Annotated in this window: 39 protein-coding genes, 1 tRNA gene and 1 pseudogene (1 of these 41 only partly in view); 33 read left to right on the forward strand and 8 right to left on the reverse strand. The window is 44.5% G+C overall.

The window, feature by feature from the left end; translation table 11 throughout:
- From D2V93_RS02740 to D2V93_RS02750, 3 genes are all read left to right on the forward strand, one after another.
- On the forward strand, positions 1-565 hold the 3' end of the coding sequence (locus D2V93_RS02740; RefSeq protein ID WP_119618294.1) for a cation:proton antiporter. 1289 nt of this gene lie to the left of the window's left edge; the window shows 565 of its 1854 coding nt (coding positions 1290-1854); the start codon falls outside the window, past its left edge; the stop codon is at positions 563-565.
- 109 nt (positions 566-674) lie between these two features.
- The gene (locus tag D2V93_RS02745) at positions 675-2444 is read left to right on the forward strand and encodes an SLC13 family permease (RefSeq protein ID WP_072876428.1); all 1770 of its coding nucleotides are present in this window, start codon (positions 675-677) and stop codon (positions 2442-2444) included.
- Positions 2445-2609: 165 nt separating this feature from the next.
- Positions 2610-2861, forward strand: a complete 252-nt coding sequence (locus tag D2V93_RS02750; RefSeq protein WP_147377348.1) for a hypothetical protein — start codon at positions 2610-2612, stop codon at positions 2859-2861.
- 29 nt (positions 2862-2890) lie between these two features.
- Here the strand turns inward: D2V93_RS02750 and lepA are convergent, their stop codons facing one another.
- Positions 2891-4687 (reverse strand): translation elongation factor 4, encoded by a 1797-nt coding sequence (gene lepA, locus D2V93_RS02755; protein WP_119618295.1) that lies wholly within the window; start codon positions 4685-4687, stop codon positions 2891-2893.
- Positions 4688-4836: 149 nt separating this feature from the next.
- Here lepA and D2V93_RS02760 point away from each other — a divergent pair, with 149 nt between their 5' ends.
- Positions 4837-7257 carry an outer membrane beta-barrel family protein gene (locus tag D2V93_RS02760; RefSeq protein WP_119618296.1) on the forward strand — a complete coding sequence of 807 codons (2421 nt, stop codon included), beginning with the start codon at positions 4837-4839 and terminating at the stop codon, positions 7255-7257.
- Between the two features lie 49 nt (positions 7258-7306).
- Positions 7307-8299 carry a tRNA dihydrouridine synthase DusB gene (gene dusB, locus D2V93_RS02765; RefSeq protein ID WP_072876420.1) on the forward strand — a complete coding sequence of 331 codons (993 nt, stop codon included), beginning with the start codon at positions 7307-7309 and terminating at the stop codon, positions 8297-8299.
- On the opposite strand, the gene D2V93_RS02770 is transcribed toward dusB, so the two are convergent.
- The gene (locus D2V93_RS02770) at positions 8296-9504 is read right to left on the reverse strand and encodes an ABC transporter permease (protein WP_119618297.1); all 1209 of its coding nucleotides are present in this window, start codon (positions 9502-9504) and stop codon (positions 8296-8298) included. The genes dusB and D2V93_RS02770 overlap by 4 nt on opposite strands.
- A 2-nt stretch (positions 9505-9506) precedes the next feature.
- Entirely contained in the window at positions 9507-9902 is a 396-nt protein-coding gene (gene rbfA / locus D2V93_RS02775) for a 30S ribosome-binding factor RbfA (protein ID WP_072876416.1), read from the reverse strand.
- Between the two features lie 105 nt (positions 9903-10007).
- Between rbfA and mce the strand changes: the two genes are divergently transcribed.
- Together mce and D2V93_RS02785 are read left to right on the forward strand one after the other, a co-directional pair.
- The gene (mce, locus tag D2V93_RS02780) at positions 10008-10424 is read left to right on the forward strand and encodes a methylmalonyl-CoA epimerase (RefSeq protein ID WP_119618381.1); all 417 of its coding nucleotides are present in this window, start codon (positions 10008-10010) and stop codon (positions 10422-10424) included.
- 50 nt (positions 10425-10474) lie between these two features.
- Positions 10475-10548 (forward strand) — tRNA-Ile (locus D2V93_RS02785).
- Positions 10549-10660: 112 nt separating this feature from the next.
- Here D2V93_RS02785 and D2V93_RS02790 read toward each other — a convergent pair.
- A complete protein-coding gene (locus D2V93_RS02790) occupies positions 10661-14710 on the reverse strand; it encodes a hybrid sensor histidine kinase/response regulator transcription factor (protein ID WP_119618298.1) in 4050 nt (1349 codons plus the stop codon).
- Positions 14711-15180: 470 nt separating this feature from the next.
- Between D2V93_RS02790 and D2V93_RS02795 the strand changes: the two genes are divergently transcribed.
- The 22 genes and pseudogenes from D2V93_RS02795 to D2V93_RS02900 all read left to right on the forward strand — a co-directional run bounded on the left by D2V93_RS02795 (position 15181) and on the right by D2V93_RS02900 (position 44372).
- The gene (locus D2V93_RS02795) at positions 15181-18180 is read left to right on the forward strand and encodes a SusC/RagA family TonB-linked outer membrane protein (protein ID WP_119618299.1); all 3000 of its coding nucleotides are present in this window, start codon (positions 15181-15183) and stop codon (positions 18178-18180) included.
- A gap of 97 nt (positions 18181-18277) precedes the next feature.
- A complete protein-coding gene (locus tag D2V93_RS02800) occupies positions 18278-20017 on the forward strand; it encodes a RagB/SusD family nutrient uptake outer membrane protein (RefSeq protein ID WP_220473613.1) in 1740 nt (579 codons plus the stop codon).
- Positions 20018-20055: 38 nt separating this feature from the next.
- Positions 20056-21657 (forward strand): glycoside hydrolase family 28 protein, encoded by a 1602-nt coding sequence (locus tag D2V93_RS02805; protein WP_119618301.1) that lies wholly within the window; start codon positions 20056-20058, stop codon positions 21655-21657.
- Between the two features lie 111 nt (positions 21658-21768).
- Positions 21769-24054: a GH92 family glycosyl hydrolase gene (locus D2V93_RS02810; protein WP_245978073.1), complete on the forward strand. Its 2286-nt coding sequence runs from the start codon at positions 21769-21771 to the stop codon at positions 24052-24054.
- Positions 24055-24086: 32 nt separating this feature from the next.
- Complete coding sequence (locus D2V93_RS02815; protein WP_119618302.1) at positions 24087-25394, forward strand: sugar porter family MFS transporter; 1308 nt, start codon at positions 24087-24089, stop codon at positions 25392-25394.
- Between the two features lie 46 nt (positions 25395-25440).
- Positions 25441-26295: an SDR family oxidoreductase gene (locus tag D2V93_RS02820; RefSeq protein WP_119618303.1), complete on the forward strand. Its 855-nt coding sequence runs from the start codon at positions 25441-25443 to the stop codon at positions 26293-26295.
- 34 nt (positions 26296-26329) lie between these two features.
- The gene (gene uxuA / locus D2V93_RS02825) at positions 26330-27517 is read left to right on the forward strand and encodes a mannonate dehydratase (RefSeq protein ID WP_119618383.1); all 1188 of its coding nucleotides are present in this window, start codon (positions 26330-26332) and stop codon (positions 27515-27517) included.
- Positions 27514-28911, forward strand: coding sequence for a glucuronate isomerase (gene uxaC, locus D2V93_RS02830; protein ID WP_119618304.1), 1398 nt, complete (start codon positions 27514-27516; stop codon positions 28909-28911). Before uxuA ends, uxaC begins: the two co-directional genes overlap by 4 nt.
- 19 nt (positions 28912-28930) lie before the next feature.
- Complete coding sequence (locus D2V93_RS02835) at positions 28931-29977, forward strand: sugar kinase (RefSeq protein ID WP_119618384.1); 1047 nt, start codon at positions 28931-28933, stop codon at positions 29975-29977.
- Positions 29978-30059: 82 nt separating this feature from the next.
- The gene (locus D2V93_RS02840; protein WP_119618305.1) at positions 30060-30737 is read left to right on the forward strand and encodes a bifunctional 4-hydroxy-2-oxoglutarate aldolase/2-dehydro-3-deoxy-phosphogluconate aldolase; all 678 of its coding nucleotides are present in this window, start codon (positions 30060-30062) and stop codon (positions 30735-30737) included.
- Positions 30734-31714, forward strand: a complete 981-nt coding sequence (locus D2V93_RS02845; protein WP_119618306.1) for a TRAP transporter substrate-binding protein — start codon at positions 30734-30736, stop codon at positions 31712-31714. The genes D2V93_RS02840 and D2V93_RS02845 overlap by 4 nt, the downstream gene beginning before the upstream one ends.
- The gene (locus D2V93_RS02850) at positions 31714-32172 is read left to right on the forward strand and encodes a TRAP transporter small permease (protein WP_119618307.1); all 459 of its coding nucleotides are present in this window, start codon (positions 31714-31716) and stop codon (positions 32170-32172) included. The genes D2V93_RS02845 and D2V93_RS02850 overlap by 1 nt, the downstream gene beginning before the upstream one ends.
- Positions 32173-32177: 5 nt before the next feature.
- A complete protein-coding gene (locus D2V93_RS02855; protein ID WP_119618385.1) occupies positions 32178-33473 on the forward strand; it encodes a TRAP transporter large permease in 1296 nt (431 codons plus the stop codon).
- Between the two features lie 39 nt (positions 33474-33512).
- A pseudogene (locus tag D2V93_RS02860) lies at positions 33513-34873 on the forward strand (3-keto-disaccharide hydrolase).
- 10 nt (positions 34874-34883) lie between these two features.
- Entirely contained in the window at positions 34884-36224 is a 1341-nt protein-coding gene (locus tag D2V93_RS02865; protein ID WP_119618308.1) for a Gfo/Idh/MocA family protein, read from the forward strand.
- 223 nt (positions 36225-36447) lie between these two features.
- Positions 36448-37128, forward strand: a complete 681-nt coding sequence (locus tag D2V93_RS02870; RefSeq protein ID WP_119618309.1) for a hypothetical protein — start codon at positions 36448-36450, stop codon at positions 37126-37128.
- 156 nt (positions 37129-37284) lie between these two features.
- Positions 37285-37578 carry a helix-turn-helix transcriptional regulator gene (locus D2V93_RS02875; RefSeq protein ID WP_182849926.1) on the forward strand — a complete coding sequence of 98 codons (294 nt, stop codon included), beginning with the start codon at positions 37285-37287 and terminating at the stop codon, positions 37576-37578.
- A 285-nt stretch (positions 37579-37863) separates the two neighbouring features.
- Positions 37864-38448, forward strand: coding sequence for a BfmA/BtgA family mobilization protein (locus tag D2V93_RS02880; protein WP_119618311.1), 585 nt, complete (start codon positions 37864-37866; stop codon positions 38446-38448).
- A 5-nt stretch (positions 38449-38453) separates the two neighbouring features.
- Positions 38454-39476, forward strand: coding sequence for a MobB family relaxase (gene mobB, locus D2V93_RS02885; protein WP_119618312.1), 1023 nt, complete (start codon positions 38454-38456; stop codon positions 39474-39476).
- A 234-nt stretch (positions 39477-39710) separates the two neighbouring features.
- Positions 39711-40838, forward strand: a complete 1128-nt coding sequence (locus D2V93_RS02890; protein WP_119618313.1) for a DNA methyltransferase — start codon at positions 39711-39713, stop codon at positions 40836-40838.
- 14 nt (positions 40839-40852) lie between these two features.
- Positions 40853-43357, forward strand: a complete 2505-nt coding sequence (locus tag D2V93_RS02895) for an ORC-CDC6 family AAA ATPase (RefSeq protein WP_119618314.1) — start codon at positions 40853-40855, stop codon at positions 43355-43357.
- Entirely contained in the window at positions 43335-44372 is a 1038-nt protein-coding gene (locus D2V93_RS02900) for a hypothetical protein (RefSeq protein ID WP_147377349.1), read from the forward strand. Before D2V93_RS02895 ends, D2V93_RS02900 begins: the two co-directional genes overlap by 23 nt.
- An 83-nt stretch (positions 44373-44455) precedes the next feature.
- Here D2V93_RS02900 and D2V93_RS02905 read toward each other — a convergent pair whose 3' ends face one another.
- On the reverse strand, positions 44456-44725 hold the full coding sequence (locus D2V93_RS02905; RefSeq protein ID WP_147377350.1) for a helix-turn-helix domain-containing protein: 270 nt from the start codon (positions 44723-44725) through the stop codon (positions 44456-44458).
- Between the two features lie 1135 nt (positions 44726-45860).
- On the opposite strand from D2V93_RS02905, the gene D2V93_RS02915 reads away from it, so the two are divergent.
- The 3 genes from D2V93_RS02915 to D2V93_RS02925 all read left to right on the forward strand — a co-directional run bounded on the left by D2V93_RS02915 (position 45861) and on the right by D2V93_RS02925 (position 52907).
- Positions 45861-48818, forward strand: coding sequence for a SusC/RagA family TonB-linked outer membrane protein (locus D2V93_RS02915; RefSeq protein ID WP_245978074.1), 2958 nt, complete (start codon positions 45861-45863; stop codon positions 48816-48818).
- Positions 48819-48835: 17 nt separating this feature from the next.
- The gene (locus D2V93_RS02920) at positions 48836-50224 is read left to right on the forward strand and encodes a RagB/SusD family nutrient uptake outer membrane protein (RefSeq protein ID WP_119618319.1); all 1389 of its coding nucleotides are present in this window, start codon (positions 48836-48838) and stop codon (positions 50222-50224) included.
- A gap of 97 nt (positions 50225-50321) precedes the next feature.
- Positions 50322-52907, forward strand: coding sequence for an alpha/beta hydrolase family protein (locus D2V93_RS02925; RefSeq protein ID WP_182849928.1), 2586 nt, complete (start codon positions 50322-50324; stop codon positions 52905-52907).
- A gap of 74 nt (positions 52908-52981) precedes the next feature.
- Here the strand turns inward: D2V93_RS02925 and D2V93_RS02930 are convergent, their stop codons facing one another.
- Together D2V93_RS02930 and D2V93_RS02935 are read right to left on the reverse strand one after the other, a co-directional pair.
- Positions 52982-53254: a DUF6520 family protein gene (locus tag D2V93_RS02930; protein WP_119618321.1), complete on the reverse strand. Its 273-nt coding sequence runs from the start codon at positions 53252-53254 to the stop codon at positions 52982-52984.
- Between the two features lie 142 nt (positions 53255-53396).
- Entirely contained in the window at positions 53397-54947 is a 1551-nt protein-coding gene (locus D2V93_RS02935) for a MauE/DoxX family redox-associated membrane protein (RefSeq protein WP_147377352.1), read from the reverse strand.
- 1016 nt (positions 54948-55963) lie between these two features.
- Between D2V93_RS02935 and D2V93_RS02940 the strand changes: the two genes are divergently transcribed.
- Positions 55964-56872: a type IV toxin-antitoxin system AbiEi family antitoxin domain-containing protein gene (locus D2V93_RS02940; RefSeq protein WP_119618323.1), complete on the forward strand. Its 909-nt coding sequence runs from the start codon at positions 55964-55966 to the stop codon at positions 56870-56872.
- Here the strand turns inward: D2V93_RS02940 and D2V93_RS02945 are convergent.
- Positions 56850-57671 carry a nucleotidyl transferase AbiEii/AbiGii toxin family protein gene (locus tag D2V93_RS02945; protein WP_182849929.1) on the reverse strand — a complete coding sequence of 274 codons (822 nt, stop codon included), beginning with the start codon at positions 57669-57671 and terminating at the stop codon, positions 56850-56852. The genes D2V93_RS02940 and D2V93_RS02945 overlap by 23 nt on opposite strands.

Genomic DNA, 57671 nt, shown 5'->3' on the forward strand with positions numbered 1-57671 from the left:
GAACAAACGGCACGTGGTCCTCGTGGACAATAACAGGACCAATGTGGAAAAAGCACAAAAGCATGGGCTTGAGGCAATAGTTTCCAACATTTATTCGGACAATCTCACCGATTATATTGAATTGAGTGATGTGGGCTATTTGATGGCCCTCACGGGAAACTCGGACATCAACCAATATGCCATAGACTCCTTCAAGGACCAGTTCGGAGAAAACGGTTCGTTCAGACTGGTAAACTCCGAGGAGATGAGCAATCCGGAGAGCAATCCGAAGGAAGGCCTCTTTTCGCATACGGATGATTATATCACATTGACAGAGGCCGCCAGAAAAAATCCGGTTGTACATGAGATTGCTTTAAAGGACAACGAGCACTATGAAGGGTTGATAGAGATCACGAAGGCAGACAGGGACATTGTGCCCATTTTCCTCAAAACCCCTGAGGGAGACTTGCAGATCATCTCTTCCAACAGCTTGGATTTTACAGACATAAAAGAGGGGTACAAATTGGTCTATCTAGGAAAGGAACTGGAGGTGGCCAAAGAGAACAGGACCCCTGAAACTGCTTAACTTTTTTTCATGGAAAGTCCAAGCTCAAAGAACAGTTGCCTGGGGCTGCCTTTCCCCAAATTGAAAACAAAGGGGCGTTTAAAAACGGAACCGTAATGGAGTAGACTCTATGGGCAGCGATCTGATCATCACCATTGTTATTATTTGTATTGGCATTGTACTCTTCATCAAGGACTACTTTTCCATAGACACCACGTCAATTATCATCATGGCGCTGTTCATAGTGGCAGGTGTCCTGAGCCCCAAAGAAGGCTTTTCTGGTTTTAACCATCCGGCCACCTTGACGTTGGGGTGCATGTTCGTGGTAAGTGCCGGGGTGTTCAATTCGGGAATCTTGGACGGGCTCAGCCAAAAGATCATCAAACTTGCCAAGATACATTATAGCATAGCCCTGATCACTTTTTGTTTGATTGCAGGCATGTTCTCTGCCTTTGTGAACGATTCTGCCGTTGTGGCCCTGCTATTGCCCATTGCGCTTACGGTATGCAGAGAGACCAAGATTGCCCCGGGCATGCTGCTGATTCCCATTTCCTTTTCCGCACTTTTTGGGGGCACCTGCACCTTGATCGGAACGTCCACCAATATTCTCGTGAGCAGTTATGCCGAGGAATATGGACTGGAAGGTTTTGGCATGTTCGAGTTCAGCTTGGCCGCCCTGTGTTTGGCGACGATAGGGTTTGCCTATATTTTTTTTGTGGCACCACTTCTCTTGCCCAAGGCCAAAAAAGAACAGGACGTACTTACCAAAGAAGCGGAAAAGTACATTACGGAACTGTTGGTGGAAGAGGGCTGTCCCGATATCAAGAAACCGTTGTACAAGTCCAAATTGGTCAACGACCATAATGTACAGGTGTTGGCCATATTGAGAGAAGGCTCGCTCAAGAACAATATTGGTCCCGAAACATTTATACTGGAAGGGGATGTGATGAAGGTGATAATGCCCCCAAGAACGCTGAACAGTATCCGGGATTTAAAAGGCTATAGGATCAAAGGGAACAAACAAATGGGTGAAGTCGAGTCTGAAAAGCACATCTACGAGGTGATTGTGCCCTTTGGCTCACGACTGACAGAAGGCTCGCTCCGCACGCTCAATTTTAGAAGGCGATACAACTGTTCCGTCCTTGCCATTAGGCAAAGGGGCGAAATTTTGTACGAGAAATTGCCCGATGTGAAACTGATGGAAGGGGACATGTTGCTGATACTGGGCTCAGAGGCCGATATGGAGGAATTGGTCGCCCAAAACCTTGTGGTGGCCCTTTCTGAGCACAAACAGGGAAAAACCGATTACAAGAAGGCCATTCCCGCACTCATTATTGCTGTTGGGGTCGTATTGGCTGCTTCCTTGAACCTGACTTCCATTTTGATCAGTAGTATGGTGGGCGCCCTATTGTTGGTCGCGACCTCCACCTTAAAGCCGAAAGAGGCCTACGAAGCCGTGGAATGGAAAGTGATCTTTATGATGGCCGGGGTACTTTCTATGGGCACGGCCCTTGAAAAAACAGGGGGCGCCGAAAAAATAGCCGCTTTTATACAACAGACCTTGGGAAGCTATGACGCCCAGATCACACTCAGTATTCTGTACCTGATCACTTTTTTGAGCACCAATGTGCTCTCCAGTAAGGCCACTGCGGCCCTTATGTCCCCGATAGTGATCAGTCTTGCTGCGGCCATGGGGGTCAGTGAACGGCCTTTTTTGGTGGCGGTAATGTTTGCCTGTTCCCTAACGTTCATGACACCCGTGAGCTACCCCACGAATACCATGGTCTATGCGCCCGGGAATTACAGGTTCAATGATTTCTTGAGGGTGGGTACCCCATTGAACATCATCATCTGGATCGCGGCCACATTTGTGATTCCCTATTTCTTTCCGTTCAAATAGAGCTGAACTATCAGGGGGAACAACCTCATAAACCATCAAAAAAAAAATCAGCCATCAATTTATATTGGGGATCCGTCAAATGGTTTGGGGCATCCATCAATTTACCGATTAAGGAAATAAGGGTTTCAGGTATTTTTAGACATCAAACAAATTGAATCTAAAAAAATGAAGAAAATTCTACTTCCATTATTGGTGTCCACCTGTTTGTCCATAGGCTGTTCCAATGAAGATGATGGCACAAAATGTGAGTCGTGTACCTCTCAGGCGGGCACAACATTTAGAATTTGTGAAAACAGCAATGGAGACTATAAATTGGTCACAGGGGACGAGTCCAGGACTATTACTAAGGAAGAAATGGAAGGCACCACCCCAACTGCTGTTGTCCAAGAGGCATGTGCAGCAGACCGCCCCTTATAAGCTAAAAAAGAGAAAGTAGGAACAACAGCTTAGTCGTTCAATTTGAGCACGGCCATGAATGCTTGTTGTGGAATCTCCACATTGCCTACTTGGCGCATACGTTTTTTCCCTTTTTTCTGTTTTTCCAACAGTTTTCGCTTACGGGAAATGTCCCCACCATAACATTTGGCGGTAACATCTTTCCGAAGTGCTTTTATGGTCTCCCTTGAAATGACTTTGGATCCGATGGCCGCTTGAATAGGGATATCGAACTGTTGTCTTGGGATGAGTTCCTTCAGTTTTTCGCACATTTTTTTCCCGATATTGTGTGCGTTGTCAAAGTGGATGAGCGCAGAGAGGGCATCCACAGGCTGGGCATTCAGAAGGATATCCACACGTACCAATTTGGATATCCGCATCCCAATCGGTGTATAATCGAATGAGGCATAACCTTTAGAAACGGTCTTCAATCGATCGTAAAAATCAAATACGATTTCGGCCAAGGGCATGTCAAAAATGAGCTCCACCCGTTCTGGGGTCAAATAGGTCTGGTTCTTGATCTGGCCGCGCTTTTCAATACAAAGGGACATCACGTTCCCCACAAAATCCGATTTTGTGATGATGGTCGCCTTGATGTAAGGTTCTTCCACTCGGTCCAAGGTGGATGGGTCGGGAAGGTCCGATGGGTTGTTTACAATGACAGGGGTCTCCCTATCCTTGGTAGTGAAGGCATGGTAGCTTACGTTGGGGACTGTGGTGATAACGGTCATGTCGAATTCGCGTTCCAACCGCTCTTGGATAATCTCCATGTGCAGCATTCCCAAAAATCCGCATCGAAAGCCAAAGCCCAAAGCCGCACTACTTTCGGGTGTAAAGACCAGGGAGGCGTCGTTCAATTGCAATTTTTCCATGGAAGACCGGAGCTCCTCAAAATCTTCAGTGTCCACGGGATAAATCCCCGCGAAAACCATCGGCTTCACGTCCTCGAAACCTTCAATGGCATTTTTGGTGGGATTGGCGGCATCGGTAATGGTATCACCCACCTTCACTTCGCGCGCGTCCTTGATCCCGGTGATCAAATAGCCCACGTCTCCCGCCGAAATTTTGTTCTTGGGCACTTGTTTCAACTTTAGTGTACCAATTTCATCAGCTTCATAGGCCCTTCCAGTGGCCACAAACTTGATTTTTTGCCCTTTTTTGATTTCTCCGTTGATGACCCTAAAATAGGTTTCGACCCCTCTGAACGGATTATAAACGGAATCGAACACCAAGGCCTGGAGCGGCTCGGAAACATTGCCCTTGGGCGCAGGAATCCTTTCAATAATCGCTGTCAATATTTCTTGGATACCGATACCTGTTTTGGCACTGGCAGGGATTACCTCCTCGGCCTTGCATCCCAAAAGATCCACGATGTCGTCCGTGACCTCTTCCGGATTGGCACTGGGAAGATCCACTTTGTTGAGCACAGGGATGATCTCCAAATCATTTTCGAGGGCCAAGTAAAGGTTCGAAATGGTCTGTGCCTGTATGCTCTGTGCCGCATCCACCACCAAAAGGGCCCCTTCGCAGGCTGCGATGGACCGGGACACTTCGTATGAAAAATCCACGTGGCCGGGAGTGTCGATCAAGTTAAGGATATAGGTTTCCCCTTCGTGCACATACTCCATTTGGATGGCGTGGCTTTTGATCGTAATGCCGCGTTCGCGTTCAAGGTCCATGCTGTCCAACAATTGATCCTGTTTTTCGCGTTCGGTTACAGAGCCCGTAAAGTCCAACAAACGGTCGGCCAAGGTGCTTTTACCATGATCTATATGTGCAATGATGCAAAAATTCCTAATCTTCTCCATATCAACAATAACCCGCCAAAAAGGCTGATGAGCAACTGCAAATATAATTGTTTTAAGTACCTGCCGATGGTTTTTTGCAAATAAGAAAAAAGGGGGCTTATATCGCTCAAGAATAATTTCTTAGATTTGAGGTCCAACCCTAGCCTTAAATGAAAAACCTCACCTTTGTATTTTTATCGGTGTCTTTGATCAGCGGTTGCCTCACTGGGCAAACGTTCAAGATTACCGGAAAGGTGGTGGACGAACAAAACCAGATAATCCCGTACGCCAATATTCTGCTGTTACAGGCCTCCGACTCCACTTTTGTGAAGGGCACCTCTGCGGACGATAATGGTTTTTTTGAACTGATGGAAGTGGCCCCCGATCTGTATTTATTGCAAGCGAGCTATGTGGGGAGGGGTTCGGAGCCAAGGGCATTGGACATTGCCAAGGATGTTTCCCTTGGGGCTCTCATCATACCATTGGAAAGCAATGAACTGGATGAGGTCGTGGTCACCGCACAACGCCCGAAGCTACAAAAACTTCCAGACAGACTGGTCTTTTCGGTTGAAAATACTGTGATTTCACAAGGAAATTCGTGGGACATCCTCAAGAGCACACCAGGAGTGATCGTTGCCGAGGACAGATTGCTGGTCAGGGGACAGAGCGCAACCGTTTACCTGAACGATAGGAAAGTTCAGTTGTCGGGACAAGAGGTGCAAGATCTGTTGCAAGGACTTTCGGGAACGAACATCAAGTCCGTTGAGGTGATCGGCAATCCACCGGCAAGTTACGATGCGGGAGGAGGTCCCATTTTGAACATTGTGACCTCGAAAAGCATTGTTCCGGGATACAAGGGAAGCATCAACGGGAGCTACACGCAGGCTGTTTTTCCAAAGTATAGCCTGGGGACCAGCCATTACTATAAAACGGACAAGCTCCATTTGTTTGCCAATTACACCATCAACCCACAAAAGGAACTTAGAAAAACGGACAAGGGCATCCATTTTATGGATGACACCAATTCGGTGTTTTCCCAATGGGACACCCACTACGAAAGGAACAATAGCTCCCAATCACAGAATGCGAACTTTATCATGGACTATGACTTTGATGACAGGAACAGTGTGGGTCTTACCTCCAACGTGTTGTTCAATCTGGGGGAAGACCAAGAAACCCGTTTGACCAATACGATGAGAAACGGGTTGGGGCAATTGGATTCCACGTTTACCACGCGGAACAATGCGGTCCTGGACAATACCAATCTCGCTTTTGACCTTACCTATGTGCACCGCTTGAAGAAGGAGGGAGCCAAGTTAAGTGTGAATGGGCACTATACCCATTACAACGGACAGACACTGCAAAACCTTTCTTCCGAATATTTCGATGCAAGCGGCGCTTTCCTGCGTGATTTTGGTTTCGATTCCGATTCCGAGCAAGATATTGACATTTTCACGGGTCAGGTGGATTATGCCACTCCAATTGGAAATGCCTCTTTGGAAACAGGGGCCAAGATTTCCTCCATTGCCTCAGAGAGCAATGTGGATTTTTTCAATTTCAATGGTTCCAGTAACACGGTGGGCCCATCCCAATCCGACAATTATACCTATGACGAAAAAGTATATGCGGCCTATTTCAGTTTGGTGAAAAACTGGGAAAAATGGTCGGTTAAATTAGGGGTGAGAGGTGAGCTTACCGAGGCCAAAGGGATTTCGGAGACCCTTGGCGAGACCAATACACAGGACTTTTTTGAACCCTTCCCCTCTTTATATGTGCTCTATTCGCCATCGGAAAAGCACAGTATATCGTTCGACTACGGAAGAAATGTGGACAGGCCCAAGTACAATGATCTCAATCCCTTCCGGTTTTTCTTCAATGAAAATGATTATGAAGAGGGAAACCCAGGGCTTGTTCCCAGTTTCAGCAACAATTTTAACCTGAACTACACGATAAACAGCGAATATTTCTTTGATGTCTATTATCGGGACAATGGAAGAAACATTTCCTATTTGGTCTTTCAGGACAACACAAACCAGACACTTGTGGAACTGAAACAGAATGTACTGGAGAGCAAGTCCTATGGACTGGACTTTACCCTGAGCAAAACCGTTTTGTCCGCTTGGGTGCTGTATGCCTACACCTCTTTTTTCCACGAAGAGGCAACCTTTTTGGCCGCGGAGAGTGGAAATGTGCCCTACACCAACGAAGTGGACGGGTTTTATGGTTACCTGTCCAACTACCTCACCCTGTCCAAGGACGGAACCTTCACGGGAGAGGTCACGGCCACATACCTATCCAAGTTTTTGTTCGGGTCCTATATCTCCGACGATCAGTTTAACCTGACTTTGGGCCTTCGAAAGACACTTTTTGACAACAGGATAACCCTGTCCTTGTCAGCGGAGGACATTCTGGAAAAGTATGTACCCACCTACCGTTCGCAGTACCTCGACCAGGACAATTTTTACCGAAGACGCCCTGAAACACAGTTCATCCGGTTTGGCTTCACCTATAATTTTGGCAATTTCCGATTGGAGGACAACCAACGTGGGATCGATAAAAAGGAGCGGGACAGACTACAATCCAAAGACTAATATGCTGATTCTGGGGTATTTTGTATTTTTGCAGTCCAAAAAATAGGATTTGCCAAAAATAGGAAACATAGAACTGCCTGATTTTCCATTGCTTCTTGCCCCGATGGAAGACGTGAGCGACCCTCCTTTCCGTGCACTCTGCAAGGAACAAGGGGCAGATGTGGTATATACCGAGTTCATTTCTTCGGAAGGTTTGATCAGGGATGCGGCCAAAAGTGTCCTTAAACTGGACATTTATGAAAAGGAACGCCCAGTGGGCATCCAGATTTTTGGTGCGGAGCTGGACTCCATGCTCCAGGCCGTGGATATTGTGGAGCAATCCAATCCGGATATCATCGATATCAATTTTGGCTGCCCCGTAAAAAAAGTGGTCTGCAAAAATGCAGGAGCGGGAATCTTACGGGATATTCCCCTCATGGTAAAATTGACCGAGGAAATCGTCAAGCGGACCAAACTTCCCGTTACCGTCAAGACGCGATTGGGCTGGGATTCCGATTCCATCAAAATTGTTGAGGTAGCAGAACGTTTGCAGGATGTGGGCATACAGGCCATTTCCATCCACGGACGCACGCGCGTGCAGATGTACAAGGGTGAGGCAGACTGGAAGCCCATTGCTGAGGTGAAGAACAACCAACGCATGCAAATCCCCGTATTTGGAAATGGCGATGTGGACACCCCCGAAGCCGCAGTGAGGATGCGTGACGATTTTGGTCTGGATGGAGCCATGATCGGTAGGGCCAGTATCGGATATCCCTGGTTTTTCAAGGAGGTAAAACATTTCTTCAAGACAGGGGAGCACATGGCACCGCCATCCATGCAAGAACGTGTGGACGCTGCGCGCAGGCACCTACAGATGTCCATCGACTGGAAAGGCGAAAAATTGGGCGTGTTCGAGACCCGAAGGCACTACACCAACTATTTTAAGGGCATACCCCACTTCAAGGAACACCGTATGAAAATGGTGACCAGCGACGATGCGGTGGATGTATTTGCTGCGTTTGACGAAGTGCTCGAGAAATTTGAGGACTTTCAGTTCGCCTAGGCAGCGATCATTTTTTTGGAAATGCGGCTACTGGCTATTTTTGACGAAATAAAGCCCAAAACCACAATGGTGGCCATCACAATCAATAGGTTCATGGCATCGAACTCCACTGGATAGGCCAGCGAAGGGGTTATTTTCAACCAGCCAAAGACCAATTGGGAGACAATCAGCAAGGTGCCGATCAACACCCCGATAAGCCCGCCCAGAGAAGTTACCAAAAGCCCTTGGATAAAATAGATCCTCCGTAATTCTTTAATGGTGGTGCCCAAACTGAACAAGGTCTTTGAATTTTGCTGTTTGTCCAAGATCATCATGATGATGGCCCCGACGACATTGAACAAGGCAATGATCAACACCAATGTGAAGATGAGATAAGTGGCAAGGTTTTCCGTTTTCAGCATGCGGTGGAGCGTGCTGTTCTGCTCCTGTCGGGTCAGCAACTGCACTTTGTCGCCCAAAACGGCCTGAATGGAACTTTTCACTTCATCAATTTTTGATAGGTCGTTCAGTTTAAAATTGATGCCAGAAACCATGGTGCTGTCCTTTTCCAATAATTTCTGGATAAGGGGGAGTTGGGCGAACACATATTTTTTGTCGAGGCCCTCTTCCACGGCATATACGCCACTGACCACCAACGGAAGTTCGTTGTAGGGTTTTGAATTGGTGAGCCCCTGTTGCGTGAAAGAACCTTTTCCGGGCTTTGGGACAAGGACCATCATGGGCGTTCGGTTGTTCGTGGGGACGCCTAGCAGATTATAGATGCCAATGCCAATGACCCCGTTGTACTCCATGTTGCCCCAATTACCAAATTGTAAGGTGCTGTCCACCCCGGTCACCGATCGGTATCGCTCATCCACTCCTTTTATATAGGCAATGGTGCTTTTCTCCTTAAAGGTCAAATAGGCCCTTTCCTCCAGTTCCTTGGAAAAATTGGCCAACTCGGGAATGTCCTGCAAAGCAGCTTCTTCACTGGGCATCAGGGAAAAATATTTCCCGGTTGTGGGCGTGGCCTTCAAGTCGGGATCAAAAGTATTGGAAAAAGACAGACTGAACGTTTTTAGCCCAGCAAAGGCCGAAAGCACAATGAAAAGTGCCGCAGAACCAATCACGATGACCAAAAAAGTAACAAAATTGATGATGTTCACCGCATTTTGACTGCTTTTGGACCGTAGATAGCGCTTGGCGATATAAAACGGGAAGTTCAAGGTCAGGATTTCTTTCGTTTGTCGAGCAGGTCCCTGTTCTCTATGGGGTTTTCCTCCCCTTTGAGCGATTGTTCAATTCTATCGATATATTCCAAGGAATCATCCAGATAAAAAACAAGCTCGGGCACTCTTCTCAACTGGTTTTTGGTACGAAGGGCCAGTTCATGGCGAATGGTCACTTGGCTGGCCTTGATCCCGGCCAACAACTCTTTGGCGTCCTTGTTGGGAAAAATGCTCACATAGACCTTGGCCAATGACAGATCCACCGTTACAGATACTTTGGAAACAGAGATCAAAGTTCCCCTGAGCCCGCCATCAGTGGCCGCTCGTTGCAGGATGTCCGCCAGATCTTTTTGGATGATTCCTGCTATTTTCTTTTGCCGTTGTGTTTCCTCCATGGTGCAAAAATAAAGGAAATCCTGACTAACCCCGCACTTTGAATGGATTACAGTCCGTAATTTTGGAAAAACCGTGCATTGCAGAACATAAAATCAGGTAGGTCCATGGATAAAATTGAACACATCGGCATTGCCGTAAAGAATTTGGAAGCGTCCAACCAGTTATTCGCCAAATTGCTGGGAGTGCCCCCCTATAAAATGGAAGAGGTGGCCTCGGAAGGCGTGAGGACCTCTTTTTTTGAATCGGGACCCAACAAAGTGGAATTGTTGGAAGCCACAAGTGCTGACAGCCCAATTGCGAAGTTTTTGGAAAAAAGGGGAGAGGGCATCCACCACATCGCCTTTGCTGTGGAGGATATTGTTTCGGAGTTGGCCCGACTGAAGAAGGAAGGGTTCCAGCTATTGAACGAAATACCCAAAAAGGGGGCCGATAACAAACTGGTGGCATTCCTGCACCCGAAGGGCACAAACGGTGTGCTGGTGGAGCTTTGCCAAGAAATAAAAGCAAAGGAGGGGCGTTAAAACCTTGCGGTGTAGAAAAATAAACACTAATATTGCATCCGCAAATTGCGGGTCCTATAGCTCAGTTGGTTAGAGCACCTGACTCATAATCAGGTGGTCCCTGGTTCGAGCCCAGGTGGGACCACTTCAACAAAGATAAGCCTTTCAAGCAATTGGGAGGTTTTTCCTTTTTATGCGGGTACAACATAGGTACAACATTTTAAAAAAGATCATTATATCTATCATAAAAGGGTGTTTTATTTTATTAAGGCACTGGGAGACCGGCCAAATTGCTTTTTAAAACATTTGCTAAAATAAAAAGGGTCCTTAAAACCAACCATATCTGCCACTTCGGAAACATTGTAATTTCTTGTCCTTAACAAATGTGCGGATTTTTTCAACCGTATGGTCTTAATAAATTCATTTGGGGAAAGATCCGTAAGTTCAGTGATTTTACGATAAAGTTTAGAAGAACTTATGCCCAACTCCTTGCAAATGAAGCTAGAGGAAAGTTCTGCGTCATCAATATTCTTCTCGATTAGATTTTTGATTTTTGTAATCAATTCAATATCTATCTGTGAGTGGGCCAAAGTCAACACATCACTTTCTACCTCACCTGAAAATTTTTGTTTTAGATCGAAATGATTCTTAAGGATATTGTCAATACGCGTCTTTAAAAGAGAAGGGTCAAAAGGCTTTACCAAATATCCGTCAACACCAAGCTTATATCCATTGATCCTGTTTTCATTCTCCGCTAGGGCCGTGAGTAGTATTACTGGAATATGGCTAAGGTTTTCATCCTTTTTCAGTTCTTTTACAAATTCAAAGCCATCCATTTTGGGCATCATCACATCCGCAACACAGAGGGTCGGCTTTATTTTTCTACAGATCTTTAAACCTTCTTTGCCATTTTCGGCTTCGTACACCTTATAAAAATCAGAAAGATATTCCACTACATACTTTCTTAGTTCCGAATTGTCCTCAATAATCAATATCTTTTGTTTGACCTCAACATTGTTCTTGTTGGATGGAATGCTATTGAACGAAGCCTCCAGTTTTTTTATAGGGATTAAGGCATCATCGATAATATCCTTGTTTTGGGGAAAATCGCCCAACTCCTTCTTGGAAAAGGCCGATTTGTGCACGGGCAATACCACTGTGAATATACTACCTTTCCCTGGCTGGCTCTCTACTTTTATCTCTCCTTTGTGAATTTCCACCAACGATTTTACCAGGGATAGGCCAATGCCGGTGCCCGTAGAGTTTCCCATGTTGTTCTGGACTTGGTAAAATCTGGAAAAGATACGCTCTTGGCTTTCCGAAGGTATCCCGATCCCGTCGTCACTTACTTCAATGACCAATTTTTTGTTGGTCTCGTTTTCCTTGAATCCGATGAACAGATCAACATTTCCATATTCATTGGTAAATTTTAGGGCGTTTGACAATAGGTTGAAGAGAATCTTATTGTACTTGTCAATGTCTATCCAACATTTCATGGACTGCTCTTCAACATTAAGGTTCAAGGTGATGTTTTTGGCATGGGCCACTTCCACAAAGGAGTTCAATATGTTTTCCGTTCGGACCAGAATGTCTGTTTTGAAGACTTTTAGGGCCAATTCCCCTGTTTCTGCCCTTCTAAAGTCCAAGATCTGGTTCACCAAGCGAAGCAATCTTTCTGCATTTTGCTGGATAAGATTTCCCCTGCCTTTTGAATAGGGACTGAGCTCATCTTGCTCCAAGAGCTGTTTTACCGGTCCAAGGATCAAGGTCAGTGGCGTTCTTAGTTCATGGGATATGTTGGTGAAAAACCTCAATTTCTCATTGTTCAACTTTTCATCTCGTTCTCGCTGTACCTTTTCCATCAAAAGCTCCCTTTTCAATTTTAGACGAGAACGGATCTGCTTTCTGGCAAAGAAGATGATCAATCCCAGAGCCAGTGCTATCAATCCCAGACCCTTGCCTGTCAACCAAAAAATAGGTGAGACCGTAATCTCATAGGTTGACGTTTCACTCCAGTTGCCATCACTGTTCCTTGAGCGTACCTCAAAGGTATAATCCTTTGAAGGTAGGTTGGTGTATTGTACGGTCCTTGAATCACTAGTAGTCTCTATCCAATTTTCATCAAAACCTAAAAGTCTGTATTGGAATCTGTTCAATCTTTCATTGGTATATGATGGGGATGAGAATTGAAAGGAAATGTTTCTGTTCTTATAGTCCAAAACCATACGTTTGGAATAGTTCAGGTCCATTTTCAAAGGGACCTGCCCGTTGATGTCCAATCCCGGAAATACTTCATTATTCTGAATTTTAAAGCTCGTGATCACCGGAGGCGGCACATAGGTGTTTTCCTTGATCTTATTTGGTTCAAAGTAAATAATCCCGTTTTGGGCACCCACATAAATCCGGGAATCATTGAATTCGAAAAAACCATTCATGCTAAAAACATCCAGCCTGTTTCCACTTTCGATATGGTAGAAATACACCTCATTGGAATGTGGTTCGTATCTGGCCAGACCATTATTGTTCATGTTGAGCCAAAACGTCCTTGAACTATCGATTTCGATATCAGTAATCCACTTACCCAATAACTCTTCCGGTTGGGAGATCCTATCAAAATTGTCTTTCTCCGCATTGTATTTTGCAATTCCGTTGCGAGTGGAGACCCAAACACTGGATTCATCATCCACCAAAATATCGGTGATGTAATTATGGGGAAGCCCCTCATTGTTTTCGGCATCACTTCGGTACTGTTTGCTAATCCTTGTTTCCACATCATAATGGATCACACCATCCTTGGTGGATAGCCAAAGTGTATTTCCCTGTCGTTTGATTTTATCAATTTCGGCATCGGGCAGTATGGCCTTTGGTCCAATGGGTACCATTGTTTTGTCATCCAAAAATTGGACACCCTCACCAAAGGAACCAACAATCAGTGTGTTGAGGTCATATTTCAAGAAAGCCAGCACCGGGGAACTTATAAAGCCGATGTCCTTTATTGTTGAGCTATCGGTTACATAATCATAGATGAGCACCTTTCCGTTCCAAAGACCACAGTAGAAGATTTTTCCGTCGTCGGAATAAATACTGGTAATATTGTTCGTTTTATAGTGCAGGGGCACAAAATGTTCACCTTTTGAAATGAACAATCCATTATTTTTGGTGGCCACTATAAGTCTGTTATCATAGGTTTTGGAAAATCCTTTGATGGTCGGCGCCTTATTGTCTATATACAAGGAAATGTCCTTGTTGATCTTGAACTGATTTTCATACGGATCATATTTGTCCAGACCATTTTCCGTTCCGATCCAGAGTACCCCGGAACCGTCAAAGTAAAGGGCGGAAATCAAGTTATCGACCAAAGAGGTATCATCGGACAATATGGAAAAGTGTCGTTCAAAATCACCTTTGGCAATGTCCTCCAGATTATTGCACACAATAAGTCCGCCCAGTGTGCCAAGCCAGAACTTACCATCCGGAGCTCTTGCGATTGATAGAAAATAGGGGCCGAGATCTTCCCGGACCACATCATCTTCTATATACAGGTTCTCAAAAGTGTCCGACTGCCTGTCCAACTTGAAGAGGCCTTTTCGGGTCCCTGCAAAGATGTCCGACTTATGGTCTTGGTAAATAAAATGGATGTATGGGTATTTTTCATCTGAATGGGGTACGGACAGGATATAATTGGTGTATTGTGAAATCGTCCCTTGGGTGTTCAAGATAATTTTGGCGATGGAAACGCCATTATAACTTCCGATCCAAATATTGCCTTCATTATCTTCAAAAATTTCCTTAATGTAGTCATAGTTGGGAAGATCGACCTTTGTGAAAACTTTCTCCAAGGCATCGTATCTATAAAGCCCATTATATTTGGTACCTACCCATACCCTTTTATGGCGATCGATATGAACGGCTCGGATTTCCGCATAGGGAAAACTGTCCTGACCATTCTTATTCTGCAAAAAGTCAACAAGTTCATGGGTTGCAGTATTAAAACGTAATAGTCCCTTATTGGTACCTATCCACATATTGTTGGTGGTCGGGTCTAGCTCCATACCAGTTACATCTGCTTTGTAAATGTCACTGTTCAAAGATGAAGACAATAGATCGGGCTTAAACTGGTACCCATCAAATCGATTCACCCCGGAAAAAGTGCCCAGCCACAAGAAACCTTGCTGATCTTGTATGATGTGTCGCACCGAATTATGGGACAGCCCATTTTTATCATTATAATGGTTGAATTTTAAATGCTGCGCATCAAGATAAAAGAAGGAAACTAAAACAAGTATGATTGCGAAGTACGTTTTCATTAATGCAGGATTTACAATAGGATACTTGTTTCAAATTACCAGAAACACCCCAAACCTAAACGGACATGCCTTTGTCAAGAATCCTGATGTTATGCGCAAGCCCTTTGGCAAAGGAAAAGTGTTCAGTCAAATATATTTCTTTTGGCAGGCATTAAGGTAGTTTGGATGGGCCAATAGATGGAATATTTAACCAAATTCCTGTAAATAAGCTTCTAAATTTCGGTTTTTATTCTCCGACCAATGGGATGTAATTCCTTGGGGGGGATGGTAATTGTTTCAAGCTCCATAATGAATCAAGGACCAGACAGACACTATCGTCACCACATTTAATTGGTTACATCCGCTTCATCCCATTTAGTCAAAATTCAGGCATATAAGGTGAAAATTTACATGATTTTGATTGAAAATCACATTTTCATTAAGGGTAAAGAATTGTAAAATTGCTAGCAAATTAACCAAACAAACTTTAAATGAATAAGATTAAATTAGTTTTATCGACTTTCTTTCTGATTTTATCATTTACGACATGGGCACAATCCATAACTGTGTCCGGTGTTGTGTTGGACAACAACAATACACCTCTGCCAGGTGTAAATGTCCTTCAGAAAGCAACCACCAATGGTGTGGTGACCGATTTCGATGGAAAGTTCTCCATTGATGTACCAGAACAGAACGCCACTTTGGTATTTTCGTACATTGGATTCTTGACGCAGGAAATTGAAGTGGACGGAAATCAATCCAATTTGAAAATTCAAATGGTTGAAGATGCCGCCTTGTTGGATGAGGTCGTGATCATAGGATATGGTCAGGCCAAGAAAAGTGACCTCACAGGCGCCGTCGCATCCCTGAAATCTTCGGATATAGCAAGGGCCAACCCTGTTTCCGCCGCACAAGGTATCCAAGGTCAAATGGCAGGGGTGAACATCATTAAAAGAAACAATAGACCAGGTTCAGGTCTTGACATTAGGATCAGGGGACTTAGTTCCATCGATTTCAGCAATGAACCTTTGGTTGTTATTGATGGTATTCAAGGTGCCGATTTGAACACGGTGAACCCCGCCGATATTGAAACCATCGATATTCTAAAAGATGCTTCTTCCACGGCCATTTATGGATCACGTGGTGCTAATGGTGTGGTCATTGTCACCACCAAACGTGGTACCAAGGGAAAAATGTCCTTGACCTACAATGGATATTCCGGGCTCAAAATGCCATCCTATTTGCCAGAAATGCAAAATGCCCAACAATTTTATCAGGCAAGCACTATTGCCAGGGAACAAAATGGGTACGCCGCCAAAACCTTTACATCCACCGAGATGGAAGTGTTGGCTTCCGGGAATGGCATTGATTGGGTGGACGAAGTGACCCGTTCTGCTTTGCAGACCAGCCATAATGTTTCTTTGAGTGGAGGCAGCGATAATGTCAACTATTATTTTTCCCTTGGCTACTTAAATGAAGGAGGTACCCTAAAAGACACTGATTTTAAGCGATACACCATCAATGGTGGATTGGATGGCGATGTCACGGACCATGTGAAGGTTGGGTTCACCATGAACTACACCAATTCCCTGATCAATTTAGGTTCCAGGGAGTCGCTCCGCGGAGCGTATCGGGCACGACCCACGGGGGTAGTCTATTTTGATGAGATACTTAATCCCAGCGAAAACAACGATGTGGAGCATGATGGATATGCCGTATGGATGGGCATCAATGACAAACAAGTGTTGAACCCAATAGTAGAGGCCGATAGAAGAAATTTCCAGTTGGAGACGCTCAGTTCTGATTTTAGGGGCAACGCCTATATAGAAGTGACCCCTTTAGAAGGACTGAGTCTGAAATCATCCCTCTCTGCAAGAAAATATGATGCACGGGATGGAATGTACCGTGGTACTTTCACAAAAGATCAAAGGGCAAGTTTGCCTCCAAGGGCCAACAGCAGCAACCAAATATTGACCAATTATACGCTTGATAACATCATCAACTACCAAAAAACATTTGGTAAAAGCAGTATAAATGCGACCGTGGCACAAAGTGCCTTCAAAGAAAGAGTGGAGGTAATGGGCCTCGATGTGGAAAATCTACCCTATGATTCATCGTGGTATGCCGTCAATACTGCTGGCACCATCAACTCGGTCAATTCCAATTTGACCGAAAGGACCATTTCTTCCTATATGGGCAGGCTCGTATATGGGTTCAACGATAACCGGTATCTGCTGACCGTGACTGGAAGATGGGACGGTGCGTCGCAATTGGGTGACGGGAACAAATGGGATTTTTTCCCATCGGCAGCCTTGGCCTGGAAAATCAGCGATGAGAACTTCCTAAATGACAGCGAGACCATATCGAACATGAAGATTCGGGTAAGTTATGGTACCGTGGGCAACAGCGCGGTTGACCCCTACAGTACCTTGACCAGATTGTTGCAGACACCATACGCCTTTGGCGAAGCTCCGGCATACGGTTTTGCCCCTGCCGCCTTGGTCGATAAGGATTTGGGATGGGAAAAAAGCAAGGAATTGAACATAGGGCTTGATCTCGCCCTGTTCAATAATAGGATCTCTTCCACCATTGAGGTTTATGACAGGGAGACCGTGGACCTGATTTATAGGGAACGCATCCCGACCTCACAAGGCTTTGGAGAGTTCATCACCAATATTGGTTCGGTATCCAATAAGGGAATCGAGGTGGCCCTCAACACCAGAAACATTGTAAAGGATAAAATTACTTGGTCCACTTCTGTAAATTTCGCCAAGAACATCAATGAAGTGTTGTCCATTGGCAATAATGGAACCCTTGAAGATATTGGGTCCAACCTTTTTGTGGGGCAACCCTTGAATTCCAATTATTTCTATGAGTTTGATGGCATTTGGCAATTGGATGAAGCCGAAGAAGCCGCAGTGTATGGACAGGTTCCCGGTTCTGTGAAAGTAGTGGACCAAAACCAGGACGGCAAGATCTCATCGGCCCCAGGGGAGGATGATAGGATCATCTTGGGTTCCGAACAGCCCGACTGGACCATGGGTATCACCAACAAATTTACCTTTGGTAACATTGACCTTTCCTTTTTGGCCTATACCGTCCAGGGCGTCCAATTTAGAAACAACTTTTTAAGCGGTACTATGGGAGAAGTGGGTAACGGTAGGTACAATGCCCTAAACCTGAACTATTGGACTCCGGACAACCCGACCAATGACTATTTCGGGGCTGGAGTACCCAATCCCTATAGACAGGCCATCCAATATCAGGACGCTAGCTTCATACGTATTTCCGATATTACTTTGGGCTATACCCTACCGTCCGAATTGGCATCCGATGTATTGGGAGTCCAGAATTTGCGGATATACGCCCAAGTGATCAACCCATTCATTTTTCATGATTTTGATGGGATAGATCCTGAATTCAATTCCAGCGCCTATAACGATGATGTGTCCTCGACCACGATACTATTGGGCGTGAAATGTACTTTTTAATTTAAAATAACAAGACATGTTTAGCAATAACAAATGTTTGTTCGTAGCCGGTATTTTTTCTTTGATAGTAACATTGTCCGGTTGTAACGAAGACTTTTTGAATGAAAACACAGTTTCCATTCAAACCACCGACACCTATTATACCACGTCACAAGGATATGAAGACCTTGTAAAATCATGCTATACCCTCCTAAGGGATATCCACCAGCAAAGGGAACTTGTACTTTCCGGTACCGACATCTTCACAAATGCAAATTGGACAGATGATGCGGGAGACCCATTCAACACCTATGATGTAAGGCTAAATTCCTCCATGGTCGAACTCCAGGATTTATGGGATTTGTTGTATAGGGAGATTTATAGGACAAATACCGTTATCTCCCGTCAGGAAAATGTAGAAGGCATCGACCCAGGAACATTGTCCATACGTGTGGCCGAAGCCAAATTTCTTCGGGCCTTAAGTTATTTCTATTTGGTGCAACAATGGGGCGATATACCCATGCCCATCGAAGAGGTTGTTACCTCATCCCGTGAGGTAATCAAAATAGGTTCCAGTGAAGTGTATGATCAGATCATTTCCGACTTGGAGGAAGCTGAATCGGTTTTGCCCCCAAGTAGTCTCGATTATGGACGTGCAACCAAAGGCGCTGCACAGTTTTTATTGGCCCGGGTCCATTTGACCAGAGGTTGGAATTTCAATAATGCACTGGGAGGTACTCCTACCGATTTTGAAAAGGCTCGGGAATATGCCGATCAGGTCATTTCCGCCTATCCCTTGGCAACAGAGTATTCCGATTTATTCCCACAACGATCGGAAAACCCTTTGTTCGAAACATTTCCGGCACAGGATGATCAAAATCCTGAAATTGTTTTTGCCGTGCAGTTCGTGGATGATCCCATCACCAATTTTGGAGACCCGTCAAATAGCGCTCGATTGGAAGGGAACGACTACCATTCCATATTCGGAGGATCTCCGGATATCGTAGGTTCTGAAGGAAGGACAAGTACCTATAACAGATTTCTGCAAATACACTTGGCCACACCGACCATGTATCGATTATACGATCCAACCCTTGACAGAAGGTACCACCATAATTTCGTGGATGTTCAATACGCCCTTGTGAACGTGAACAATTTTGTGCCAAATCCAGCCAACCCATCAGAGACCATCAACATTATGAGAGGGGATTCCGTGCTCTATTTTAGACCATGGAACGACCCAGCCTCGCTTTCAGAAAAAGGGTTGGATGTTGGAGGGACCAAACCCTACGCCGTGCTGAATACCGATGAATACGGTGATAACGCCCTAACCCCTTTCCATGGTATGGATATTACACCATTGATGTGGAAGTTTTGGCAACCAGGCATTGAGTATGGCGATGCCTTCGGCACCTTCGATTTTGCTTTGTTCCGTTCGGCCGAAGCCTATCTCATTGCTTCGGAAGCCATCTTGAAAGGCGCATCCAACGGAAATTTAGGAGGAGCTGAAAATTATTACAACAGCATTGTGGACAGGGCCTTGGGGACCGATAGTGGCATGACTCCCTTGCAAGCTTTGCATCCAGAAGATGTCACCTCTCTGGAAACAGTCTCTTACCGTGCCGCGGGCAACCTAACCATAGATATGATCTTGGATGAAAGGGCTAGGGAACTGATGGGCGAATACTGTAGGTGGTTCGATCTTAAAAGGACCGGAAAACTCATTGAGAAAACCCAATTGAGAAATCCAATAGCACGTCGATCGGGAACCATGGATGAAAAGCACTACCTGCGCCCATTTCCACAGGCGGAGATAGATCGTTCCGTGCCCAGGATCGACAATAACCCAGGGTATTGAGAAATCTGAGACACATCAGCCATAAACAATTCAAATCAATGAAGAATAGAGTTGGAATCACCTTTTTTGTAGTACTGTTTCTGGGCATGAACTTGCTTTGGGCACAGGAGTATATGATCACCGATTTTGGTGCCAAACCTGATGGAACCACATTGAACACCAAGGCAATTCAATCGGCCATCGACAAAGTCAGTAAAAAAGGTGGGGGAAAGATCATTTTTCCAAGTGGGGAATTCCTTTCCGGATCCATCAGCCTGAAGAGCAATATAGAATTGCATCTTCAAAAAGGATCGGTCTTGTTGGGCAGCACCAACCCTGATGATTATGGCCAGGGTGATCCCAATGGGCCGGATCTTGATAAAATCAAAGTGACTCCCTCAAGAATGGCCCTCATCGTTGCAAATAACGTCAATAATATTGCGTTAACGGGCCAAGGTACCATTGATGGACAGGGAATGGCTTTGGCCGTGACCATAGATAGTCTGCACCACTTGGGCGTTCGGCGGGTCCATAATTACAATTACCGAAGAATGCGTCCAAATGAAGGTTCGCGGCCCATGCTCTTTGCATTTACCGAATCCAAGGAAATCACCGTAACGGGCCTGCATCTCAAAAATAGCGCCTGCTGGGGTCTGTTCTTTGAACGCTGCTCGGACATGGTGCTGGACAGTCTTAAGGTCACCAACCGTGCGTTTTGGAACAATGATGGAATGGACATCACCGACTGTAAAAATGTAAAGGTCACCAATTGTGACTTGGATACCGCTGACGATGGAATCTGTTTGAAATCCCATACGCCGGGCTATTTCAACGATAACATCTATGTGGCCAACTGCACCATTCGAAGTAGTGCCAGTGCCGTCAAATTTGGCACGGCATCACATGGGGGATTCAAGAACATCACCATAAAGAACATCAAGGTCTTTGATACCTTTCGTTCGGCCATTGCCATTGAAAGCGTGGATGGAGGGGATATTGAGAATATACAAGTTTCCAACGTCATTGCAGAGAATACAGGGAATGCCATTTTTATACGACTGGGGCACCGTGCTGGAGAAAAGCCGGGGACCATCAAGAATGTGCATATCAAGGACGTAAAGGTGCAGATGCCCTTTGGAAGACCGGATATCGATTATGATCTCCGTGGTCCTGAAGTGGATTTTTTTCACAACCCATTTCCATCATCCATAGTCGGTATTCCAGGCCACAATGTCCAGGATGTGACCTTGGAGAATATCGATATCAGTTTTCCGGGACGGGCTTCAAAAGCTATGGGCTATATCCCTTTGAACGACTTGGACCGAGTGCCGGAGAAAATCAATGATTATCCTGAATTTTCCATGTTCGGCGAATTGCCCGCTTGGGGATTCTATGTTCGCCATGCTGAAGGAGTGACGTTTAAAAATGTGACCATCAATGCCCGGAATATTGATTTTCGTCCTGCCTATGTTTTTGACGATGTGCAAAATATTTCGATCACGGACAGTGATGTGGTCCCCGTATCCACCACAGACCAATTGGTCCTGAAGGATGCCAAAAACATTTCGATTTCCAATGTAAAGGTAGATGGAAGATCCATTGCCAAAATACCGGTCTATGGGATCACCCTCGGTTTAGAGGGAATTGAACCCCTTGATTAAACACAAACAAATTGGCATTTTCAGACTTCATCGGTTGAAGAAGTGCACCAGAAAAGAGATTTCCAAAGAATGAACAAATTAGGTAGTTTAAAACCCTTTTTCAGATTTTTTTTGATTGTACCATTCCTTGTTTCTGTTCAACTCGCAAAAGGGCAAAACAGCAAGGAAAAAACACCGGTAGATTTGGTGTATCCGCAATTGGATACGGAGAATTCCCGATGGTTTTTCTTCTCTTCTGCAAGCAGGCCTTTTGGAATGGTCAATTTGAGCCCCGATACGGAAACCGACGGTGCTTGGGGCAGTGGCTATCGTTACAAGGTTGATAGCATAAGGGGATTCAGTCATATCCACGCCTGGCAGCTTTCCGGGCTTTCGGTGATGCCCATCGATTTGGGGAAAATCGATATGGCAAAGACGCAGAAAGATTATTCCTCTTCCTTTGACCATGCCAAAGAAAAAGTCTCCCCAGGATACCACAAACTCCATTTGGACCGGTACGATATCGATGTGGAACTGACCAGCACCAAGAGGGTGGGATTCCATCAGTATGATTTCAATATGGAAGACGGAGCAGTCCTTATCAACCTGAGTGGCCAATTGGGGCCATCAAAAATAACGGATGGGTCATTGGAGCAAGTTGGGCCAGGGGTTTTTGAAGGAGAGCTCACCAATGCGCCGACCATTAGGAGGCCCAAACCCACAAAGGTGTTTTTTAGGATTGTCTTGGACAGGGATGTCGAGGAAGTATCGAATCCATGGGGCAATGGTAAGTTCATCCTAAAACTTAAGGGAGGTACAGGAAAGGTAAAAATGAAAGTTGCCCTTTCCTACACTTCGAAGGAAAATGCAAAATTCAACCTTGAACACGAATTGCCACACTGGGATTTTGATCGGATCGTGCAAGATTCACGACTGGAGTGGAACCAATTATTGGGAAGGATAAAGATAGAAGGGGGTTCCGAAGAGCAACAACGTAGATTTTATACGGACCTATGGCATGCACTGCAAGGTCGCCGGACCATCAGCGATGCCAATGGCCAATATCCGGACAATACCGGGGATGTCTTTAAGATTGGACAGCTTCCCCTTTCCAAAAGTGGTAAGCCCCTGTTTGATCATTTCAACTCCGATTCCTTTTGGGGTGCACAATGGACCATAAATACCTTATGGCAACTTGCCTATCCGGAAATAGCGGAATCCTTTGTCAATTCCTTGCTCCAATATTACAAGGATGGAGGTTTGGTGCCGAGAGGACCCGCAGGTGGGAACTACACCTATGTGATGACCGGGGCGAGCAGCACTCCTTTTATAGTAGGAGCGTACCAAAAAGGCATCCGTGGTTTTGATCTCGAAATGGCCTATGAAGCGCTCAAGAAGAACCATATGCCCGGTGGCATGATGGACAAGGCCGGCTATGAGCACAATACTTCGCTTGGAGGTGGCCTGGCCCATTACACAAAGGATGGCTATGTGCCCTATCCGATACCAGAAGGTAATTTTGGCTATCATCAGAACGGTCCGACCCTGACTTTGGAGTATGCTTATCAGGATTGGTGCCTTGCACAGTTTGCCAAGGCATTGGACAAAAAGGAAGATCATGGGTATTTTATGGCCCGGTCCAAAAACTATCAAAACGTATTTGACACAGCCACTGGATGGGTCCGTCCCAAAAACAAAACTGGGGAATGGCTTGAACCGTATGATCCCTTCAATCACGGAATCGGATTTTCTGAAGCCAATGGCGCACAGAACACATGGTTTGTGCCCCACGACTTAGAGGGACTCTCCGAACTCATGGGAGGAAAGGCCAAGGCGGTCGCCAAACTCAACCAACAGTTTGAGGAGGCCAAAAAACTGGGGTTCACCTCTGGCACCTCGCATGCCCAAGAGCTACATCCCGAATATTCACGAATCCCGATCAATTATGGGAACCAGCCTTCCATACAGACGGCATTCATATTCCAGCATTTGGGTAGACCTGATCTTACACAGTATTGGGCGAAAGAGGTCGCGAATACGGTGTACCAAGGATTGACCCCTGCCCGTGGATACAATGGGGATGAAGACCAAGGATTGATGGGCTCCCTTGCGGTTTTGATGAAAATTGGATTGTTTCAAATGACGGGCGGCACCGAAATGGAGCCGATGTATCAAATTACGGGACCCATCTTTGACAGGGTCGAGATTGAACTGAACCCTGACTACTATGAAGGGAAATCAATCGTGATTCAGGCAGAAAACAACGAAAAACAAAATCCCTATATCAAAACGGCAAGTTTCAATGGAAAAAAGGTGAAGGACTTCGCCTTGAGCCATGGCCTGCTGGTGCGTGGAGGTACACTTCAACTCAAGATGTCCCCTCAGCCGCCAAATCATAAAAATCATTCCAGTAATTAAAAAGGAACACATTGAAAATAAGCAATCAAAGCATGTGGTCGTTTACGGCCTCACTGGCAGGGTTTTTATTCGGATTTGACACAGTGGTCATTTCCGGGGCCAACCTGCCCATCAAAGAACTTTGGGACACTAGTCCCTGGTTCCACGGAACCTTCATCATGTCCATGGCACTTTGGGGTACGGTATTGGGATCCTTGTTGGGAGGAATCCCAAGTCAACGATTGGGGCGAAAGAAAACACTCATATGGATCGGGGCACTGTATTTTATTTCTGCACTTGGATCTGGGCTCGCCCCAGACCCGTATTCCTTCTCATTTTTCAGGTTCATTGGAGGATTGGGAGTAGGTGCATCCACAGTGGCAGGACCGATGTACATATCGGAGATATCCACGGCAAAGAATAGGGGAAGGTTGGTAGCATTGTATCAATTCAATCTGGTTTTGGGTATTTTGATTGCTTTCTTTTCCAATTACCTGTTGAAGGGTTTTGATGGGGATAATGATTGGCGTTGGATGATGGGCGTGGAAGGGATACCGGCAGCCATTTATTTCGTATCGGTCTTTTTCATACCCAATAGTCCGCGGTGGTTGGTCACGGAAAAACAGAATAAAGATCGTGCGCGGGAAGTGTTGGAAAAGATGGGGGTCGATAATGTGGAAGAAGAGCTTCAAAGGATTGAGGATGCGGAATCCATCGAGGAAAAACAGGAAGGGAGCATTTTTAAAAAGTATAGAAAATCTTTGCTGTTGGCCTTTCTTATCGCGTTCTTCAACCAACTGTCCGGAATCAATTTTGTGTTGTACTATGCTCCGGAAATTTTAGAGATTGCCGGGCTAGCCACAAAGGAATCCCTCTTCAATTCGATTGCGATTGGGGGTATAAACTTGATATTCACTTTTGTTGGGATCAGCCTCATCGATCGCATTGGAAGGCGACAACTTCTGATCATCGGTTCAGTTGGCTACATTTCCAGTCTGTTGATGATAGCCTTTTCGTTTTATGCGGATCTCGGTGCAGGCGTGCTCTTGGCTTCCATCATGGCTTTCATTGCATCACATGCCATAGGCCAGGGTGCGGTCATTTGGGTGTTCATAGCCGAAATATTTCCGAACCATGCCAGGGCATATGGCACCTCGTGGGGTACTGGGACACATTGGGTCTTTGCGGCCTTGATCACTTTGCTCGGCCCCGTGGTCATTGCTGTTTTCAAAGAAAACCCTTGGCCCATTTTTGTCATTTTCGCGGTCATGATGGTGTTCCAATTGCTGTTTGCCCTCTTCATGATGCCTGAGACCAAAGGGGTTTCCCTTGAGGATATTCAAAAAAAATTGGACATGTAAGGGTCACAACCCCCAAACCCCTTAACAATATTCAAAAAAAACAAAAATGAACAGTCCCAAATATAAAGAGTTGAAAGACAAAGTTGTGGCCATAACGGGAGGTGGTGGCATTTTAGGCAGTACTCTAGGCGCTGCTTTTGCCAGTCAGGGCGCAAAAGTCTGCATTCTGGATTTGAATATTGGATCAGCCCAAACTGTTTCGGAAAAAATCAATAATGATGGGGGCAGTGCGATGGCCTTCAAAGTGGATGTACTTGATCGGGAAAGCCTAGAAGAGGCCAAAAAGGAGATTACGAGAATATTTGGTCCTTGTGACATTTTGGTTAATGGTGCGGGGGGGAACCACCCTTTGGGGACCACTAGTGGTTCATATTTGCTTAAGGAAGACCTACTCCAAACAACAAAGGACTTTAAGACATTCTTTGACTTGGATATGGAGGGAATTCAATTTGTGTTCAATTTGAATTTCATAGGGACCCTTTTGCCTACACAGATTTTTTCAAGGGAAATGGTTGGGCGCACAGGGTGCAGTGTTTTAAATATTTCTTCAATGAACGCCTTTACCCCACTTACGAAAATTCCGGCCTATAGCGGAGCAAAAGCAGCTGTATCAAATTTTACCCAATGGCTTGCCATACATTTTTCAAAAGTAGGCATTAGGGTCAATGCGTTGGCCCCTGGTTTTTTTCTGACCGAACAAAACCGAAATTTATTGACTAAACCTGAAGGAGGTTTGACCTCTAGGGGGGCCAAAATAATAGATCAAACACCCATGGGCCGTTTCGGTGAACCAGAGGATTTGGTTGGCACGACATTGTGGTTGATCAGCGAACAGTCAAAATTTATAACCGGTATAGTGGTTCCCATAGATGGTGGGTTCAGTGCTTTCAGTGGTGTATAAAAAATCAAGTAGAAATTAAAAAAAATAAATGTTTATGGCCTTAGAACAAACATGGCGATGGTATGGACCAAAAGACCCTGTCCCCCTTGCCGATATTAAGCAGACCGGGTCAACCGGCATTGTAACTGCATTGCATCATATTCCAAATGGAGCTGTTTGGACCATATCGGAAATTGATAAAAGAAAAAGGGAAGTCGAAGCCTTTGGACTCACTTGGTCTGTAGTAGAGAGCATACCTGTGCATGAGGATATTAAAAGGAGAAAGGGGAAGTATGGAGAGTACATAGCGAATTACAAGCAGAGTATTGAAAACCTTGGGGCATGTGGGGTGGATACGGTATGTTATAACTTTATGCCCATCCTGGATTGGACCCGAACCGATTTGTCCTATAAAATGCCCGATGGTTCCTTTGCCCTCCGTTTTGATGCCATTGAATTTGCGGCCTTTGAACTTTTCATCCTGGGCCGGGAAAAAGCCTTTTCCCATTATCCTGATGTTGTGGTTGTGCAGGCTATGGACAAATTCAATACCATGGATGAAGAGGCCAAGGACAGCTTGGTCCGGAACATCATTGCTGGATTGCCTGGTGCCGAGGAGGGCTATACCTTGGAGCGGTTCCAGCAAGCTTTGGACAGCTATCGGGACATCGGTGAAGCGGAACTCAGGCATAACCTGTACAGCTTTGTCAAGGACATAGGTGTGTCGGCGGAAAAGGCCGGGGTGTTTTTGGCAATCCATCCCGATGATCCCCCATACCCCATTTTGGGATTACCGCGAGTGGTGAGTACAGAGGAAGATGCCAGGGAGCTACTGGCGGCATATGATAGCCCCCACAATGGACTGTGTTTTTGTACGGGTTCATATGGCGTGAGGCCAGACAACGATTTGGTGGGGATGGTTGAGCGCTTGTCGGAAAGAATCAACTTCATACATCTGAGAAGTACCAAAAGGGATGCACTGGGTAATTTCTTTGAAGCCGACCATTTGGACGGCGATGTGGACATGTACGGTGTAATGCGCCAATTGCTCAAAGAACAATGGGTGCGTAAAGAAAATGATGCAAGGAATCAACGCATGCCAATGCGTCCAGATCATGGGCATCAAATGTTGGACGACATCCATAAGAAAACGAATCCAGGGTATTCTGCCATAGGACGACTTCGGGGGCTGGCCGAACTAAGGGGGCTGATGTATGGTATAGAAAAAACCGCAGGGCAATGACATTCATAAAAGAGCGTTTTTTGCTGGAGACCCCACAGGCGGAGGAATTGTACTATGGCTATGCCAAGGAAATGCCCATCATCGATTACCATAACCACCTGTCACCCGAGCATGTGGCCAAGGATCACCAGTTCAAAAATCTCACCGAGGCTTGGTTAGCAGGCGATCACTATAAGTGGAGAGCCATGCGGGCTTGCGGTGTTGATGAGGCTTTTATAACAGGGGAGGCATCGGATGGAGAAAAGTTTCAAAAATGGGCCGAGACCGTTCCCCATACCCTCAGAAACCCCTTGTACCATTGGACCCATCTGGAGTTACTGCGTTACTTTGGGATCGAAGATTTACTTACCGGATCCAACTCAGGCAGAATTTTCCAGTTGACCAAAGCACAATTGCAGGAAAAAAGCCATGGTGCCATTGGACTTTTACAACAATTCAATGTGGAGGTGATCTGCACTACCGACGATCCCATAGATAATTTGGATCACCATCGTAGCATATCGGAAATGGCCATTTCGCCAAAAATGCTGCCGACCTTCCGTCCGGACAAGGTATATGCCATTGGGGACCATAACGCCTACAGGAAGTACTTGGAACGGTTGGGGGATGTTTCCGGAATCCAAATAGCAACTTATCAGGATTTGATTATGGCCCTTAAGTCAAGAGTGGCTTATTTTCATGAAAATGGTTGCCGACTTGCCGATCATGGTCTGGAGCAATTGTACCATTTTCAGATGAACACCTATGATATCGAGACCCTTTTTCAAAAGGTGATGAAGGGAACACCCTTGGAAGCGGAAGAGATACGATACTTTACATTTGAGACCTTGGTCCATTTGTGCCGGGAATACCATGGACGGGAATGGGTGCAGCAATTCCATTTGGGTGCGCTGCGCAATACCAATGGGTCAAAATTGGTCCAGCTGGGACCTGATGCCGGATATGACTCCATCGGAGATTTCCCGCAGGCCTGTACCCTTGCCCGATTTTTAGACACTTTGGAAAATACAGGACAACTTGGTAAGACGATCCTCTATAACCTTAACCCTGCTTTAAACGAAATTTTTGCCACAATGGCGGGCAATTTCAGTGAGGGAGGTGTACGTGGAAAAATACAAATGGGTGCGGGATGGTGGTACAATGATCAATTGGACGGCATGGAAAGACAACTGAACGCAGTATCGAACATGGGGCTGCTGAGCTGTTTTGTGGGCATGCTCACGGATTCCCGAAGTTTCCTCTCCTTTCCCAGGCACGAATACTTTAGGAGATTGTTGTGCAATATCCTGGGCAATGACCTAAAAAAAGGGTTGTTGCCAAACGATATCGACTTTATGGGCGGCTTGGTGCAGGACATCTGTTACCGCAATGCTAAGAATTATTTTAAAGTATAGGATGACTAAAAATAACAGTCTGAAAAGAGTGGTAACGTTCGGGGAGATCATGCTGCGCCTTTCGCCAGAAGGCTTCTTGCGCTTCTCCCAGGCCAACAGTTTTGAAGTGGTCTATGGAGGGGGGGAGTCCAATGTGGCGGTCTCCCTGGCCAATTATGGGGTCCCGGTGGACTTTGTGACCCGCCTTCCGAAGAACGACATCGGGGAATGCGCCCTGATGGAGCTGCGCAAGCGGGGAGTGGGCACGGACAAGATTATCTATGGCGGCGACCGTTTGGGCATCTACTTTTTGGAGACCGGGGCAGTGAGCCGCGGCAGCAAAGTGGTCTATGACCGGGCACACTCTGCCATGGCGGAGATCGGCCCGGGCATGGTGGACTGGGACAAGGTATTCGAAGGGGCCGGATGGTTCCACTGGACGGGGATCACCCCCGCGATATCCCAAGGAGCTGCGGATGCCTGCCTGGAAGCCGTGAAGGCGGCCAGCCAGAAGGGGATTACCATCTCCACGGACCTGAACTACCGGGCCAAGCTCTGGAAGTACTGCAACGATGCGAAGCGAGAAGAAATCATGTCGGAGCTTACCTCGTACTGCGATGTGATACTGGGCAACGAGGAAGATGCGGAGAAACACTTTGGCATCAAGCCGGAAGGGCTTGATATCACCACCCAAGGGGAACATGTGGAAGCAGCGGCGTTCCTATCGGTCTGCAAGCAGATGATGGAAAAATTTCCCAAGGCAAAGAAGGTAATCACCACCCTGAGGGGTTCCATAAGTGCCTCGCACAACACTTGGGCAGGCGTACTGTACGATGGCAAGAAGATGTACGAGACCCGTCAGTACCAGATCACGGACATCGTGGACCGTGTGGGCGGAGGGGACAGCTTCATGGGCGGCCTCATCTATGGGTTGATGAAATACGAAGGGGACGACCAAAAGGCACTCGACTTTGCCGTGGCTGCCTCTTGCCTGAAGCATACCATCAAGGGGGATGCGAACCTTGTAACGGTGGACGAAGTCGAAAAATTGATGGGAGGGGATGCCTCGGGAAGAGTGGCAAGATGAAAAAAATAGGTTGTTCAGTTAGTTTTTTAATTGGTGCCAGGGCGGGAAATTTCCTTGTCCTGGTGCCTAAAAAAAGTAAAGTATGGCACAATATTCAAGAATTGAAGTGCTGAACACAATGATCAGTACCGGAATGGTACCCTTGTTCTATAATAAAGACATTGATTTGGGCAAAAAAGTAATCAAAGCTTGTTATGAAGGGGGAGCACGGCTTATGGAGTTTACGGCCAGGGGAGATTTTGCTTTTGAGGTTTTTTCAGAACTAAACAAATATGCTGTCAAAGAACTACCTGGAATGATCATGGGGGTTGGGTCGATAACCGATGCGGGTGCCGCAAGTCTTTTTATGCAGATGGGAGCAAATTTTATAGTTACACCTTCATTACGGGAAGACATTGCAAGGGTCTGTAACCGCAGAAAAATATTATGGTCCCCAGGTTGTGGCTCTTTGACTGAAATCAATAGAGCGGAAGAATTGGGATGTGAAGTGATCAAACTATTTCCAGGCGACACATATGGGCCAGGATTTGTCAAGGCCATTAAGGGTCCCCAACCTTGGACCAGTATCATGCCGACTGGTGGGGTGGGAATCGATGAACCAAACCTGAAAATGTGGTTTGATGCCGGTGTCACCTGTGTCGGTATGGGCTCCAAATTGATTTCCAAAGAAGTTTTGGAGCAAAAGGATTTTGGAGGTTTACGGCAAAGTGTGGCTGACATACTGAAATTGATAGCAACAATAAGGAAAGAACGACAATGAGGAAGACCCCTATCATTTTTGTATGGTGGGCCTTGCTTTTTTCAATGGGCTGTAACCAGGAGAGTGGAGTAAAGACCATCCGGTTGGCCCACGGTCTGGATGTGAACCACTCCGTACACAGGGCCATGGTGCAAATGGGCGAGGACCTCAACAATCTCTCAAACGGAAAGCTGCGAATCGAAATTTATCCCAATCAACAACTCGGCACCGAACGCGAGATTTTGGAACTGATACAGTTGGGTAGCCTAGATATGACCAAAGTATCGGTGGCCACTTTGGAGAATTTCGCGCCAAAAACTCGGATTTTGGGACTTCCCTATCTGTTTGAAAACAGGAAACATGCCTTTGAGGTGTTGGACGGCCCCATCGGTCAATCACTTTTGGATAATGCAAAGCAGTTTCGATTGAAAGGACTTGGGTATTATGATGCCGGTTTCCGAAGTTTTTATACCGAACATGAACCCATAAAAAGCCCTGATGACTTAAAAGGTCTAAAAGTTAGGGTGATGGAAAGCATTACCGCCATGGATATGGTCAAGAGTTTGGGCGGTTCCCCGACTCCAATTTCGTGGGGAGAGCTTTATACATCACTCCAGCAAGGCGTTGTGGATGGCGCCGAGAACAATCCCCCCAGTTTTTACCTTTCAAGACATTATGAAGTCTGTCCATACTACTCATTGGACGAGCATACGTTTTCTCCTGATGTGTTGATTGTGGGTACCCAGTTTTGGGACAAATTGTCCGAAGAAGAACAAGGTTGGGTCGACGAAGCGGTTAAAAAATCATTGAAACATCAACGGGAGTTATGGGCCGAGTCGGAGGCGGAAGCTTTGGAGGAGGTGAAAAAGGCAGGTGTGGAGATTTCGTACCCAGACAAAAAACCTTTCAAGGAGCTGACAAAGGATATGTACAAAGCATATGAAGATGATCCTGAGATGAACAAAATGATACAACAAATCAAATCCCTTGCAAACTGATGGAACTCAAGAAAAAAGTGGATACCGTTTTGGGGCACATCCTTGTGCTGTTGATGAGCCTTATGGTATTGAATGTGCTATGGCAAGTGTTCAGCAGATATGTTTTGGGACAGCCAAGCGCATTCACCGATGAGTTGGCAAGATATCTTATGATATGGTTGGGACTGCTTGGCGCGGCCTACGTATCCGGGAAAAGTGGCCATGTTGCCATCGATATTCTCGCCAAACGCTCCAGTGATAAAAGGCAGAAGTTATTGAAAAGAATAGTCTGTAGCTGTATCATTCTTTTTTGCCTAACGGCAATGGTCATTGGAGGCAGCTGGTTGGTATTTACCACCTATGAATTGAAACAACTTTCACCGGCTTTGGGACTACCTCTTGCATACGTGTACATGGTGATTCCGATCAGTGGGCTTTTGGTGATGTACAACAAAACATGGGAAATATTGGAAGCATGAGCATTATGGAATACATACCACTCCTTGTTTTGATCATCAGTTTTATCGGGCTCTTGGCTATGGGAACCCCAGTGGCCTGGAGTATTGCCATTTCATCCTTGTTGACCTTGTTGGTCAGCGTGCCGATGCTACCTGCATTTGCCACAATTTCACAACGTATGGCTACGGGATTGGACAGTTTTGCCCTCCTGGCCATACCATTCTTTGTGTTGTCGGGTGAATTGATGAACCAAGGCGGTATTGCCCACCGTTTGATTGCCTTTGCAAAGACCTTGGTGGGAGCCCTGCCAGGAGGTCTTGCCTTGATCAATGTGATATCTGCCATGCTCATGGGGGCCATTGCAGGTTCTGCCTTGGCATCTGCATCGGCCATGGGAAGCATCCTTGGCCCTGAAATGGAAAAAGAAGGCTATAGTAAAGAGTTTGGTGCCGCCGTCAATATCACTTCGGCAACCACGGGGTTGGTCATTCCACCCAGCAATATTTTGATTGTGTATTCCTTGGCAAGTGGAGGTGCATCCATAGCGGCACTTTTTTTGGCGGGATATATCCCCGGGTTACTCACTGGTCTGTTACTGATGGTGGTCGCTATGCTATGGGCCAAGAAAAAGGGCTATGGCAAGGGAGAGCGTAGCACTCCAAAGCAAGTTTTAAAGACCTTTATTGATGCTGTTCCCAGCCTGTTTCTATTGGTCTTGGTCATTGGGGGCATTGTGGCCGGTATTTTTACGGCTACAGAGGCTTCAGCCATTGCAGTGCTCTATAGCCTGCTCTTGGGATCTATATATAAACAAATTACCTTCAATAAACTTCCCAACATCTTTTTGAATGCATCGGCAACCACTGCTATTGTCATGTTATTGATCGGGGCCTCAATGAGCATGTCCTGGGTATTATCCTTTGAACATATTCCCCAAGAGATCAGTTCTGGACTTTTGTCCATCACCGATAACAAAATAGCGCTGTTGCTCATCATAAACCTGATATTGTTATTTGTGGGTATCTTTATGGATATCACCCCCGCGGTGCTCATATTCACCCCCATATTTTTACCCATTGTTACAAAATTGGGAATAGATCCGGTTCATTTTGGGATCATCATGATCTTGAACCTTTGTATTGGGTTGTGCACACCTCCGGTGGGTTCTGTGCTTTTTGTTGGAGTAGGCATTGCGAGGACGTCCATTGAAAAGGTCATAAAGCCCCTTTTACCGCTGTTCGTGGCCATGATCGTGGCGTTGTTTCTGATTACCTACATCCCCGAATTGGCCCTTTGGCTCCCAAGGTTGTTCGGATTATAATCGATATAAAATGATAAAAATTAACCAATGATTTATAAAATGAAAAACTTAAAATATGGCATTGTAGCCCTTCTTCTCGGATGGGCCTGTACCGATGCTCCCAAGGATGACACCCCTTGGATTGATTTATTCGACGGAACGCTTAATGGATGGACGCAAAAAGGAGGGGAGGCCAATTACACCATTAAAGAGGATATGATCGTGGGCTCAACCGTACACGACACCCCGAATTCCTTTTTGACCACGGATAAAATGTATGATGACTTTATTCTGGAGTTGGATTACAAAGTGGATCCCACCATGAACTCTGGCATCCAGATTCGGAGCAATAGCTTTCCGTACTACCAAAATGGTAGGGTACATGGCTATCAGATTGAGATTGATCCTTCGGACAGGGCTTGGAGTGCCGGGATTTACGAGGAGGCCAAAAGGGGATGGTTGGTTCCTTTGACCAATAACAAAAGGGCGCAAGAGGCCTTTATGCAAAATGAATGGAACCATTATCGCATTGAAGCCATTGGCGATACCTTAAAAACATGGATCAATGGTGTTCCGGCATCGTACTTGATCGACGAAGGGGCGGATTCCGGTTTCATCGCCTTGCAAGTGCACAGTATTGGTGACGAACAAAAAGAAGGCACCGAAATTGCTTGGAAAAACATCAAGATTTTGACCGATAGCCTGCAAAAATATACTACGGAAATGTCCTTGGAACCGGTGATTACAAAGAACAACCTCACCCAACATGAAAAAGAAGAAGGTTGGAAACTACTTTGGGATGGCGAAACTACGGAAGGTTGGCGCGGTGCCCGTTTGGATGAGTTTCCGGATAAAGGCTGGGAAATGGAAGATGGTGTACTCACCGTTCTATCCACCGGAGGTGAAGAATCAGCAGCTGGGGGAGATATTGTGACCACCGAGCAATATGGCGATTTTGAACTAAAAGTGGACTTTAAATTGACGGAAGGAGCCAACAGCGGCATCAAATACTACGTAAACACCGATTTGAACAAAGGACCCGGCTCATCCATTGGACTGGAATACCAAATCCTGGATGATGCCGTCCATCCCGATGCAAAATTGGGGAATCATGAAGGTAGTCGTACCGTGGCATCTTTGTACGATTTGATTCAAGCTGATATCACAATAAGCCCATCAATCCGATTGGAGAATGGAACACCGCCCGTATCGTGTCCAAGGACAATCATGTGGAGCATTGGCTCAACGGTATGAAGGTTTTGGAATACGAAAGAGGGAGCGGGGAATACAAAAAACTGGTATTCGAAAGCAAGTATAAGGTATGGCCCAATTTTGGAGAAGCGGCTACCGGCCCAATCTTATTGCAAGACCACGGGGACAGGGTAAGCTTTAAGAACATCAAGATAAAACCATTGGATTAAATATAAATATATGGGAGCGCGAAGAGACTTTATCAAGAAAACAACGATCGCTGCCATTGGCGTGGGACTACCCGGTAGTATCAATGCCATGACGGCCAAGAGTTACAACAGTATTTTAGGAGCAAATGATAGGATTCATGTGGCCATTCAGGGTTTGGGCAGGCGCTATGGGGCCTATATCCCTTCTATAGCGGCCAAGCAGAACAATGTGCGCTTGGACTATCTATGCGATGTTCGGGACAGCCAATTGGAAAAGGCAGTACAACATGTGTCCAAACAAATAACGTATGATCCCAAACAGGAAAAAGACATCAGAAAGATTTTGGAGGACAAGGATGTGGATGCGATTTTTATGGCCACGCCAGACCATTGGCACACGCCCGGAGCCTGTATGGCCATGGAGGCAGGGAAGCATGTTTATTTGGAAAAACCATGCAGCCATAATCCCCATGAAAATGAAATCGTGGTCGCGTGTCAAAAGAAATATGATAAGGTGGTCCAAATGGGGAATCAGCAACGATCCTCTCCACAAAGTATCGAAATCATCAACGATATCCACAACGGCATTATCGGGAAGGCCTATAAAGCAATAGCTTTCTATACTAACGGAAGGGGAGAAGTGCCACTTCCCGTACAAACTACACCACCAGAGGACTTGGATTGGGAACTGTTCCAAGGGCCGGCCCCAAGAAAAGCATATGAACACGATATCTGGGACTATAACTGGCATTGGTACGGTTGGGATTATGGAACTGCTGAAATGGGCAACAATGCAACACATGAACTGGATATGGCCCGATGGGCATTGGACGTGAATTATCCAGAATACGTGGATGTCTTGGCGGGAAAACACCAGTTTGTAGATGATGGTTGGGAAATGTATGACACCATGGAGGCAACCTTTAAATTTGCCGATGATAAGGTTATTAAATGGGACGGTAGTAGCCGGAACGCTTATTCTAAGTATGGACGAGACCGAGGGACCCTTATTTATGGTTCCGAAGCGGCGGTAATGGTGGACAGGGACGGATATGAACTGTATGACAAAAAAGGAAAATTGATCAAGGAGGAAAAATCTGGGGGCAACGAAGGAGGAACAGCTTTAGGAGGCGGAGGCGATTTGTCAACGATGCATGCAGTAAATTTCTTAAATGCCATTAGGGGGGAAGAGGATTTGACCTCACCCATAGAGATTGGGGCTGTTTCACAAATGCTGACACATTATGCCAATATATCCTATAGGATTAACAAAGGTTTCAATGTGGATGGGAATACAGGTAGGACATTTGATAGAGAAGCAATGGAGCATTGGAAGAGGGATTACGAGCCAGGGTGGGAACCTAAACTTTAAGCATAATTGGATGTTGGACCTGAAATTAAATCTACGCCTCATTGGCTAATTCAGCATTTGCTTTTAAGTCTTTATTATATTTTAAGAATCTTTTTCTTTCAGTTCCCTATCTGATTAAGAGTCTTTTTATTACGTCCGAAAAAGATATAATGATTACAAGTATGTATATTGGGTCTGGAGGTACAACTTCACCGAATCAGTAGTTTTATTCCTATCTTGGGACATGGAAAAATTGGGCAACATATTGGCAATCTGGTTTCATCGTCAAAGGTCCATGTTTAAAAAGATGAATTCTAAGTTGGGCCATCTTTCTCTTAACCAGCTTTCATTCTTAATTATAATCCTTTTTGGGTTATTACCACTGACCACCTTTTTTATCATTGCCCATGATAATTTTTATTGGACACAGGTTGTGGCAAGCTATCTTTTAGTAGTACTGCTTTTTGTCTTAGTCCTTGTGGTAGTAATTGGGTGGTTCAAGGCCAAAGAAATGGCGAATGCAGATGTAGAAGGCTTCTCATTTGTAAGACTATCGTTTAAGAAGGTAGACAAGGAATATTTTGGATTTGATGACTCCGATATGGAAAATGTAGAGCTTTTGACAACCCTTTTGCCTTCCAAAGAAAAGATAGTCATTAGGGAAGTGCCAAAGAACAAGCAATCGGGTAATCTTAGGTTTCTTTTTTCGTTTTTGGACCATATTATTGAAGGGGGCATTCAAGGACTTGGAAAAGAATCGAGAGACTCACTTTCCAGTTTAGTTCAAAAAAGATTTTCCTTCGATGGCTCCGAAATCAACCAAAATACTTTTGCATCAAGTTACTCAAAATGGTCACAGAAGACCAAAGAAGGGGATTATGATGATACCCGAAAAGCTATAACCAAAGCCCTGGGCCTCTCCTAAGTACTATAGAATTTTATCCTAACTCCGAAAACAAAGGGCAATTAAAGCGCAATCTTCATTTCTCTATTTTTCACTTGCATCAGGTGATATATGTTTGTCCCGTACAAAAAAGTAGGCGGCCGTTTACATATTCTCAAATTCCAAAAATCAGAAGTTATGGAAGAACAACAGAATGTGTTGACATTATTGAAAGAAATCAAAACCATCCTTGGCCATCAGAAGAAGGTCATGAACGTGGAAGATCTTGCCGCATACACAGGACTTTCCAAAAGCAAGATTTACAAGCTTACTTCCTTAAAGCTCATCCCTATGAGCAATAATAAACATATCCGTCAAATATTTTTTGATAAGGATACCATCGACAAATGGTTGATGGGCGATCCAAACCTATCCGATGAGTTTCTTGAAGAGAAGTTCAACCAACAGCTTCAAAGGAACAAAAACCGTTGAGTTTATTGATGCCCTTTACTTCAAAGAATAGTATTTCGGTTTTCACGCTTGCGTGAAAAAAGGAATAGCAAGAGGGTGATGCGCAAAATGCGCCATCACGGTTGCTTTCGGGTCTTCAACAAGTTGAAAACCAGTGAATTGAAATGATTTTGGAATACTGTGCAAAATCAGGGTATACTGTAGACTTTTCCGAAATCTACAGTAAACCCTTTGGGAAGCCCTGTAAACACTGGAGATTTTTGACGAAAAAATTGACCCAATTTCACTAAAAAACAAAATCGACCTATGGAAAAGCAAGAAAGCAATAATAGAACAAAGAAAGGAAGCGGTGGTTATTCCAACATCACGGTAAAGAAGGAAACGGCCACACGCTTTCGCAGTTATTCAAAGAAGTTCAACAAATCCCATAGTGAGGTATTGGATGGAATGATGCAATACTTCAAGGAGAACAACCTTGACCCTTTTGGTGAGGGAACAAAGATCATTCTTGAAAGTATCAAAAAGTTGGAGGTGAAGATTATGAAAAAATTCGATAGGCTCATCGCCATTATCAAGAACATGGAAAAGACCAGTATCCGGCCCACCTATGAAATGATGTTGATACTTTACGAGGCCTATGTAAAGGATGGGAGGAGACCGAGAAGAGAGCCAATCCAAATACAGGAAGAGCGGAAGGACTTTTTGGAGCCTAGGAATACCGTTCCGAAAACAGAGCACGATAGAATACTAAAAGAATTTGAAAGCTATAAAAAACGTTGCAATGAAATCCTCCATAATGTGGAGAAGGTAGAACCCATGATGGGAAAGCCGTATTTAAAGATCAATATGGGCATCGGGGATTTTGAAAGTTTGAAATACCAATTAAAATAACGCTCATGTACCTTACCATATCAGCACAGAAAATGGGCAGTACCTATAACTCCAGTGTAGGGAACTATGTGGACTATCTGGAAAAAGAGAACGAGGACAGATTGCCCGAACAAAGGGAGGAATTCTTTGACCAAGAGAACGACAACATAAGCCCTCAAACGGTCATCGATGAAATAGATGCCAACACCGCCAAACTGAGACAGAAAGACCCGAAATTCTATTCCATAGTGGTCAGTCCCAACCAAAGGGAACTGAAGTCCATCGGCAATGACCCCAATATGCTAAGGGAATACACTAGGAAACTCATGGAGGACTATGCCAAGAGTTTCCATCGCAACCAAGAGATTAAGGCCGAGAACCTGAAGTATTATGCCAAGATAGAGCATGAGAGAACCTATCGGGGCTTTGACATGCAGGTTCAGGAGAATGCCCCCTATCGAGGAGAAATAGCAAGGCTGAGGAACGAGATACGGAAAGTGGAAAGGGGCGAATCCATCGGAAATGTCAAAGAGCTTGAAAAAAGAATCAAAGAGCAAGAAAGATTGGCCCCACACAAACAGAACGGACAATTGGTGGCAGCCGGAATGCAAAAGGAGGGGCCACAGACCCATATCCATATCATAGTCAGCAGAAGGGACGTAACGAACACCTACACACTTTCACCAATGGCCAAGCACAAGGCATCCGAAGTGGAACTAAACGGAAAAATGGTCAAAAGAGGGTTTGATCGGGACAGCTTTTACCAAGCAGCAGAGAAGACCTTTGACAGGACAACGGGCTTTAAAAGGAACTATGTGGAATCCTATGTAGGGAGAAAGGCGCATGCCAAGGAACCGGGGAAGTTCTTTGCCAAGGTGATGGGATTGCCCACCAAGGAAAAGGACATGGCTTTTAAACTACTTAAGACAATGGGGGTCAAGGCCCCCAGTATACCGGCCAATAAAGTGCAGATGGCTGTCAAGATCATAAAGGCTCTTGGGAGGGGTATCGATAAAGCAAGGGGCACAGGTGAGGATATGGGCTACTGAAATCCAAAAAGTAGGTTGCGCCCTATCGTGTTTTTGCTTCACGCTTATCTACCGGAACACTACAAAAACCCGATAGGATCCATGCGCAAAAGTTGGGGGTAAGGATTTGGGACTTTCTGGCAAATTGGATTATAAGTTTATCATGAAGGGATTGTTAAACCTATGCAAGTTGCAAGTATCTTACTTTATAAGTACATTTAAAATTTATGTTTTTCGGCAAATTTTAAATACCATATGCCAAGTACTGAGATTAGATTAGAAAATAAATTGGGAGGGTGGAAAAGTAGCGTAGTTTCTACAGAATGTACCTTACACCAACTTTCACCATATATTGGAAAAATGAAATCTTCGATGGCCAAGGGATTGGTTGAAAATTTTTCACATTATGGAGACACAGTTTATGATCCATTTGCTGGCTGTGGAACAATTGCCTTGGAAAGTTGGATTCTCGGCAGAAAAGTCATAGCTAACGACTTAAGCCCTTACGCGCATATTCTAACTATGGGCAAAATGAACCCGCTTAATACAGAAAATAAAATTTTAGAGACTATTGAAGAACTATCCAACGAGATTAAGGAGGAAGGATTAAAAACCGATTTAAGGCAAATTCCGGATTGGGTAAAAGAGTTTTTTGATGAGAGAACTTTACATGAAATCATTGTTTGGAAGGATAAACTTACTTCAAAAAATCAATGGTTTCTTCTCTCTTGCTTAATGGGGATATTACATCACCAAAGACCAGGATTCTTATCCTATCCATGCAGCCACACAGTTCCTTATTTGAGGACTAAGAAATTTCCCCCAAAAGACTTTCCGGACCTTTATAAATATAGGCCACTAGAACCTCGATTGCAAAGCAAAGCTCTCCGTGCAATAAGACGATTACCTAAATTGGATTATGGATTGGCAAGAAACTGTTTTCAGAATAATTCTGAGCACTTAACTCCCCCTGTTAAAGTTAACTCTATCATTTCCAGCCCTCCTTATATGAGACGCCTTGATTATGGTAGGGACAATAGGCTTCGGTTATGGCTATTGGGAGAAAATAATTGGAAAGAATTGGACAATGTAATTTCCCCTAGTGAAAGTAACTTTTTGGATAGTATGAGAATTTGTTTTAGAACATGGTTGGACGTTTTGGTTGAGAATGGTAAGTGTGTGCTAGTCTTGGATGATAGCTATAGTAAAAAATACGAATTATCATTAATTGATACTATTATCAAGATTGCATGTGAAGAAGTAGGAGGATATAGGCATCTAGGCAATTTTGAAGACAAAATTCCAAATGAAAGAAGAGTCCGAAGAAACCATTCAGGAAGTAAATCGGAAATAATTGTTGTCCTCGAAAAGGAAAAAATATAACTTTTAAAATTAAGATGACAGCAGACAATTCAGACTATAATATAGGAATAAGCCCATGGAAAGATTATGTGCTGACTGAGTATAAAGGAAAAGGCAAAACAGGAAGAGTTTACAAAGCTGTTCGAAAAGGAGATAGTCAAGATATTTTAGCGTGTAAAATAATATCTCCTAAAAAACTAAGGCCTGGATGGGAAAATGAGTTAGAAAAACTTTCAAAGCTTAGAGGAGTTCCTAATGTAGTGCCATACTTCCACCACGGAGAATGTAAAAATCAAAATGACGAGCCAGTAGTTTTTATACTTTATCAATTCATAGATGGGTGGAATTTAAAAGAGTATGTAAAAATACATGGAGATCTTGAGCTTGTATTGATTGAACAAATTATCAAAACTGTGGCATCGGTTTTATATGCTTGCAATGGTGTAAATATTGAGCATGGAGATTTACATGAGGGAAATATCATGATTAGCAGGCCCGATATTAGAATGATAGGCAACCCGCCGATTATTTGGATAACAGATTTTGGATATGGAGGCTCTCATAATGACCTGAAGCCCAAAAATGATTTCAAACAGCTTTTTACAATTTTCACTGCACTTTTAAAAGGAATAGAAAGAAGCAGTCTAAACCCAAGAGATCGTATAGTTTTTGATAAAATGATTGAATTCAAAAACACAAAGGTCCTGGAATATGATCCAACTCAGGGAAGATTTGCGGGTCTAGAAGCGTTGGTGAACGAAATCGACGAAATTGGTAGAAATGCTGAAATAGAGGTTGCGATTGAAAAAAGGGGCGAAACTTCCATGGCCCCAGGGGATTATCTATATGCGGAGGCTTTAGGTATAGATAAGAACGAATGGCAAATATTATTTGTTCCCGAAATACTGGGTTCAAAGAACTTACTAAGTAAGAATATAACTATACTTACAGGAGCGAGAGGATGCGGGAAAACAATGACCTTTAGAAGGCTTACAGCATTTATGGATGGTCTAATCGGTCAAAGTTCCGGCGTTGAGGGGTCAGAACAGTTTGTTGGGTTTTATGTTAACTGCCGAGATTTGGTTGAAGCATTTCCTTATATTCCGTTTAAGACAAAGGTGCCAATCGATGATCAAATTATTCATTTTTTTCATCTATTATGGTTTGCAGAATTATGCAAGTCACTTGCTATACAGAGAAAAAAAGAAGATTCATTTAAATGGTTAGATGATTTTACTTCTAAAATATTCCCGGACTACGAAACCCCTCCTAAAGGAACTGATATTTTGTCCTATGTTAGAACACATATTGAAGAGGCCAAAGAGAATTGCCGTTTAGTTAGGCTAGGGTTAAAAGATGGGTTTGAAAACTGGCCGGCATCTCGAATGGATTTTCTAGATTTAATGGTTCAAGAAACTCAAAAGAATGTTATTTGGATTACAAAAAGACCTTTTTACTTTTTTTTAGACGATTACACCCTGCCTCTTATAAGTGGTCAAACACAGAGAATCTTGAATCCAATTCTTTTCAAAAGAAGGAGCACTCTTTTTTTTAAAATTTCTACCGAGTCTTCAAATAGCTTCGACATAACGGGTGTAAGAGGCAAACCATTGGAATTAACTCAAGATTTTGAGTTAATTGATATGGCAAATGAAAGCCTTCATCTTTCTAAATCTAGTAAGAGGGAATTATTAAACAAAATTTTTATTCCAAGAATAAAAAGACACCATTTACTGAAAGAAGAAAATTTCAGTTTAGACGACATACTTGGTAAAACCCCCTTATCAAATAACGAGTTGTCAAAAAAAATGAGGGAGGCTTCACAGGAAGGAAAGCAGCGTAAAATTTTATATCAGGGTGTAGACACATTTGTAGGGATGTGGTCAAGCGATACAAGAACTATGATTCAAATGTTTGTCGACATTCTCAAAGAAGCTGAAAACGATGTAGCTTTGGAGGCTACTTTAACACCTATTAAACCATCCATCCAAGATAGGGTATTTAGGTCTGCAGGCGGAGAATTTTTAAAATTTATGGAGGCCGTTACTGACCCGATGGACTGGGAAGATACGAAAGCAACAAAATTTAATAATGGAAAGTTTGGTATACATCTTAAAGATATAGTTGAAGCTTTTGTTAATGTTTCAAGATTTGAGATGACCCAGGGGCCTTTGATTTCAAATCAAGGGCGACAGCATCCTAAACAAGCATTTAGAATTGAAATATTGGATAAATTTGAATTATCTCCGGAAAGTAAGATGTTTTATAATGGCTTGACAAGGTGGCATATTTTTCTCCAAGATTGGAGAGGTAAAAGTGTTCGTGGAATGCTTACCCCAAGACTTTTTATAAATCGCCTGTTAATTCCCTATACAAATCTTTCTTTTTCCTCTCATGACAGTATCTCTTTGAACAATGAAGAGTTTATGAGTTTGCTGACAAATCCTAAGGGGTTCTATATCTATTGGAAAGATAAGAAAAAGGATAAACTAGCGGATCCAAAGCAAACTAACCTATTTGAAAAAAATGAATTTACCTAATTTACAAAGGGCGGAAAAATTAATAGCCTTAAAAAAAAGGTTATTCATTGGCGCATATGGATTTGAAGATAGAACAATAGGATGGTTACAATATCAATCTGAATTGACAAAGGGAGCGATATTAGATTCGGCCCTTATGTTTAATTATGATTTAAGTAATGATTTGCACCCAAGCCCGAATAAAACGACGCTAATACAAACATTACTTAAACGATTGGGTTGTATTAACGGTATACAAGAAATAGGATATAATTGGGAAATGCCAAATAATATTGAGGATGAAATCGAAGATTTTTTTTCAAGGAAACTTAAATCTTATGAAGAAATCATAGTCGACATTTCAACTATGAGCAAGTATCTAATCTTGATATGTCTTCTTAAGTTAACGGAGTATAATGGCAGTATACGGATTGTTTATTCAGAAGCATCTAAATATAGCCCCTCTTATAAGGAATATTTGAAATCAAAAGACAACATGGCCTTTCTCGCAAAATATCCAAGTCAAGGGGTCGCGGCAATAGCTAGAGCACGTTGTCTTAGTAGTATTCGTATGCAGGGTCAACCAGTTACTTTAATAGCTTTCACATCATTTAATGAACAGCTTGTAAGACATCTTTTAGGAACTATGAATCCTCATAGATTGATTTTAATTAATGGACGACCTCCAGATCCTAAATTGAAATGGAGGGAAAGCGCCACTCAGGAAATACATAAAAAACTAATAGAAACTTTTTCTATATATAATCCTCTTGACAAGGACAATTTTATGACCAACAGTATCAGCACTCTTGATTATAAGGAAACAATAGATGTTGTAAATAAAATTTATAATGAAGTTGGTAATTATGAAAGAATTATTTGCGGGGTGACAGGAAGTAAAATGCAAACCGTAGGATTATACTTCAGCAAGATTCTTCATCCCGATATTCATTTGGAGTATCCAACTCCTAGTAGTTACTACGTTGAAGGTCTTAGTCAAGGGGTAAAGAAAATACATGAATTGATTATAAATTAATTTGGCCTAGTGTAGATACCCCAAAAATTAGGGCAGGATTTCTACAGATCTAACATATTGATTTAAGTCTTGATGCTAGTTGTCTATATTGGATTATCAGGCATAAAATCCTTCATACTACATTCAAGGTATTTCGCCAGTTCGTTCAACTGATCAAAAGAATACATGCTAGGCGAACTATCCATTTCGATTTGACCAATGTAGCCACGTGTGACCCCGAATAGTTCACCAATATCTGATTGACTACGATTTAATTTATTCCTTCTAGCCTTCACAAGCCTCACAATCTTCAATTCTATTTTTGTCTTTGGAGTAACTTTTTTTGCCATTCTTAAAAAAATATTCAAAAACATTTGCTTAGTTATCGCTAACACATTATGTTTGCATAGTCATAACTAAGCATTTGTTGTGCTGTTCAACTTGACTATTACATCTATCAAATAGATTGTGAGTTTAATGAGCCTCAGCGTCCGAAGCTAGCATTTCGACACAACACGAGGCGGTAGAGTTAAACCCACGTCTAAAGCTATTATGTATCTTTACATAATTCTTTAGGCTGGGTTCTACTGAAAACCGTGTTGTAGGCTTGCTAGCGCCTGGACAAAGGTTGGATGTGGAATTCCAGCCTTTTCGCTTTTTAAACTCGTTCATCATAAGCTACTAGGGTATATGAAAACGAGTAGAGCAAATCCATTAAAGCACCTCCGCAGCAAATCATTTGCAGCTAATATCTCTATTTGCGGTAACAAACAGGTGCAATCCCAATCCCTTCAATTTAATCTTAAAAACATCAAATGCGCCTCGAATGAGCACCAAAAACTTCTAGCACCAAAAGCAAGGACGTGGCTCCATGCAGGCCAAGGGGGCAAACCCTTTGACTACTGTCCGCCAATACAAACCCCATGCCCACAGAAAATATGGGTTTACCGAGCTAAAGGCGGTTTTATTTTTTCAACATCAATTACAATGACTATAAAAGTAGCTTCTTTTCCTTTAACTGCAAATGGACATAGCGGGCTGTTTTTGAAATCTGATTTTCTTTGACCATTTATGACCAACTAAAACTCTAAAATAATGCTTTACTATTTAAGGAATGTTCCAATAACTACATTTCATCTATTATTTAGGAAGAAGCCTAGAAACCCAATCTAATCCAAAGACTAAAGCTATGGGATAGACGCAACATTTTCCGGTTCACGATATCATCTTTTGTCCCTTGGCTGATACATACACTTTTGGGGTATCCGGCCCTAGGACATTTTCATAGTCATTATTCATTAAGGAACCCTATTTCCAACTGCATTTGGTACTTGGACGGGATGGCCTATGTCCGAACCTTGATGTCCTTCTTGGAGTTTTGCCTTTATGCTGACTTTTTGGACAGTGGAATACAAACTAACGCTTTACTCAAACGAACTCAACATTATGAATAAATCACCAAAATGCTTTTGCAGGACATCATGGTTCCTGCTACTATATATCTTTTTAGTGCCCCTTTTCACACACAAAATGCAGGCGGGCCATATCTTGGAACCACCACAGTCCACCATTTCCGGCACCGTGACCGATACTTCGGGGAATCTCCTGGCCGGGGTGAACCTTGTGGTGGAGTCCAAGCATATCGGGACTATATCCGCCTTGGACGGTTCCTTTGCAATAAATGCGGGTCCTGACGATGTGCTTGTCTTTTCCATGGTCGGCTTCAAGACACTTTCCGTGCCCATTTCGGGTAGGGACGAAATTGCTGTCATGCTGAAGGAGGATGTGACCCAGTTGGGGGAAGTGGTGCTCAATGCGGGCTACTATACCGTTACCGAAAAGGAACGTACGGGGAACATCAGCAAGGTAACGGCTTCCGAATTCGAAAAACAGCCTGTCTCCAATCCACTGGCCGCCCTACAGGGACGGATGCCAGGGGTAAGCGTCACCCAGACCTCGGGCCTGCCAGGGGCAGGGTTCGACATACAGATCAGGGGACGGAACAGTATCGGTGCAGGAAACGACCCGCTCTATATTGTGGATGGGGTGCCCTTTGCCTCGGATCCCATCAATTACTCCCAGACCTCGGGTATACTTGGAGGGACCATTAGCCCGCTCAACGGCATCAACCCCGCGGATATAGAAAAGATCGAGGTGCTGAAGGATGCCGATGCCACGGCCATCTATGGATCCCGTGGCGCCAACGGGGTGGTGCTGGTCACCACAAAGAAGGGCCGGTCGGGCAAGGCGGAGCTCAACATCCATCTCAATACCAGTCTAGGCAGGGTCACCCGGTTCATGGACCTGTTGAGCACACCACAGTACTTGGAGATGAGAAGGGAGGCCTTTGCCAATGATGGCATTGGGGACTACCCCGCCAATGTCTATGATGTGAACGGGACTTGGGATCAGGACCGGTACACCGATTGGCAAAAGGAACTGATCGGGGGAACCGTGCACAGGACCATGGCACAGGCATCCGTATCCGGTGGCAGCAATGGTACCCGTTACCTGATGAGCGGGACTTACCAAAAGGAGAATACCGTATTTCCCGGTGAATCAGGATATCAAAAGGGAAGTGTATCGTTGAACCTGGACCATGTTTCGGAGGATGGACGTTTCAAACTCCACTTCTCTGGAAACTACGTTGTCGACCACAACAATCTCCCCGCAGCAGATCTTACCCGTATTTCAAGAAGCTTGGCACCCAATGCCCCTGCCCTTTATGACGACGATGGGGAACTGAACTGGGCCGACAATACCTGGAACAATCCGCTTGCCGATCTGGAGAGCCGTTTTTCCTCCAATTCCAAGACCCTGACCACAAATGGGACCGCTTCCTATGCTGTCTTCCAACGGATCACCGCCAAGGTAAACCTGGGTTATACGGATACACGTGTGAACGATAGTAGGATCCTGCCCTCGACAAGATACAACCCCGCCTTTGGTGCCGATAGCAGATACTCCTCGATTTACAGTGGAACATCGTCCCGTAGCTCATGGATCGTGGAGCCCCAATTGCAATGGCAAGGGGATATGGGCCCATTACAATTGGATGTATTGTTGGGAAGTACTTTCCAACAACAGGATCAGCAGCAATTGGGGCTTTATGCCCAAGGTTTTCCAAGCAACGAACTCCTTGGGGACATATCAGCGGCCACCACCCTGAACATTAATTTGGATTCCGGGACGGAGTATAGGTACCAGGCCATTTTTGGCAGGATCAATCTGAACTATCAACAAAAATATATCCTTAACCTAACGGCCAGACGGGACGGTTCCTCCCGGTTTGGTCCAGGAAACCAGTTTGCCAACTTTGGGGCCGTTGGGGCCGCTTGGCTGTTCTCTGAGGAGGATTTTATAAAAGAGGCCCTTCCGGTGATCAGCTATGGTAAATTGAGGGGAAGCTACGGCACCACGGGGAACGATCAGATCGGGGACTATCAATTTTGGGAGACCTATAGTTTGGGAGGCACCAATTATGATGGGGTCAGTGTCCTACAGCCTACCCGTCTGTTCAATCCCGATTTTGGATGGGAACGCAACGATAAATTGGAGGTCGGTCTGGAATTCGGTCTCTGGAAGGACCGCATCCTGTTGGCGGGCAATTATTATCGCAACCGATCCTCCAATCAACTGGTGGGTATTCCCATGCCGGGAACTTCAGGTTTCACCAGTCTTCAGGCCAATTTGGATGCCATTGTCCAGAACAAGGGGGTGGAGCTGGAAGTCACTTCCCGTTTGGTACATACCCCAAGGGTAAAGTGGCAGCTCTCCCTGAACCTGAGTCTTCCCGAGAACGAATTGATTTCCTTTCCGGGACTGGAGGCCTCTTCCTACGCCAATAGTCTTGTGGTGGGAAAATCCCTTGGGATACGTAAACTGTATTACAGTACGGGTGTGGACCCCACCACGGGAGTGTATCAATTCAGAGATTTTGACGGGGACGGTGTTATTTCATCGCCCAACGACCAACAATGGACAGTGGATATGGATCCTGATCTTTATGGGGGTTTGGCGAACAATATCGGCATTGGCCGATTTGAATTGGATTTTCTATTCCAGTTCACCAAGCAAAGACAGTGGAACTATCTCTACAATGGTGGTTTCCCTGGTTCGATGATGAACCAGCCAGTGGATGTTCTGGATCGATGGAGGCAGGCAGGTGATAGTGCGAACGAACAACGGTATACCACGGGAAACAATGCTGATGCCGTATCTGCCTTTTACCGATACAGTAGCAGTAACAGGGCTGTGTCCGATGCTTCTTTTGTACGGTTGAAAACGGCCTCGATCAGTTATAGGATCCCTGCCAAGTTGACCAAGGGTATGGACTGTAGGGTCTACCTCCAGGGACAGAACCTATGGACATGGACCTCCTATAGGTGGGGCGATCCCGAATTCATCGGGGTGGGGCGGTTGCCCCCGCTACGGCAGATCACATTGGGCGCACAACTTACTTTCTAATTCAAAATAGCATTCAGATGAAAATACAACGAATAGTATATCAACTTTATCTTTTGGTGTGGTCATTGCTGATACCGGGCTGCACGGATTTTGTGGAAACGGACCTGCCACCCTCCCAGTTGACGGGTGGGGCCGTATTTACCGATAGGGCCACGGCAACGGCGGCCTTGGCCAACATCTACGCAGGACTGCGAAATCAGACCCTGATCACGGGTGGTTCCCGGGGCATCGGAAATCTCTTGGGACATTACGCGGATGAACTGGACTATTATGGTGACGGCATTGGAACGATCTACAATTTTAACATCCATTCCGTATTGGCCACGGAACTGGAGCTGGCTACGTTATGGAACAAAAGTTACAACCTTATCTATGCCTGTAATTCTATTTTGGAAGGCTTGGAAGGGAATACCATTCTTACTGAATTGGATAGGGAACAACTACAGGGAGAAGCCCTTTTTCTAAGAGGTTTTATTCATTTTTACCTGTCCCAACTTTTTGGGGACATACCCTATGTGACCCGAACGGATTATCGTGATAATGCCCAGATTGGGAAATTGGGAGGTTCCGAGACCTATGAACAGTTGGTCGCGGATCTGGAAAGGGCCATTGATCTGCTCCCAGAATTGTATGTGACGCCAGATAGGGTCAGGGTGAACCGATATGTGACCATGGCCTTTTTGGCCAGGGTGGCCCTATATTCTGGTGATTGGGAAAGGGCACTGACCCTTTCAAATGATGTACTGGACAGGACAGATCTTTATTCGTGGGAGGAAGATCTGGGCCAAGTTTTTTTGAAAGGGAGCAAGGGAACCTTATGGCAGTTGAAACCAGTATCGTCCGGAGGGAATACCCTGGAGGCCCAGACCTTTGTTTTTGAATCGGGACCTCCCATCAACCAAGGTGCCCTTACCCGATCCTTTATGGACGGGTTCGCTCCCGGAGATCAACGGGCCGTTCATTGGACCAGAGGCATAGCAAATGGTACCACGGTTTGGTACCATCCCTACAAATACAAGGCCAATGCACCTACTGGAAGCTCCGTGGAGCACTCGGTGGTATTGCGATTGGGGGAACTTTATTTGATCAGGGCAGAGGCCAGGATGCAATTGGGAGATCTTGATGGGGCCATGGCGGACCTGAACAAGATCCGCGGCCGTGCAGGCCTTTCGGATCTGGAAGGTCTCGATAGGATGGATCTGGAGGTTGCCCTTTTGAAAGAAAGGAGGTACGAATTCTTTACCGAGTTCGGCCATCGATGGTTCGATCTGAAACGCTTTCAAAAAGCAGGGGAGGTACTTGGACCGCTAAAGCCGAACTGGCAGGAGTACCATCTGCTGTTCCCCATACCACAATCCGAGCTTTTGGCCAACCCGAACCTAAACCCCCAAAACGATGGTTATTAGAACAGAGCAAAACAAGGGAATATTGACTCTTATTCCAGGAAACGGAGAAAGGGAACCAAAGGTAAACCGAGAGGTTTTGTTTTCATTTATTTTATTGATGTTAGCCGCCTGCCCCTTATGGGGGCAGGTAACCTCGAAAAAGTCCCTGACCCCAAAGGACTACCATCGGTGGAGCACCCTTTTCCTGCCCCAAATTTCCGATAATGGCCAATGGGTCTCCTACACAAAGCAGTACGATTATGGGCAGGATACCCTTTTTATCCAATCTACGGAAGGAGATACCCAGTATGTCCATCCGGGCGGGGGACAATTGGAATTCACGGCCGATGGCGATAAAGCGGTCATATCCAAGGAAGGGGCATTACAATTACAGAATCTCGGCAATGGGGATGTAGAGGACATTGGCACCATATTGGGACATGAAATGGTATTGAATGGTACGGGGCTCCTGATAAATAAAATGGGAGCAGAAAAAGGCGGATATGATCTTGAATTCAGGTCCCTGAAAACAGAAAGGACATTTGATCTAAAGGAAGTGGATTACCATCTTATTTCCCCTAAGGGAGACAAGCTCCTTTATATCACAAGGGAAAAAGGAACATATGCACTTCAACTTTTGGATTTGGGACCCGGTGAATGGAAACCCGTTGAATTACGGGAATCCAGATTTCCCTTTCAACGATTGGTGTGGGGTCCTTCCGGCAACAGTATTGCATTCCTTCAGAAGGATGGTGAAACCAAAGATGGCCTAGGACTTTATTTCCTTATCATTGGTTCCAAAATGAATTGGTTCCGGTTGGATGGCGAGCAATTCTTAGGTAAGGTGGAACTGCAATTGGCCGATCATCGTATGCTGGTAGCCCCCGACGATTCCAAGGTTTTATTTGGACTGGAGCCCCAAAAAGGCTCCTTGGACTCCAAAGGACCAACCTATGGCGAAATAGTGGAACTCTGGCACGCCCAGGATCCATTGATCTACCCACGGAGACAACTGTTGGGGTTGTTCCCGGACAAAGCTCGTGTTTGGGCATGGTGGCCTAAGACCCAGAAAACATTGCAACTGTCCACATCAGAGCATCCCTATGCGATTCCCACCCCAAAGTTTGATCATGCCCTGATATATAATTCGTGGGACAATGAGCCACAATTCAAACGGGATGCCGATAAGGACTTTTACCTAAAGGAACTGGCCACCGGAGAACAGCAACTGTTGCAAGAAAAGCTGCCCTATTGGGGCAAGTATGTGGGCATGTCGGAGGACGGGAGCTACCTCAAGTATTTCAAGAACGGGGATTGGTGGGTGTACCATGTTAAAAAGGGAGTCCATGTCAACCTCACCGAAAACCTGAAATCGGAATGGTCTTTTTTGGACTATGGGCGGGAGGAGGATGAAGTGCCCTACGGCAGTCCCGGATGGGACAAGGAAGGGAACATGATTTTGGTCTATGACCGATTTGACATTTGGCAGATTTCGCCTGATGGCAAACGACACAAACGGCTGACTCGGGGAAAGGAAAAAAGCATACAATATCGGATTGATAGGAATGCCTCCTTCGAACATGACAACACATATTATTTTTCCAACTTTATGGACGGTATTTTTGATGGAGGAGAAGGGTTGATCTTGAAAGGGTCTGGGGATGACCTGGGTTCCGGTTATTTTTTTTGGAACAAGAAAAAGGGCCTGCAGACCTTGGTTTACAAACCAAAGCGGATATATGGATTGAAAAAGGCAAAGGATACCCAGGATTATATTTATCTTGAAGAAACTTTTGAAGACCCGACCCGACTGGTTCACTTAAAAATAGGCCAAAATCCCAAGATCTTGGTTGACCCCAATGCCTTTCAATCGGACTATAAATGGGGCAGGTCTTCATTGATCGGTTATAAGAACAAGGAGGGTGAAGAAATTGAAGGGGTATTGGTGTATCCTTCGGGTTATGAACCAGGGAAAAGATACCCCATGATGGTGCACATCTATGAGGAGCAACAGTATAGATTCAATGAGGCAGTGCCTCCATCGGAGTATCAAATAATGAATACTTCGGCCCTTGCCTCCAATGGGTATTTGGTGCTCTACCCGGATATCCGGTACAAGATCGGCGAGCCTGGGGAGAGTGCGTTGGATTGTGTGGTCTCTGCCGTCAATAAGGTGGTTGATATGGGCCTTGCCGACCCTGAAAGGATCGGATTGTATGGGGCATCCTTCGGTGGTTTTGAGACCACCTATATTATTTCCCAAACGGACATTTTTGCAACAGCCATTGCAGGGGTTGCGATTACCGATCTGGTCAGTAGTTACCTTTCCATTGGCGAGGCGAGAGGACTTGATGAGGCATGGCGGTACGAGCACCATCAATTACGGATGGGTGATAGCTTTACGGATAACTTTCAAGGTTTTATCGAGAACTCTCCGGTTTACCAAGCTCATTCCATCAACACACCCTTGTTGGGATGGGTCGGGAAGGATGATCGTAATGTACATTGGACACAGAGTGTGGAACTCTATTTGGCATTGAGACGTTTGAAAAAGGACCATGTGCTTTTGGTCTATCCCGGGGAAAAACATGCTATACGGAACAAGGAAAAGCGAAAAGATCTCAGTAGTCGCATCAATGCATGGATAGGCCATTATCTAAAGGACCAACCCAAAGGGGAATGGATGCTCAAAGAAGAGCCATAAAATGCTTGCAAAAAGGGAGCACCGATTTCCCGGTGCTCCCCTACTGCACAGCCAAATTACCAGTTCATAGCTGTTTAATCCCTATAGAGATTTACACTACAACTGGTCACATCATCTTCATTCGCCAATCCAAAGGCCTGTTGTCCTTGGTAGGTACAAATGTTGGCTTTCAATGATGTGTCACATTGGATAGGGGTGCTCTGACAAGGTTGCCCTGGCCCCATGGGGATGTACGCATCCACAAGGGCGGAACTGCTTTCAGTCTTTGCCTGTGTGGCAAAGGCGGCCGCCACGGCAAAAACGATTGCTATAGCGGGCATGATTGTTTTTAAAAGATTTTTTCTCATAATAATAGAATTAAAAATTAAGACCCATGCTTTTGTTCAGCTCCAACAACAAGGTGATAGGCCTTGGACCTTGATGCGGAGCATCCGGATATTTTTACCCGACACTTTGGGTTGTCTGCCCGAGCTGTGCCGGTTTTTCTGTCTAATCCTGCATTATTGCAAGTGTATCGTTTTGGGCATTTGCCCTTATGTTATCAAAAGGCGGCCCTTCCAGTTTATAGGTGACCAAGGTCTGGTCAAAGATCCCGATGAAATTTCCCTCGGAGACCAAGAAATCCTTAAGGGGTTCGCCCCGTATATGGTGCACATAAAAACTTAGGACATAACTTGAGTCCATTAGGTCGTACACGTCTATGACCGAGGCCCTTTTCCACATATATTTGGATTCGTTCCTGCCCAGAAGATTTCCTTGGACAAAAAGAAGGCCGTTGTTGACCGCGGCCCTTTTGTTGACGATCAAGGGAGGGGCCGCCATTTTTCGTTCATTGCTCTTTTGAAGCGCGGCCACTTTTATCTGGGGAAAGCTGATGGTGTCGATGGTCCGGCCATAGCGTGTTCTTTGCAATAGGGTATCGGCCAAAATGATTTTGTTATGATAATAATGCACATATACCACTTGGTTCGATACCGGGTCGTGCAACAATACCCCATCAGTATCAAAGACGCCGTCAACCTGTTTTTGTAGGAGGTCGGGTTTCAACGATAATGGGATGCTGTCCCCCAACCGGACCAACCCAAGTTCATTTTCGTTGTTTTGGGTACTGCGTACCCGTATGGCAAAAGTGTTGGGGGACAGGGGAACCGCCAATGAAAAATAGGCTTTGCCCCTTAATTTGGGATTGGCGGCCCATGTATCGGTCCTGCCCCTGAATATGATGGGTACCGTGCCGTCCATGAAATAGAAATAGGGAGGGTGTACAATGGTCTTGATGGACCGAAAACCTATGTTTTCATGGGGGATGTTCATTTGGATGTGTAGCGTGTCTCTTAATGTGGTATCACTGGCCACCATATGGAGCGGGGAAGTGGGATTGGCCAAAAATATCCTACCCTGGCCAGCTCCGGCCAGATAATAGGAATTGAAGCCCAGATCCAGTTCATGGGTACGTTTTATGGGGTGGTGGGGATAACGTCGGGTGAAATTGTTCCGATGGTGGACCATATTCTCGCTCCATAGAAATAGGCCCGTCACCAGGGCCATACTTCCCAAGGCAAGTGCCCCTATGATTACAAGCGGTTTGCCCATCAATTTTTTTGGTTCCGAAGGATGGTTCCGCTGTTGGTTTTGGGTCCCCTTGTCCTTGACCTGTATATTCAATAAAAGGATTCCGATGAGTGCCAAAAGCACATAAAGGAGATTGAAGACCAAATGTTCGGTCCATCCCAAATCCTCCAGAACACCACCACAGGAGCAGGGGATGAAGTCGGTAAAGTTTAGGATAATGACAATATAGGTGGTGAACATGACCATTAAAAAAAAGGCGGCATTCAGCCCCCAAAACCGTAGCCGAGGGACAAAAAGCATTCCTGCCACGATCAGTTCTGAAAGGGGAACCGTCCAGGCCACCCAATCTGCATGTGCGGTAAGAAGGGGGGATTGGGCCAATTGAATGCGAAAACTTTCAAAATCCAACAGTTTGCTGACAGCGGCATAAGCAAAAAGGAGGATGTACAACAGACATATGATCTCCAAAATAATCCTGCTATGTTTTGCGCTCCATTTCATTTTATTTGTAACCATTTGATTTACAATGGTAAATTTAAATAGGATGATGGATCTGTAAGGGATTACTTTGTATCTGAGAAGGATTATTTGTTGACTGAGAGGGAGTATTTTCGCTTTTTTTCTTAAAAAAATGTGAAAATCTTTGTGCTTCTACATCAGCAATTAGAAATGTGACCCTTTTTATTATACTTTTTTGCCAGGAAATTTAACCCTTGTTATAGTTGGTAGCTGAAGCTGATTTATCAGTGTTGTTGATCAACTCGCCCCAAGTAAATGAGTATACTTCTCTTGATTGGCAGATTATTATGTATTCGGATAAATCAAGGTTTAGTATTTTTTTGAGGAAATCACCTTTTTTTGGGGATAAACTCGAATTTTAACTAAGAAATTTTGCCAGAGTTGAATTATATGGCTTTGATACATAAATATCTCATACGGTGTCTTTCCCTTAAATGCTCCATGCCGTCTGTAAAAGTTATAAATTCCCATTGCTTTGTTGCCTTATCCTTTATGCTTTGAAATCAGCAATTTCAATAGATAGAGAACCAAAACAAAATTCTTATTTGGAAATTTCTGCTTTAGAAATGTCTAAGAAAATGTCTAGGAATAGGTTTAGACATTTTCCATGAGACTCGATTTTTCTTTGTTTCCCCAATGCCTAAAGGTTGTTCTTTTATTGTCTTGTTTTTGAGCAATGTTTAAAACATCGGGAAGTTTGTCTAAAAGGATGTTTTCAAAATCAGCTCTTTTTCCCTCCTCAGGCTTTTTAAATAATCCAAAAGAACGTCAATCTAGTGATAATAATATTAACCTATAAAAGTTGCTTTTTTGGTACAATAAGCATAACTTCGCATCGTTATCTCATATATGAGATAACGAATAAAACTTCACGTTTTTCTATTCCGAGCTTCTACAAAACAAACAACATTTGACTTTTTCAAAAAAAATGCATACCTTTGTAGCATAGTATCATATATGATACTATGCTTTTGAATAATATGCCAAAGGAATCATTTGACAGAGCGGCTTCCGATATTGCTACTTTCTTTGAAAAACACCCTTTCAAGGCTTATACAACTCATGACATCCAACAGATATTTGATTCAGAAAAAGATAAATGGAGAATAGCTAATTATCGCAACTACAAACACTTCATCACTTTCTTGAACGATCGTAAAATACTATTGTTGGATGTTCAAAATCATGAGGGCCATACCTCTGAAAAACGAATCTTAAGGAAGAAAGAGGCAACACCTTTCCATGTGGGTTTGACCGTTAAAAAGGATGGATACTTAAGCTATTATTCTGCCATGCAAATCCACCAACTTACCCTTCAGTTACCAAAAACAGTTTATGTCAGTGAGGAAAAATATGAGGATGCCTATGCATTGAAACCAGAAAATGTCGAGTTGGAGCAGGATGCGGTAGATAGGGCATTTTCCAAACCACAGCGTGTGGCGAGGGAATCCTATAAATCAACTTTTGATGGCTTTCGCTATGTCTATCTTCAGCGAAAGCATACGTCTATCAATATCGGGATAACAAAAAGACAGAATTTGACCGTCACAGATCTTGAACGTACTTTAATTGACATTGCCGTCCGTCCCGTGTATTCCGGCGGAGCCTTTGAGGTGCTTGAAGCATTCAAAAATGCAAAGTCAAATATTGATGTGACAAAACTGAACGAATATCTTATTCAACTGGACTATATATATCCTTACCACCAACTCATTGGATTTTACTTGGACCTAATAGGTTTTTCAAAAAAAGACCTACAATTATTTTTGGATAAAAAGACAAATATCAACTTCTATCAGGCCTATAATCTATCCAATAAAAAGCTGAATGAAAAATGGGGCATATATCACCCTATCGGGATTGAAGCTCTTTGATTCGTTCCTGTACGAAATCAAAGTAAAAATCATACTCCTCACTTTTAGCAGTGATGGTATCCTTTACATTTATCCAGTCTTGGGCGTGGGTATCTTTATATTTTTCTATTAAATCCAAAAACTTTAATGGCACCTTCTTCGCATCGAAGATATGTTGAAGCATTTCTTTATTTTCAGAAGAGGTACAATCAATCTGAAAATTTTGAAACAAGTTCCAAATGTCATAAAAATCCCGTGGCCTAAGCTTCATTTTGGCAGTGGGAACAATATCCCTGTACTCGGGCATTGACTGACATAGCGCCCTCAATTTCTCAAATACAATCATTTCTGGGGTATACACATAAAAAATGGTACCTTCTACATCCACCAACCTTTTAGGTTCTGTATATTCATAGGAACTGATGTCGACCGTAAAAACTGTAGAATTATTTTCTAGGATTACATGAGCCTCCCTTCTATTCTTATCCTTGTCTTCAGGATTGTAGTTTTCGTAATCGATTACTTTGAAAGCTAGCTGATATCCCTTCCATTCCTTCACCTTGTTCTGCCTTGGCTTTTCGTAAAATTTTACATCAAAAACCACCAAATCGTGTTTTTCAAATTCCTGGGTCAATAGTCCCTGCATTTTGCCATTGATTCTTTTGTATTCCTCATTGGTGAAATCTCCGGAAATTGAAAAGTCCACGTCTTTGGAAGCTCTGTCCGTTATCTTATAAGCCAACTCCAAAGCGTTTCCACCTTTAAGGACAAGACCGTACATGAGTTCTTCATCACTTACTAAAGCGCGAAGGGTCAACAT

Origin of the sequence: Flagellimonas taeanensis, assembly GCF_003584105.1 — a bacterium.
GTDB lineage: Bacteria > Bacteroidota > Bacteroidia > Flavobacteriales > Flavobacteriaceae > Flagellimonas > Flagellimonas taeanensis.

Excerpts from the sequence above, each read along its gene's own strand:
- D2V93_RS02890 (WP_119618313.1), top strand. The coding sequence starts at position 39,711 with ATGCCAAGTACTGAGATTAGATTAGAAAATAAATTGGGAGGGTGGAAA.
- D2V93_RS02790 (WP_119618298.1), bottom strand. The coding sequence starts at position 14,710 with ATGAAAACGTACTTCGCAATCATACTTGTTTTAGTTTCCTTCTTTTAT.
- mobB (WP_119618312.1), top strand. The coding sequence starts at position 38,454 with ATGTACCTTACCATATCAGCACAGAAAATGGGCAGTACCTATAACTCC.
- D2V93_RS02930 (WP_119618321.1), bottom strand. The coding sequence starts at position 53,254 with ATGAGAAAAAATCTTTTAAAAACAATCATGCCCGCTATAGCAATCGTT.
- D2V93_RS02750 (WP_147377348.1), top strand. The coding sequence starts at position 2,610 with ATGAAGAAAATTCTACTTCCATTATTGGTGTCCACCTGTTTGTCCATA.
- mce (WP_119618381.1), top strand. The coding sequence starts at position 10,008 with ATGGATAAAATTGAACACATCGGCATTGCCGTAAAGAATTTGGAAGCG.
- D2V93_RS02805 (WP_119618301.1), top strand. The coding sequence starts at position 20,056 with ATGAAGAATAGAGTTGGAATCACCTTTTTTGTAGTACTGTTTCTGGGC.
- D2V93_RS02875 (WP_182849926.1), top strand. The coding sequence starts at position 37,285 with ATGGAAGAACAACAGAATGTGTTGACATTATTGAAAGAAATCAAAACC.
- rbfA (WP_072876416.1), bottom strand. The coding sequence starts at position 9,902 with ATGGAGGAAACACAACGGCAAAAGAAAATAGCAGGAATCATCCAAAAA.
- D2V93_RS02920 (WP_119618319.1), top strand. The coding sequence starts at position 48,836 with ATGAAAATACAACGAATAGTATATCAACTTTATCTTTTGGTGTGGTCA.
- D2V93_RS02795 (WP_119618299.1), top strand. The coding sequence starts at position 15,181 with ATGAATAAGATTAAATTAGTTTTATCGACTTTCTTTCTGATTTTATCA.
- D2V93_RS02880 (WP_119618311.1), top strand. The coding sequence starts at position 37,864 with ATGGAAAAGCAAGAAAGCAATAATAGAACAAAGAAAGGAAGCGGTGGT.
- D2V93_RS02760 (WP_119618296.1), top strand. The coding sequence starts at position 4,837 with ATGAAAAACCTCACCTTTGTATTTTTATCGGTGTCTTTGATCAGCGGT.
- D2V93_RS02870 (WP_119618309.1), top strand. The coding sequence starts at position 36,448 with ATGGAAAAATTGGGCAACATATTGGCAATCTGGTTTCATCGTCAAAGG.
- D2V93_RS02855 (WP_119618385.1), top strand. The coding sequence starts at position 32,178 with ATGGAATACATACCACTCCTTGTTTTGATCATCAGTTTTATCGGGCTC.
- D2V93_RS02865 (WP_119618308.1), top strand. The coding sequence starts at position 34,884 with ATGGGAGCGCGAAGAGACTTTATCAAGAAAACAACGATCGCTGCCATT.
- D2V93_RS02905 (WP_147377350.1), bottom strand. The coding sequence starts at position 44,725 with ATGTTTTTGAATATTTTTTTAAGAATGGCAAAAAAAGTTACTCCAAAG.
- lepA (WP_119618295.1), bottom strand. The coding sequence starts at position 4,687 with ATGGAGAAGATTAGGAATTTTTGCATCATTGCACATATAGATCATGGT.
- D2V93_RS02820 (WP_119618303.1), top strand. The coding sequence starts at position 25,441 with ATGAACAGTCCCAAATATAAAGAGTTGAAAGACAAAGTTGTGGCCATA.
- D2V93_RS02925 (WP_182849928.1), top strand. The coding sequence starts at position 50,322 with ATGTTAGCCGCCTGCCCCTTATGGGGGCAGGTAACCTCGAAAAAGTCC.
- D2V93_RS02850 (WP_119618307.1), top strand. The coding sequence starts at position 31,714 with ATGGAACTCAAGAAAAAAGTGGATACCGTTTTGGGGCACATCCTTGTG.
- uxaC (WP_119618304.1), top strand. The coding sequence starts at position 27,514 with ATGACATTCATAAAAGAGCGTTTTTTGCTGGAGACCCCACAGGCGGAG.
- D2V93_RS02895 (WP_119618314.1), top strand. The coding sequence starts at position 40,853 with ATGACAGCAGACAATTCAGACTATAATATAGGAATAAGCCCATGGAAA.
- D2V93_RS02745 (WP_072876428.1), top strand. The coding sequence starts at position 675 with ATGGGCAGCGATCTGATCATCACCATTGTTATTATTTGTATTGGCATT.
- D2V93_RS02940 (WP_119618323.1), top strand. The coding sequence starts at position 55,964 with ATGCTTTTGAATAATATGCCAAAGGAATCATTTGACAGAGCGGCTTCC.
- D2V93_RS02840 (WP_119618305.1), top strand. The coding sequence starts at position 30,060 with ATGGCACAATATTCAAGAATTGAAGTGCTGAACACAATGATCAGTACC.
- D2V93_RS02815 (WP_119618302.1), top strand. The coding sequence starts at position 24,087 with ATGTGGTCGTTTACGGCCTCACTGGCAGGGTTTTTATTCGGATTTGAC.
- uxuA (WP_119618383.1), top strand. The coding sequence starts at position 26,330 with ATGGCCTTAGAACAAACATGGCGATGGTATGGACCAAAAGACCCTGTC.
- D2V93_RS02945 (WP_182849929.1), bottom strand. The coding sequence starts at position 57,671 with ATGTTGACCCTTCGCGCTTTAGTAAGTGATGAAGAACTCATGTACGGT.
- D2V93_RS02845 (WP_119618306.1), top strand. The coding sequence starts at position 30,734 with ATGAGGAAGACCCCTATCATTTTTGTATGGTGGGCCTTGCTTTTTTCA.